We start from the raw sequence: 57,671 nt of genomic DNA, 5'->3' as shown, positions 1-57,671 counted from the left end.
CGCCCCTTCGCTCTGCTTGCCGGAGACCCGCACCAGGTCCACCAGGTGCTGTCCTGGCCGCAGCCGTTCGGGCACGGACTGGAATTCCGGCGCCCCGTTGCCGATCACCACCGTGTCGGCAAACGCCAGCACATCGTCCAGGGAATCGACCATCAGCCGCGAGATGTGGGGGATGATGTTCAGGATGTAGTCCTGGTTGGCGCCGGTCAGCGCCGCCAGTTTCACGTTCTTGTCATACAGCTTGAGCTCATAGCCTTTGCCGATCAGGTGCTCGATCACGTCCACCAGCGGCGACTCGCGCAGATCGTCGGTGCCGGCCTTGAACGAGAAACCGAGGATGCCGACCTTCTTGCCCGGTTTTTCCATCACCATCTTCAAGCCCTTCTCCACCTGCTTGTGGTTGGACGGCAGGATGGCGTTCAGCAGCGGCAGTTCCAGGTCCAGCTGGCGCGCCTTGTAGATCAGGGCCCGCACGTCTTTCGGCAGGCAGGAGCCGCCGAAGGCAAAGCCGGGCTTCATATAATACGGCGAGAGATTGAGCTTGGTGTCCTTGCAGAAGATCTCCATCACCTCATGGCCGTCGATGCCGACCGCCTTGCAGATATTGCCGATCTCGTTGGCGAAGTCGACTTTCAGCGCATGCCAGGTATTGTCGGTGTACTTCACCATTTCCGCCGTTTCGACGTCGGTGCGCACCACCGGCGCATCCATGCCCGCATACAGCTGCAGCAGCAATTCCCCCGAACGCTGGTCGGTCTCGCCCACCACGGTCTTGGGCGGATGGTGGTAGTCATGCACCGCCGTTCCCTCGCGCAGGAATTCGGGATTGCTGCACACGCCAAAATCGATACCCGCACGCTTGCCCGACGCATGCTCCAGCGTCGGAATCACGAGCGACCGCATCGAGCCGGGCAGCATGGTGCTGCGCGCCACCACCACATGGAAGCTCTCTTTCTCGCGCAATGCATTCCCGATCTGCTCGCACACCTTGCGCACCGCGCTCAGGTCAAGGTTGCCGTTCAGCTGGGAAGGCGTGCCCACGCACACCAGCGAAATCTCAGTGTCCATGACTGCATCGCGCACCCTTTCGGTAGCGCGCAGGCGGCCATCGCGCACGGCAGCCGCAATCATCTCGCCGATATCCTTCTCGATAATCGGCGTGCGGCCTTCATTGATCAGTCCAACCTTGGTGCGGTTCGGATCGACGCCAATCACCGTATGCCCCTCCGCCGCCAGGCAGCCCGCCGACACCGCCCCCACATAGCCCATGCCAAAGATACTGATCTTCACGATGACGCTCCTTCAAGTAAAGCAATCTCGGTCACGATCGTGGTGCTGCCGCGTATCGTTCCGCGCCACACCGCAGTCGTCATGCCGGCTTTGCTGTCAAAAGTGCGCGAGATCCATCCCGCGATTGGCGCCGTGCTGGCGCAATAGAGTTGCGGTCCGTCTCCGAACCGGCATGACATGAGCAAACCCTTGCTGCGCTTGGCCATATGCAATGTCTGCCCAGCAGTTTCGGCCTGGCAGCCTTCGGCAAAATGCCAGTGCAGCGCTACCTCGTGCTCACCAAAACATTCTAGGGTATCTTCAACAATCACCGTGTTCCGTTTGGCGTCGAAGCGGATCACGCGCTCGTGCATGACCGGGTCGCGCAAGCGCATATAGCCATCATGCTTTCCTGCAAAAAATTGTCCGGGTTCATGCCCCAGCAGCGTGGCGCGCGCCTTGTGCAGCCACATGAAATTGCCGCCGATCTGCGACTGGTCCTGGCCATCCACCTGCACCGTGTTGTGGGCCGCCGTGCTGCGGAAGTAATCGCGCCATTCACGCTGCGTGTGATAGGCGAAGGTTCCGGGATCGACCAGCATTTCCTCGCCGCCCATCGACAGCGTGAACGACAGCGCATCGGCATGGCCGTGCGCGGCAAGGGAGAGGTAACCCAGGGCGCCGCAGTCGGCCACCATGCGTACTTCTTGCGGCGTGCCGAAATCCTTGCCGAGCAGGTAGTAGCCGCCGTGGGGGAAGGCCATGCGCGGCTGCTCGGCGGCGCCGGGCGCCGGATCCGGCAAGGCGGCCCAGCGCACCTCGGCATCGCCGAACAGCCAGCGGTTGCGGTCATCCAGCGCGCCTGCCTTGGCTTTGAAGTCCGCGCGCCCGAACAGCAAGGCGGCGCTGGCCAGCAGCGAGCGATAGGGCGGCATGCCCGCCGCGTCCAGGCGCAGCATGCGGGCGTCGTCCGCATCGCCGATCATCGGTACGTTGCCGCCCGTGTCCATCAGTGCAGCAAGGAATTCCGCCATCCGCTCCAGGCGCAATAGCCAGTCCGCGGGGAAGCTGCTGCCATTGGCCCGTGCGGCAAGCTGGCACAGGAGCATCATGTCCATGACCTCGTGGTGATAGTAGACGGCTTGCTCCTTGTTCACGCCATCTTCCCAGTTCTGCTGCAAGCCCTGCTCGCGCAGGCCGCGCTCCGCCATCGTGCGCCAGCGCGCGCTCTCCGGCCAGCACGGCCATTGCAGGCTGGCCATGTAAAGCCCCATGTACTCGCCCAGCAAATGATTGTTGGCGGAAGAATGGCGCGACAGGTGGCGGCTGATGAAGTGGCAATGCTTGTAGACGGCATTCAGCCAGCGCTGGCGCCAGTCGCCGTCGATGTCGCCCTCGAGCAGTTGCCAGGCGGCGCACCAGTTCAGCAGGCGCACGCCAAGTTCCAGCGAACTGGCCCAGTGCACGCCATGCGGATAGGGGCACTGGTCCAGCCAGGACAGCAGCAGCGTGCGCGCACCGTCCTTGTATCTGGCGTCGCCGCTGCAGCGCCAGGCCTGGGCCAGCGTCACCAGTTCCAGGTGGCGGCTCGGCTCCCACAAGTACTTGATGTCGCCCACCACGGACGCGTCGCGGTAATCGATCGAAGGCCCCGGCGCCATCGGGGCCGCCATTCCAGTACGCGGATCGCGATTCCATTGCGGCGGAAAGCCCAGCGCCGCATCGCGCAGCGCAAACACATTCCAGCGCCCGGCCAGCAGCCCATCCGCCGCCCGGCACAGGGCCGCCGCATCGATCCCCGGCGGGAGCGCTCCCGCCGGGGCCGCACCGGACGCAGCGAGAAAGCTGGCGCCAAATCGCCCCAGCGCCGGCGCCGGCGGGTAATTCGCCAGCCCCAGTCCCATTGCGACGGCTTTCCGCCAAGCCAGCTGGCGCACGCGCCAAGCGACTTCCCCGGGCCCCATCAGCTTGAGGCGGTTGATCTTCCAGGCCAGTGCAGTCATTGCGGCATGAACCCCAGTTCGCGATACAGCCGCTCCACGCGCGGCAACACGGCATCGCTGCAGAAGGTGGATTCCACCTTGCGCCGCGCCGCCTCCCCCATGCGCCGCGCCAGCGCATCGTCTTCCAGCAGTTGCGCCAGCCGCGCCGCCAGCGCCTCGACATCGCCCGGAGCGACGAGGAAGCCCTCGACGCCATCGGCCACCGCCTCCGGGATCCCGCCCACCGGCGTTGCCAGGACCGGCAAGCCAGCCGCCATCGCCTCCAGCACGCTCATTGGCAAGCCCTCGTTATAGGAAGGCAGCGCATACAGCGAAGCCAGCGCCAGCTGCTGCCGCCGCCCTTCCGCACCGACCCAGCCAAGCAGGTTGAGCTGCCCCGCCAGCCCCAGCTGCGCCGCCCGTTCGCGCACAGCGTCAAGTTCGCCATCCCCGCCCAGCCGCAATTCCAGGCCCGACACCTGCGGCGCGATGCGCGCGGCCGCCTGCAGCAAGTCATAGCTTCCCTTGCGCCGGCCCAGCCGCCCCAGCGACAGCACCGCGCCGCGCCGCCGTTCTTCCCACGCGCTGGCCGCCGGCAGCAGGACCGGGTTGTAAATCGCCTCCACGTGCGGGTTGCTCGACATGCCCTGCACCCAGCAGCGCCAGGCTTCGGACAGCACCACCACCCTTGCGCTGCGGTCGAAAATGAAGCGCACGAAGCGCTTGCGCCATGGACCGCATTCCTCGCCATAGAAGCGCGCGAACTCCGCCCCATGCAAGTGCAGGATGGCCGGCACCCGCGCCGCAAACGCCAGCAGGAAGAAGCCCGACTTGCGCCAGAAGCTTGCGCGGGAAGCCAGGTGCACATGCATTAGTCCCACGCGGCCCCGCAGCAGCATCCAGCAGAACGCCGCATACGCCGCCAGCATCACGCGCAGCTTGCGCCATTTGCTGCCGTCGCAGTGCGTCGCGAGATAGCGCACGCCAAAACGCCGCAGCATGCCGGCTTCTTCATACACCCTCACCACGGAAGCGATGCCGCCCATGGTGTCCATCCCCGTCCCCAGCATCACGATGGTCTTCATGCGCGCCGCCCGTCCTGCCACTCGTTGACCACCCAGCGGAATTTCCCCGCCTCGGTATTCGGCAGATCGCCGCGCAGCACCACTTTCACCTGCACCGTCGGATCGACCAGGTGGCGAATGTTGTGCAGCAGCTTGTCCTGGTCCGCCTGCGAGAAATGTGCATCCGGCACCAGCCGCAATTCCCACTGCCCCGGCCCGGTCTGCGCCACCTGCGACTTGCGCACGTTCTCGACGCCCTTGAAGGCGAAGGTCAGCACGGAAGGGCTGACTTCCATTCCGTCACCGCCCGTGATGCGGTCCTCCAGCTTGCCGGTCACCGGCTCGATCATCGGGAACGGCCGGCCGCAGGCGCAATGGCCGTGGCGCCAGCGCGTACGGTCGCTCAGGCGATAGCGCACCAGCGGCATGGCCAGGTTATGCAGCGTGGTGCCGACTATATGGCCGTAGCCATCGGTCGGCTCTCCGTAATCGTCGAGGATTTCGACGTGCGAATAATCGGGATTGAGGTGCATGGAACCGTATTCGCACTGGGTCGCGAACGCCACCCGCTCCGCCATGCCGTACATGTCCATGATCCTGCCCGCCAGGCGTTCGCGGATCAGCTCCTGCTGGTGCGGATACAGCGGTTCGGAGGCGGTGAACAGGAAAGGCACGCACAGCGACATGCCGCGCCGCTCCAGCTGCTGCGCCAGCGTATAGGCCGTCGAGGGATAGGCCTGCATCATGGCCGGCGCATAGCGCTGCAGCTTGTCGATCACCGCGCCAACGCACTGGTCGCCCAGATGGCGCGACGACAGCAGCAGCTGCCGGTTGTAGCGGTTCTCGAACCAGAACGGCGGTTCCTGCCGTTCCAGCCCCGCCACCATATCGCCGCGCAGCGTTGCCCTCGGCATGCCTTCGGAATAGCCGCCCCAGCTCCAGTGCCGTTTGATGAAGGCTTGTTCCATCTGCACCGAATTCAGGCTGCGGATAACCACCAGCGGCGTGCCGGTGGTGCCGCTGGTCTTGCCCAGCACCTGCCAGGGCCGCTTCAAACCGTCATTCGGATACAGCGCGCGCGGATGGTCGAGCAGCGTGCGCTTGTCGACAATCGGAAACATCTCGCGCAAGACCTGGCGCGCCTCTTCCGGCGCAAAATCAGGCGAGATGTGGGCGTAAAAGGGCAGCTTCGCAATGGCCGCCTGCAGGCTGCGGTGCAGCAGCCGGTCGCCCATGGTTTTCAGCGCGTAGTCGTCCAGGGTCTCGTGGCGGCGCAGGCGCTGCACCAGGCGCTGGCTGAGCGCATTGTCGCGCACCAGGGCGCGCCCGCCGTACAGCAATTCCTTACGCAATTCGGCCAGCATGATCGTCTCCCACCAAAGTCCGATAGCGTGCGGCCAGGGCCGCTCCCAGAACGCGATAACTGCGTGCCGACTCGATATAGGCCGGACCCGCCGCGGCGCGCCGGCGCGCCGCCTGCGGATCGCGCAGGATGGCCAGCAGCGCATCGGCCATCGCCTGCGGCGTGCTGGCCGCCAGCCACCCGGCGCCGCTGGCGGCCAGCACCGCCTCCTGGTCGGGGATGTCGTTGCCCACGCAAGGCATGCCCAGCGCCAGGTATTCCAGCAACTTGGTCGGCGAACTCACGTCGTACAGCGCGCCGCGCGGAACATAGGACACCGCAGCCTGCGCGCCCAGAAGGTACTGCCAGGCCTGCGCCGGCGGCAGCCATCCCGTAACCTGTACCGCATCATCCAGCCCGCGTTCGCGCGCCGCCGCCAGCAGCAGCGCCACATCGTCCTGCTGCGGCGCACTGCCGATCAGCAGCAGGCTCGTTCCAGGCAGCTCCTGCCGCACCAGCAACAGCGCGTCAAGCAAGCGTTCCAGGCAGCGCGCGCGGTCCAGCGTGCCCAGGTATGCCACGACCGGCCGCCCCTCCCATCCGCTCCAGCGGCGCGCTGACGGACGCGCATCCGGCCGCAGCACCGCTTCCATATCCACACCCATCGGCACGGCGCTGATGCGCTCCGCCGCAACGCCGTGCTGCGCCACCAGCCGCGCCATCGCCTCGCTCTGCACGAACACATGGTCGGCGCGCGGCAACAACACGCGGTACAGCAGCCAACGCTCCACCAGGCCCTTGCCCAGCACGAGCCGCGCGCGCAAGCTGCGCCATCCCGATTGCCGCGCCAGCCCTGCCCTGCCGCGCTCGATGCGTCCCTCGCTCATGAGATAGGACAGCCAATACACCATCGGCAAGCCCTTGATGCGCGCCACCAGCAGGGCCAGCAAACCAATGCTGACCATATCGCGCACCTGCACCGCGTCGTGGCTGCGGCGATTGGCGCCCAGCAAGGCCCGCAGGCAAAGCCAGAGGAAGGACAGTTCCGCCCTCCAGCGCGCCCCCGCGCTGGCCCGCCGTGAAGAGGCGAAGCCCTGGTCATCAGCCGGCGCAGCGCTGCCTTTGCCGACAACGTGGCATTGCACGCCATGGCGCGGCAGGTATTTGCCGAACAATGTGGCCACGTCGGCGCGAAAAGTCGGTAACGGTTCAGGCACCAGCTGCAGGATGCGTACTGGGCGAGCCATGACTTATCCTAACAAGAAGCGCTCGATTTCAGCGCCCGGTTCACCCCGGTTTTCCAGCCTGTCGGCGGCCAGCCGTACGCGCTGCGCCAGCTCTTCGCGCCGCGCCGGCTGCTCCAGCGCCCCCGCCAGCGCCTGCCGCATCGCCTGCACATCGTCGTGCGGCACAAAGCCGGGATAATCTTCGCCCAGATAGGCTTCGATCGACTCGTGGCGCGTCGCCACCAGCGGCTTGCCATGCCGCAGCACGCGCAGCAGCACGCTCTGCCCGCAAGCCTCGCCCAGTCCGCGCAAGGGCATCGCCACCACGCTGCTGCGCGCCAGCAAGCCCTCGAATTCCGCCTCCGGCAAATCGCGCAGGATACGCGTGCTGCCGCGCGCCGGCTGGCGGATCTGGTTGTACTGCGAAGCCACGATCACCAGCGGCGCCGCCAGCGGCTCGGCCGCTTCCAGCAGCAGGTCGTAATCGCGGTTCGAAAACCCGCCGGCAAAGATGCTGCCATCGTCCCCTTGCCGCGCCGCGCGGCCATCGAGTTCCTGCCGCCACAAATGGCAGTGCACATCTTTCGGCGACATGCCGACCCGCGCCACCAGGTTGCGCGCCTCGCCGGGCGAAAACGCAATGAAGCCAAGGCCCGGCAGCCGCAGCGCGCGCAGCACCCGGTCCGTGATCCGGCGCGCACGCTGGCCGTGCACGAAGCAGCCCATGACCAGCAGTCTCTCCGGCCGTGGCAGCAGGCGCGCCTTGACCAGGGCCAGCAGCGGCAACGCTTGCCAGCCAACCACCAGCAACCGGTCCTCCTTGCGCCACAGGCCGAAACAGCGCAGCAGCCTGGGCGACAGCATGGCCAGCACGATCGCCGCCTTGCCGCGCATGCCCTGCGCCTGCGGCCCGATGGTGGTGACACGCGCGCCGCGCTCCTGCAGATAGCTGGTGATGTCGCGGTAAGCGCCGGACTGCGAGAGCAGCACATGGATCATGGCCGCCTCCCGTCCGCCACCACCTCGCGCAGGATCTGCAGGTACTGGCGGCTCACCACGTCGGCCGTATGCTCGGAGGCGTAGCGCAAGGCGCCGCCGTCCTGCAATGTGCTGTAGTACTCGGCATCGTTGTACAGGCGCTTGATGGTGGCGATCATGTCCGGCACATCCTGCGGCATCATGCCGGTCCATCCCGGCACGATGCTGAAGGTCGATTGCGGGCACAGTACCGGCGTGCGCGTCGACCACGCATCGCACAGGAAGCCCCAGCCGGAATGGCTTTCGGTGTAGGCAAACCAGGCGGAGGACAGGCGCTGCAGCGCTTCGATGCGGGTCACGCCTTCCACGTGCTCGACACGGTCGCCCAGCGATGCCTGCAATTTCTTGACGATATGCCCGTAAGGGCCGCGGCCGATCACCACAAAGCGCTTGACCGGCGTTTGCTCCAGGATGGCCGGCACCGTTTCCAGCCAGCGCTCGCAATTCTTATGGCGGATCAGCGAGCCGACGTAAATCATCTCGTCCTGCCGGCGTTCGCGCGCAGGCCGCCACTCCGCCGGCCGCTGCGCGCAGTGCGCGGCGTAGTACGCGCGCCGTCCCCGCAGGCCGAGGCCCGCCAGCTGCGGCAAGTCAGCCGGGTCGTTGCTCATGAGCGCATCGACCTGCCCGCACACCTGCCACCAGCGCATGCGCCCCGCCACACGGCCCAGGGCCGGCAAGCCGCCGTAATAGCGCCGCCGCAGCAGCTGCACCGGATCGGCCGATTCCACGCGCAGCAGCACCGGCACCGGATACAAGGGCCGCAGCAGTTCCAGCAACGGCAGGCAATGGAAAGAGTTCACCAGCAGCACGTCCGGCTGGAAGGCATCGGCAATCTCGCGCACTTGCGCGAAGTAGCGCGCTGCTTCATGCGACAGTGCGCGCAGGCTGGGAAAAATGCGGTGAATCGGCACGCCCTGGAAGTTCTCGTAGGCGGCGCCAGTCTCCGAGCTTTTCAGTGCCGACACGCGCGAGGTGATCACCTGCACCGCCACGCCTTTCGCCACCAGCGGCGGCAGCACGTACGCCACCTCGTCGAAGGTGGGATTCAGTCCGGGATAGATGGCAAGAACTCTCATGATGCTTCCCGTAAAAGTTGGCGCCCCAGCACACGGTTGATCAGCTGCCTGTCCTTCGCATCGATCGCACCGGACAATAACAGTGCCGCAGCAAAAACGGCGCACAACAGCAGGGTTCCCACAGCAGCAGCTGGCAGGCCCTGCCCCGGCAACAGCCATGCGACACCGGCCGCCGCCGCAATCGCGCACAGCGCACGGCTCCACCACGCCAGTCCCAGCGGCCACGCGAAGCCGCGCCGCCGCATTCCCGTCACGACAAGCCCGTTCACCACCAGTTCATTGCCAAACAGAGCCACCGGCACCAGCCATAATCCAAGCGCCGCCGCCGCAGTCCAGGCCAGCAAAGGCAGCACCAGCAAGGAACACAGCGATGCCATGGCCCACATGCCCATCAGCCCGACGGCGTTGCACACCACATTGAGGATCAGGCGATGCAGCCGCAGCGCCAGCCAGCCGCACAGCACGGCGAACAGCAGGCGGTATTCGCCAAAGCGCCCGCCGCTGGCCAGTTGCAGCACCAGGTCGCCGTACACGGCCGCCACCGCAAGAACGGGCAGCAGGCTCAGCGCGCTGATCTTGAACACGAAATGCGCCCAGCGCTGCAATTCGCCGTAGTCGCGATTGCCGGCATAGGCGCCGATCATGCGCGAACGTACGACCGAGAAGATGACCATGCCGGGCATGTAGTTGCGGATGATGTCCGTCAAACGCAGCACGAAGCCCAGCCCTGCCATGGCTTCCGGCGACTGGCTGCGCGCCAGCAGCAGGATCAGGCTCGAGGGGGAATACAGGTATTCGACAATGCCGCTGGCATAGTTTTGCAAGGCCACCGAGCGCATCTGCGCCAGCGCGGGCGGCCGCCATCCCGCTTGCGCCGCATCGGGCAACGCACGCAGCGCATGGACGATGAAGGCGCCGGCCGCCGCCAGCGCTCCGGCGCTGGCGGCCAGCTCCGCCAGCAGCAGGCCATGCGCGCTGCCTTGGCCGTTGCCCATGGCCAGCAAGGCGCAGGCCACGACGGCGCTGCGCAATACGACGGCCGCCTGCATGCGGCTCTGCAGGGCCAGCGCTTCGAGCGTGTTATCGCGCAGGATGCGCATGCCGCCTTCAACGACCAGCAGCACGGCCAGCACATTGACCAGGCCGCCAGGCACGTTGGCCGGCAGCAGGCCCAGCCCGCGCGCGGCCAGCAAGGCGGCGGCAACCGCCGACAAGAGCAGCATGCGCCATAGCGCCACCGCGCCCACCAGGCGCGCCAGCGCTGCGCGGCTGCCGCGCAGCCGGTACTCGGGCAGGAAACGCAGCAAGACCCAGTCGAGGCCGAAGCTCGACAAGCCGAGCACCAGCTCCACCAGCGCCATGCCGACCACGTAATGACCGAATTCAGCGGCCGGCAGCACACGTGCCGACAGCCCGAGCACGCAGGCTGTCAGCACGGCGGTAGGCACTTTGCCTGCCAGGAAAGCGACGATATTGCGCCGCGTTTGGGGACCCGAATATGGCGCTGTCATGGCATGACTGAGTCCCCCGGTTAAGTTACGGCAGCGGCAGTGTGATGGTCTGGCTGCCCACCGTCAGCTGGCGGCTGGTGGAGGCGGTGGTCAGCTTCACCGCCGGCTTCTTGCAGCCCACATCGAGCAAGACCAGGAATTCGCCCTTGGTCGACGCCGGCCGCGTGAAGGCCGCATGGTCCTCGATCCCGGTGCGGGGCGCCGGGCCGGTGCGCTTGACCAGGGTGGTGCCCGGCGTCAGCGGCTTGACGCACACGGAACGGTCGCCATTGACGATCGTCGCGCTGCCGTCCGCATTGACGGTGATCGGCACCATCGCATGGAAATTCCATTCCCAGGCGTGCGCCAGCGGCGCCGTCAGGGTATCCATCACCACCGCCTCATCCTGGCTGCGCAGGTACCACACCTTGCGCCGGTTCAGCGACAGCGCGCCTTCGAACGCCGGCGTGGCATCGCCCTCCACGTAATCCATTGCCGAGGAAGTCGAGAAGCCGGTGATCTTGCCGTTGCGGCCCAGGTTGACCGTATTGCCTTCGATACGCTGGCCAATGCCGCCGTCATACGTCACCGCGTTATGCGACTTGGTGGCGCGGTACCAGCTGCTCCACAGCGGCGAACCGTACCAGTCGTAATATCCGGCCTCGATCAGCAGGCGCTTGCCCCCGCTGTTCAGCACGATCGAATTCTGGTCGCCGTGGCTGTGGTTGTACGAACCGTAGGGGCTGGACTTGAAGTACAGCGACGTACGCTTCATGTCCGCCAGCGAGCTATGCATTGCCGCCCAGCCCACGCTCGGATAGTAGGCCCCGTTCGGCGGCGGCACGGCGCTTGCCACCGTCGTCACCGGCAGCGGCGAAGGCGCCTGCAGCAAGGTCAGCGGATCTTCCACGCCCGTCATGCTGTTGTAGTACCACTTGGCGGCCGGCGTGTTGAAGCGCGAGGCGAAGGCCTTCAGCAGGTAGGTGTTCGGCGCATCCTCGTGGCCGTCGCCAAACACATGGGTAGGCGTACCAGGCGGGACGAAGTGCGCGAGGAAGCGCAGGAAGCCATCCGACCATGGCTTGCGGTAAATCGAGACGCCGAGCGCCTGGCTCAGCGGATCCCAGATCTGCACCGAGAAGTCGGCTGCCGCCTGGCCGTATGCCGTACCGTTGGCATAGCCGCCCTCCGGCCCGCTCCAGGTATACACCTGGTGCACATAGGTGCGCACCGCGAAGTCGAACCAGGCCTGCGCCGCAGGCACGTCGCCAACGTTAAGCGCGCCGATCAGCGCCAGGAAGCCCAGCGTGTTGCCGCCGTGGGCATCGTAGGGATACTGGTCCATGCGGCCGTTGCTGCCCGCCAGGTCGTTGTAGATATCGGCGGTGCGGCGCGCGATCGCGTTCTGCCAGGTGGCCCGGCGCGTGCTGTCGATATTGGCCCACAACATGTCGAGCGCTTTCGACAGCGACAGGGCGATGGCGCGCGTGGCCTGGTCCTGGTTGGCATAACTGGTCGGGCCGGTCGGGCTCAAGGCCGCCAGTTCGTCGCCGCGCTTGAGCGCCTCGGCCAGGTAAGCCGGGGCCGTGGCATCGCCCACCTTCAGGCGGTACAACAGGGCCGCCGCTTCCACTTGATGCGCGGTGCGGTTGATGCGGTTGCGGATGTCGGCGTTCTGGTTGCTGAGGGCCGTGGTCATGGTGCCGCTGTTAAGCAGCGGCCAATCGGTATCGAGCACCGGCGCCATCGTCAGGCGCGACTGCACGGTTTCGATCAGCCGGCGCACCTGGTCGCCGCGCTCGGTAATCATGGCCGACGTCCATTTGTTGTACGGCAGGAAGGACGGCGACAGCATGCGCGAACGCGGGTGGGTCAAGACATTGTTGCGCAGCGTGGCATTGTCGGGGACCTCGAACTTGATGGCGCTGCTGTCGATGGTGAAGCTGCGCACGGTCGACCAGTCCTTGGCCACCGGCTCGGCCAGCGGGATTACCGCCGCTTCCGCCGCTGCTTCGATCTGGGCCAGGTTGGACCCGGCCGCCTTGGCCTTGGCGCGCGCTGCCGCATCGGCATCGTCCATGGCCTGGGTGCGGGTGAAAGGCGCCACCTTCCAGGTATAAATGCCGGAAGTGGTAAAGGCGTGCGTCGGCAACAGCCAGTTGCGCGACACCACATGCTTGATCGGCAATGCGCCGGTACCCGGCGGCTGGATCACCACGAAGTACCAGGTGGAAGACGTAGCAACCGGATAACGCGACCAGGAAAAACCAGGCGGATTCTGTGGCTGCAATTGCATTTTGTCGGGCGCCGGGCGCACCGCTTCAATGTTGACGGAGGTCGCCCAGTCGGCGTGGCTCGCGGTAGCGAAGCTGGCCAGGGCGGAAAGTACTGCATAGCGCAAGAGGGAAGATTTAACGAATTTCATGTGATACTCTCCAGACAATTTCGTTTGCGAATCAATAAGTTAACAACGAATTGATTCACCACAACAAGGAAAGTCTACATCACGGATTTCACAAATTCGTTTCTTTGCGACACAAATTTTGTAACAATGTCGCTCAGAAATGACACAATTCCCTAGCTTTCGGACGAGCCAAACCTGCATAACTGGACTATCGTCCCCATGCACATCATCAGTAGCAGCTGGGCGGTGGGTTCATCCATCAGCGCGCGGTTATACACCAGCATCATGAGGAACAGCAGCATCGCTGCGACACAGGTATCTGCCAGCGCGAGCTGGGCCACGCTACCTTGTTTTCGGCGCACGTAGCGCCAGGCAGCTAGCAGGGCAAACAGTAGCATGGAGCCGTAAGCGAGAGCGCCCAATAGACCCACATCCCACAGCAGAATGGCGAGCGCGGTGGCGTCCAGGTGCAGCGGCTGGTAACGCTTGGCCACCTCGCCCGCCCCCAGCAAACCGGACGGTTTGCTCGAGCCCGGTCCATAGCCGACCAGGCGGTGCGGCGCCGTTGCCAGCGGGTCGCGCATCCAGATCGCGAGCGAAGCGGCGCGGCTGACTTCACCGGTGCGGTAGTTCACGTTATTGGGATCGAAGAAGTAGCCGCCGCCGCGGTCGAACTTCTCCGCCACGTTATGCGCCGACTGCAGCTTCTTGCCCCAGTAAAGCGACTGGTACACGCTGTAGGTGGTGCCGGCGAAGGCTGCGATCAGGACCGCGAAGCCGATGAAGGCGGCAAAGCTGCGCAGGATGCGCCGCCGCAGCACCCACGCCAGCATCAGCGGCAGCCAGATAAAAGCGGCCTTCACTTCCCCCAGCAGAATGATGGCGAAGCCCAGCGCCTGCAAGGCCCACATTGCCTTGCCGGACATCAGGCCCGCATTCCAGCGCGCCGCGCCATAACCCATGGCCAGTACGCAGAAGAACACCATGATGGCGCTGTTGCCGCCGAATCCAGGCGTGCCGCCAAAGGTGCCGACAATGGCGTCGAAGGTGGTGGCGCTGGCGACAAAGAAATGCTGGTACAGCACCACCGGCAGCTGGAGCAGCACGACCCAGAACATCATGCGCCAGCTGGTTTCCAGGTGACTTTCCTTCCAGCGGAACCAGTACAGCGCAAACAGCACAGAAAACATCGGCAGTACCGCTTTCACCGAAGAAAAGATCTGCGTTTTCGGCACCCGGTTGAACACCAGGCTGATGATGAAGGCCACCAGGAACAGCAGGGCTGCGATTTCCACCGTCGCCCCGTCTCCTTGGCGCATGCGCTGGTGCTCGCGCTTTTGCATCATCAGGTCGAGCAGCGCGCGGCAGAAGAACAGGATCGCCAGGCCAAAGGCCAGCCAGGCGGCGGGCTTCAGGCGCAGGAAATACACGGCGGAACCCTGCAGCAGGAAGGTCAGCACGAACAGGCACCAGAACATGCCATGCAAGGGCAGCACGAACACCAGCAGCACCGACAGCACCGCCGTACCGACAATCGCCACCAGCGGCGGCGAATCGAGCCCGCCCACCAGGCCGACAAAGACCGCCAGCAGCATGAAGGGCAAAAGCAGGAGCAGCGGCAAGCCGCGGTTGGGGCGCACCACCGCATGTCCCGCCCCGCCCGGCCCGAAGCCGGCCGCGCCGGCAGCTGCAGTGCGCCGCAAGGCTGGAAAACGCATCGCCTACCTCCCCTCTTCGCCAAGCACGCCGACCAGGCGCTCGCGCGCCGGCCGGTCGAGTGCGGCCAGCAGCGCGCGCACGAACTGGTCATGCAGCGCGTAGGCAGCTTCCGTATCGCCGCCGATGCTGGAAACGCGCACCAGCATGCCGTCCGGCACCGTACCGCTCAAGCCATAGCGCAACTCCTGCAGGCGCTGTTCAACACCCGGCATGGTGGCTTTGCGCCCGACCGTGATCCAGTAAGTGATCGGCTCCTGGCGCCCGCCGGCGACGGCAAACAGGCGCTTTACCGGCAATACGCCCAGCCCCATCCCGATCGAACTTTGCTGGCCGTCGCGCACCGTGAAGCCCTGCGCCGTGTAGCACACCTCCGGCTTGTGCACGCCCATATTGTCGCTCTGGTCGCCGCCATAGGCGATCGACAGCATGATGCGTTCGCCGTTGCGGTTGACGTAGGTGCGGCCCAGGGTCTGGTTGTAGATCTTGTCCAGCTTGGCCTGCGTGGCCGGATCGACCTGCAGCGGCATCACGCGCTCGTCCACCTGCCATTCGCCGAAGTTGCGCGGCACCATCTGCTCCAGGCTGAAGCGCCCTTGCACGTCAGCCATGCGCGCCGTCGGCGTCAGGGCGCGCGTCACCGCCGCCGATGACACCATCAGCGCGGCCAGCACCAGGCTTACCACCATCGATTTCTTCATGAATTCCGCCAGCGCACAAACCATTGCAGGAAGGCGTCCACGCCGATAATCAGCAGGAGCGCCGTAACGAACAGCACGATCCCCGCGAAGCCGTGCAGGAAGCCCTGCCCCGCCGCATCGCCAAAGTAATACGTCACCAGCGACAGCGTGATCACCCGGATCACGTTCGCCGTGAATGAAATCGGCACGATCAGCAGCGCCAGCCACACGTTGCGGAAAGCCGAGGAATGCCGCACCACGTTCAGGTAGAACAGCCCCAGCGCCTCCAGGGTCAGCAGGGTCTGCAGCCCGGCGCAGGCATCGGCTACCAGCAGCTGGTATTGCCCCACTTGCAGGATCACGCCGCTGCGCGCGATCGGGAAGCCGGCCGCAAACAGCACATGCTCGGTGGCCCAGGACACCGCCATCTTCATCGGCATGGTCAGCATGCCGACCAGGGGACCGGGCAAAGGCACCATGAAGGCCATGAAGAAGAAGGCGAACCATTGCACGCGCAGCGCGCCATGCCCGCATTTGAGCATCAGCACCGCCGCCAGCAGGACGATGAAGGATGCGATCTCGAAGGCGACGATGCCTTGCGAGCGCCCCAGGATGTACAGCAGCAGCCCGACGCCCAGCACCGGCCACCCCATCGCGGCAGGCCGGCCATCGGCGCGCGCCAGCATGGCGGGCCACTGGCGCACGATCAGCCACAGCGACAGCAGCAGGATCATCGGCCCGTGCGCCTGCTCCTCGGTCGACCACAGGCCCGTGAACAGGCGATAGAAAGTCGGCACATACAGCACCAGCATGCCGAGCACCACAGGCGACCAGTCGGGCCAGGCGGCCCGCAGCGCTGCGCGCAGGGCGGTATGCGGGCGGATGGCCAGGCCGGGATCCACGTCAGAACTCCAGCAGCACCGATCCGACCACTTCGGCGCCGGCGTAGCGCACCTGCTCGCTCAGGGCCGCCACCTCGTACAGCGAGGTCGCATTGCGGTGCACGACCAGCAGCACGCCGCGTGCGCGCGCCATGACCGGCAGCGAGTCGTGCGCAGTCAGCACGTCGGAAGTGTCGTACAGGACCACGTCGTGCAGCGCCTCCAGCTGGGCATTGAGGCCGGTGAAGTCCTTGCGCGCCAGCAGTTCGGCCGGATTGGGCGGCAGCGTGCCGGCGCCCAGCACCGCCAGCGATTCGAAGGCATCGATGCGCGTCACCGCCGCCATGCTGGCGCGGCCGGCCAGCATGTCCGACAGGCCGCTCTTGCCTTGCAGCTTGAAGATCTCGTGCTGGGAAGGCTGGCGCAGGTTGGCGTCGACCAGCAGCGTGTTCTGCCCCAGCTGGGAAAACACCACCGCCAGGTTGGCGGCAAACAGGCTGGTGCCGGAACCCGGCTCCACGCCGACAATGGCCAGCGAACGGTGGCCGCGCCCGAACCAGCGCAGCATGAGCTGGCCGCGCACCGCGCGCAGCATCTCCACCTGCCGGCTGAAGGGATCGTAGGCCGCCACCAGGCGCGAGGAAAAATGCTGGTCGCCGGCGGGGACATAAGGATAGTCGAACTGGCGCGCCAGCACTTCCTGCACGTCGGCGGCGCTGATCATGCCCAGCGCCTGCGCCGCCTCGCCAAAGCGGATGCCGGTTTCCTCCTGCATGCGCAGCACTTCATCGGTATTTTCCGGCGTCAGCTTGCCCGCCTCCTGCAGCAATGCACCGATCGTGGCATCGCCCGCGCCCTGCGGCGAGGCGGGATTGAAATGTAATGGGCTATTCATCACCCCTCCTTAATTCAGGCGCAGCTGGCGCGGCGCGTGCAAGCGCGGCAGGCCGAAGCGGCGGTGTCGCGGCGGGTTCCAGTCGATCGTGGCCAGCACCGGGATGTGCACCACGTCGGCCAGGTCGGCTTCCGACCGCACGCGGCGATCGAACATCTCGGACAGCATCGCAATGCCGATGCCCAGCATGGTCCCCAGCAGCAGCGACAGCACGGTGTTCAGGACCACGCGCGGCCCGGCCGGTTCGATCGGCGCCACCGCCGGGTTCAGCACCGACACGTCGGACTGGTCGGAACCGCCCTCGATGCGGGTCTGCGACGAGCGCTGCGCAGCATTGTCGAAGGCGCGCTGGGCGCTTTCCACGTCCTTGTTCAGCACATTCATTTCGTCGCGCTGGCGGTTCAGCTGCAGCACCTTGGTCTTCTGGTCGGCCAGGGCCGTGCGCAGCGCCGCTTCACGCTGGGCAAAGACGCTGGCGTTGTTGCTGACCGAAGAAGTGACCAGGGCGGTCTGCTCGTTCAAGCCGGCCCGCAGGCGCGCCACTTCGGCCGCCGCGCTCTGGTATTGCGGATGGTTGCGGCCCAGGCGCTGGCCCAGCTCGGCCAGCTTGGATTCCTGCTGCGACAGGTTGACGCGCAGGTTCTGCACCACCGGGCTGGCCGTCACGTCCGGCGAAGCATTGCCGGAGCCGCGCGCCACGGCCTGGCGCGAGTTGGCTTCCATGGCTTGCGATTGCGCCGCCACCAGCTGGGCCGACAGGTCGTTCAGGCGCATCGATTCCACGTCGAGCCGGTTGTCGACGCTGACGATGCCGTGCTCCTGCTGGTACTTGGAGAGCTTGGCCTGGGATGCCTCCAGCTTGTCGCGCAGCACCTTCAGCTGGGCGTCGAAATAGCTGGTGGCCTTCTTCATCGGCTCCACCTTGAGCTGCACATTGATCTTCTGGTACTCGTCGGTGAAGGCATTCGCCACCGCCGCTGCGAACTGCGGGTCGGAAGCCTTGAAGGTCACGTTCAGCACCGAGCTTTCCTTGGCGGGAACGATATCGATTTTCTTCAGCAGCAGGTCGGCCAGCCAGTCGCGCACCGTGCCCTGGCCGCCGGTCGATTCATTGAACTGGGCGACGACAGCCGGGCTTTCGGCCAGCTTCAGCTGGTCCACCACGCGCAGCGCGACATTCTTGCTGCTGATGATGTCGATCTGCGTTGCCATATAGCCGGGCAGCAACTGGCCCGGCAAGGCCATGCCGGTCAGCGGGTCGACGCCCTTGTAATTCATCACCAGCGAACTGGTCGCCTCATACGTCTTGGGCAACAGCAGGCTGACGACGAGGGTGGCGGTCACCGTGACCAGCAAGGTCAGCAGCACGATCTTCTTGCGCGCCTGGAGGATCAGCAGGAACTGGGCGAAATTCATGGCATCTCCTTAGAACCAGCTTTCCTTGATGAAGATCACGTCGTCGGTCTGCACCACGTCCTGGTTGTGCGCATCGATCAGCTGCTCCTTGCCGTCGCCGGCGCGGCGCTTGATCTGGATGCCGCGTTCAGTGCCGCGCGGGGTCAGGCCGCCACCGACCGCCAGCGCCTGGCTCACCGTCATGGTGCGCTCGAGACGGAAGGAACCGGGGCGCTGCACTTCGCCATAGATGTAGAAGCGCGGCGAACGCTCGGCATAGATCACATCGTTGGGCGCCAGTTCGATTTCCTTGTCCAGCGAGCCATTGCGCACCATGTCCACCACGTCGATCACGGTCTTGGTGGTCTTGCCGTTGCGGGTCTGCACCACGCTCACCGTATCGCCGCCATCGGCATTGAAGCCACCGGCCTGCGCCAGCATGTCCATCACACCGCGCTTGCCGCCATCGAGCGGATAGCGCCCGGGCCGGTTGACCATGCCCAGCACCGATACCTGCGCGCTCTGGATCTGCGACACGATCAGGCTGACCTGGGCCGTTTTCAGGTAGCCCTTCTTCACTAGCTGGTCGCCGATCGTGCGCTCGGCCTGCTGCACCGTCATCCCGCCCACGGCCACCTCGCCCAGCAAAGGGAAGGTGATCTTGCCCGATTCACTGATCCGCGTTTCGGTCGCCATGTCCGGATTGCCGAACACCGAGGCCTTCACCACATCGCCAGGGCCAAGCGTCAGATCGCCTGCCTGCGCCAAGCCCGCACCCAGTGCAAATGCCACCGCTGCCATCCACATCAGTAGTCGTTTCATGATCGCTCCTTGCATGTTTGGTTCACTTCAGGCCGGCCACGCCGCGCTCGATCTCGCTGGTCGGGGCGCCCGCGTCCGCCACGGGCGAAGGCTGGTTGATATAGGCAATCTTGGCGCTGGCGCGCAGGCGCTTGACTTCCTGCTCGGCCGCTTCCTTGCCTTTTTTCGCGACCAGGTATTGCTCGATCTGCGGCCGCGCCACATCCAGCTCCACCGGCGACGAACGGATATCGGCGATCGTCACCAGCATGCTGCGCTCACCCTCGCGCACGATGAACAGCTGGCCTTTCGCCAGCGCCATCAGCTTGGCCGAGAGCTCGGGCGGCAGCTCGGAGCCGCTGCGGCTCAGTTGCGCTTTCTGGTATTTGACCTTGTGCGCATCGAGCCAGGCCGCCACCTCGTCCAGCGAGCGGGTCTTGTCCATCACCGCCTTCAGTTCATCGGTCACCTCGCGCGTGGGCAGCACGATTTCACGCATGTCGAAGGCCTTGCGCTGGGAAAAGAATTGCGGATTCTGGCTGTAGTAGGCTTCGACCTCGGCGGGCGCCGGCTTGGCCGGTGTGCCGATGCGCTTCTGCATATAGGCCTGCGCCAGGATCACGGAACGGGCCCGGTCGATCGCCTGCACCACGCGCGGATCGCGGTCGACTTTCTCCTTCGATGCTTCGCTGATCAGCAGCTGGCGGTCGATCAGCGCTTCCAGCGCCTGCTTGCGCGCCGCCTCCTGCTGCGTGGCTGGTGCATTGCTGCGCGACAGCTCGTCGTTCAATTGCAGTACGGTGATTTCCTCGCCGTTGACATTGGCCAGGGCCTGGCCAGGCTTGTGTTCCGCCTTATTGCCGCAGGCGGAAAGCAGAACCAGCATCAGTCCTGCGCAAGCGATGTTCGGGTTGATGTGCTTCAAAATATCCTCCCTCGTCTGTTGCAACTCATTCTAATTGCGCGGCGGGCGCGCACGATTGACTCAGTACGCGTTTTGCCGGTTCAGCACCACCTTGACTGTCCGCAAGATGATCCACAGGTCGAGCCACAGCGACCAGTGGCGCAGGTAGTCCAGGTCATAGCGGATACGCGCCTCCATCTTTTCCAGGGTCTCCGTTTCGCCGCGCAGGCCGTTGACCTGGGCCCAGCCGGTGATGCCTGGCTTGACTTTGTGGCGCAACATATAGCCCTTGATCAGCTTGCGGTATTGTTCGTTGTGGGCAACGGCATGCGGCCGCGGCCCGACAATGCTCATCGTTCCTTGCAGAACGTTGAAAAATTGCGGCAGCTCATCCAGCGAGGTGCGGCGCAGGAAGGCGCCGATCTTCGTGATGCGCGGGTCGCGCGCTGTGGCTTGCCGGACTACCGGGCCGTCCTCGGTCACGCGCATCGAGCGGAATTTGTAGACGATGATTTCCTCGCCGTACAGGCCATAACGGCGCTGGCGGAAGATCACCGGGCCTGGCGAACTGATCCACACGGCCAGGGCAATCGCCAGCATCAGCGGCGCCAGCAGCAGCAGAATCGCGCTGCCGAGGATGACGTCGCTGGCGCGCTTGACGATGCCGTCGATGCCGACGAACGGCGTTTCGCAGATCGCCACCACAGGCATGCCGCCCACGCTGTCGAAGCGCGCCTGCATCAGGTCGAACACATAAATATCGGGCAGGAAATAAACCGAGGCCGTCGTATCCTGCAGTTCATCGAGCAGCTTGCGGATGCGCGGCTGGGCCGAGATCGGCTGGCTGATGAAGATCATCTTGATGTGGTTGTCGCGCACGAAGCTCGCCACCTCGGCCATCTTGCCCAGCATGGGGTGGACCATGTCTTTCTTGATCCGGTCGCCAACGCGGTCGTCGAAGAAACCGCGCACGCTGAGGAAAAGGTTGGGCATCAATTCCGCGGTGCGCGCGAACTTGGTGCCCACTTCATTGGCGCCAACGATCACGATGGACCGCACTTCGCTCTCCTTGGCCGGATCGGTGCCGACGTGGCGTGCCGCCAGATGGCTCATGAGCAGTGCAAACGGCGTCGCCAGGAACCAGCTGAACACCACCGCGTCGTCATAGTGGTAGGCCAGGCCGCTCACATTGCCGAGGACGACCAGGATCAGGGCGGTAACAAACCATCCCATGAAAATATCGCGCGCATAGGCGATGATGCGGCCGCTGCGCCAGGTGCGATAGGGATCGACGTGCTGGTACACCGCCGACGAAATGAAGAAGGCCAGTATCATCAGCACCAGCGAATACCCGGTAAACGGCTCCCCATACACCATCGAAGTGGCGTACAGCATTCCCATGATGATCAGCGGATCGAGCACTCGCTGGAAAAAGGAAACCAGGGGAATATCGTTTACCGTCATCGTCGCTCCTTGGATTCAGAACTGCACCGTCGCCATCAGTGAAACGCCCTTGGCCTTGTAGCTGCCGGTGCCGGCCAGCGGCGTGCCGGTGCGCCGGTCGTGGAAAGCCGTAGCGCTCAGCTGCACCTTGCGCGCGGGCTGGTAGACCAGCCCCAGGGTCGTACTGCGCGTGGTGTCGCTCGGGTCGCCGTTGAAGAAGACGCCGGGCAGGCGTTCGAAGTTGCGCCGCTCACGCTTGATGCCGGCGTTGGCCTGCACCTTCGACGAAAGATCCCAGGCAGCGTTGAGGCTGGCGCCCTTGTTGATGCTGTTGTTGACGATCACGCTCTCTACTGCTGCGAATTCGCGCCAGGCGTCGGCAGTGAAGCGCAGCTTGACGCGCGGCTTCCATGTCACCGTGACGCGGCCATTCAGGCCGCTGCTGTCACGCTCGGTGAAAGTGTCGTGCTTGCGCTTGGCGTAGCCGGCCAGAAGCTGCAGCTGCGTGATCTCGCTGTACAGCCAGTTGATATTGGCTTTCAGCTCGTCCTGGGTGTAATTCTGGTCAAGGAAGGTCGCGCCCAGCCGGCGCGGATTGAGGAAGCTGCCCTTGATATGGCGCGCCACCAGCCCCACCCGGCTGCCGCTTGATGGCAGGAAGTCGATGCCCAATTCGCTGCGGTCTTCCTTGCGGTTGTTCAGGCTTTGCGCCGCCAGCTCGTAATCGAAGCGGTCGCGCTGGAAGCCCGTGTACACCCGCCAGCTTGGGTGCAGGCGCCAGCCGCCGTTGGCATACTGGCGGCGCTGCGTGCGCAGGTTGCGGTCTTCCGAGTGGAAGTCGTTGAACGGCGTCAGCACCTGCTGGTAGCTGCCGCCGATATTGCCGTCAAAATGGTTGCCCAGCACCCAGGCCCAGTCGAGGCTGAAATCCTTGCCGTTGTAATTGAGCTGGTCGTAATGGTCGAAGGTGGTGCGCGAGACCTTGGCCTGGCCGGTAATTTTCTGGCGCCCGATCGGACGCTCCAATGAGAGGCCGGCAATGGCCTGCGTCGCGCGGTCGGAGCGCTGGATACCGGGCGGCGCATCGTCCGGCAGGCGCAGCAGGTTGTCGTCATATGTCCAGCCCAGGCTGACAAAGGGCTTGATGGTGTCGCTGATGTCAGCCCAGGCGGGATAACATGCCAGGGCAGCAGCCAGCGCCAGTGGAGTTGGCAGGATGCGCATATTGTTTTTAGCCTTATTAAATACTACCAATAGGTCCAGCTACCGGTGGCTATGACCCAGATGGCCAGGAGGCCATTCGTCACAGCGTGTCCCAGGATGGGAGTCCACAGCGTTTCGCTGCGCATGTACAACAAGGTGTAGGCAATGCCGGCGACAATGCCGGCCAGCCAGAGGTTATGTTCGGCACCGAACAAAAGAACCGAGATCGTCGCCGCACGCACGCCTGCACGGGACGGACGCAACGACAGAAAGTCTTGCTGGTGCAGCCAGCGCAGCAGGAAGGAGCGCCAGAACAGCTCCTCCATCAGCGGCACCACCAGCGCTGCACCGGCGGCACGCATGGCCACCAGCGCCCAGTCGATACGGGAATCGTCGCCAGCCACGTCGAAAGCTTGTTGCGTGCCGGTGCGCATCCAGGGCGCATCCAGCACGATCCACAACAGGAAGACCGCCGCGCCGATACCCACCGCCAGCAGCACGTCACGCCGCGCTGGCTTCGCGCGCAACTCCTGGTAATGCCTGCGGTACACGAGCAGCAGGGCCAGCACCAATGCAGTCTTTACCGGATACAGCCAGCGCAGCGTGCTGCCTGCAAGGCCGCAGCGCTCCAGCACGTCGGCGATGATGATGAAGGCAATATAGATGGCGAACGGCAGCACGCGCGGCATGAGGTGGCCCGCGCCTGGATGCAGCGCGAGCACGGGCGCGGCGGCCGCGGCGGCGCGCGGCGGCTGGGAAATGCGCTCAGGTGGCTGCTGCGTAGTCACGATATCTGCCTTCCCGTTGGAAATGCCGAAGCAAGGCTGCCTCGGCATTAAGGTTGTCAGATATTACAGCGGGCAATCGTGCGCAAGCGCACGAAAGTGTGGAAGTGCAAAGAGGTAATTGAGCTGGATCAAACGTTGTTGCGGGATTCGATTGCTTCCCAACGTTCCAGCGCGTTCATCAGTTCTTCTTCGATCTGTGCAATGCGCTCGTTGAGACGCTTCGCTTCGGCTGGCGTCTTCTTGTAGAAGTCGGCATCGGACAAGGTAAGGTTCAATGCCGTCTGTTCATCTTCCAGTTTAGCAATGAGCTGCGGCAACTCTTCGAGTTCGCGCTGTTCCTTGTAGCTAAGCTTTTTGGCCTTGGCGGCAGCCGGCGCAGGCGCGGCGGCCACAGCGGCGGCCGGCTTTGCTTCGGCTTTTTTCTGCACTGGCGCCGCAGTTGGCGCCGTATCCTTCACGCGCTCCCAGTCGCTGTAGCCGCCGACATATTCCTTCCACTTGCCCTGCCCTTCGGCCACGATCACTTGGGTCACCACGTTGTCCAGGAAGGCGCGGTCGTGGCTGACCAGGAAAACGGTGCCCGTGTAATCCTCCAGCAATTCTTCCAGCAGTTCCAGCGTGTCGATGTCGAGGTCGTTGGTTGGCTCGTCCAGCACCAGCACATTGGCAGGCTTGGCGAACAGGCGCGCCAGCAACAGTCGGTTGCGTTCGCCGCCGGACAGCGAGCTTACCAGCGAGCGCGCACGCTGCGGCTCGAACAGGAAGTCGCCCAGGTAGCTCATGACGTGCTTGCGCTGGCCGTTGATCTCGACCCAGTCGGAGCCGGGCGAAATGGTGTCGGCCAGCGTAGCGTTATCGTTCAGCTGAGCACGCATCTGGTCGAAATAGGCGACCTGCAAGCGGGCGCCCTGCTTGATGGTGCCGCTATCCTGCTGCTCTTCGCCGAGGATCAGCTTGAGCAGCGTGGTCTTGCCGGCGCCGTTCGGGCCGATCAGGCCGATCTTGTCGCCGCGCATCAGGATGCTGCTGAAGTCATGCACGATGACCTTCTCGCCGTAAGCCTTGCTGACGTTTTCCAGTTCCGCCACGATCTTGCCGGAACGCTCGCCGGTCGCCACTTCGAGGCGCACCTGGCCTTGCGTGTCGCGGCGGGCGGCGCGCTGTTCGCGCAGGCGCTCCAGGCGGCGCACGCGGCCTTCGTTACGGGTGCGGCGCGCTTCCACGCCTTTGCGTATCCACACTTCTTCCTGTGCCAGCACCTTGTCGAACTTGGCGTTCTCGACTTCTTCGATGGCCAGTTGTTCCTGCTTGCGGGTCTGGTAGGCGCTGAAGTTGCCGGGGTAGGACAGCAGGATGCCGCGATCCAGTTCGATGATGCGGGTCGCCACGTTATCGAGGAAGGAACGGTCGTGGGTGATGAACAGAATGCTGCCCTTGAAATCGCGCAGCAGGCCTTCCAGCCACTGGATCGAACTGAAGTCCAGGTGGTTGGTCGGTTCGTCCAGCAGCAGCACATCGGGCGCGCCGACCAGGGCGCGGGCCAGGGCAACGCGCTTCTTGGTGCCGCCGGACAGGGTTTCCACCGCCACGTCCGCATTCAGGTTCAGGCGGCCAAGCACGGTTTCCACCTTGTTCTTCAGGTTCCATGCATCGCCGGCGTCCAGTTTTAGCTGGATGTCGTGCATGCGCTCCATCAGCTTGTCGTCGTCGCCCTGGCCGAACTGGCCGGTCAGCTCATCGTATTCCTTCAGCAGCGCAGGCAGGTCGCCCAGGCCGGAAGCGACCGCGTCGTACACGCTCTGGCCGGCTTCGAACTGCGGTTCTTGCTCCACGTACACGACTTTCAGGCCCTGCTGCATGACCAGCAGGCCATCATCCAGCTTCTGCATGCCGGCAATAATCTTCAGCAAGGAGGATTTGCCGGTGCCGTTGCGCCCGATCAGGCCGACCCGCTCCCCGGTCTCCAGGGAAAATTCAGCGTGGTCCAGCAGGGCGTGGTGGCCGAAAGCCAGTTGTGCAGATGTTAAGGAAATGACAGCCATTGGAATGCAGATCGAGACGGAAAAACGAGCATTTTACCCGTTGCCAGCCTGTCAGCTATAATTGCGCTCGCTTTGCGTCCTCCCCGTAGCACAATGGATAGTGCACATGCCTCCTAAGCGTGGGATACTGGTTCGATTCCAGTCGGGGGGACCAACAGCAACTTCATTCGGGAACTTATCTGCTTCCCAACTGTCCAAGCTCAATACCCAGGCTCCGCTTTGCGCCACAGTTGCAGAAACACCTGCTTGGGAGGCGTATTATGGATATGGAAATTCGTGTTGCGAAAGTCGAGGTTGATGTGGAGTCATTAAAGGAAATTGCCCGCCGCCTTGAAACCCGAATGGACCAGGGATTTGCAGAGCAGCGAGCAGCCATGGAGCGCGGTTTTGTCGAACTGCGTAAGGAAATGCGATGGCAGCTTAGGTTAATGCTCGCCGGATTCGCAATGGTTCTTGGCCTGATGGGCCGAATTGCCGGCCTGTACTAAGAGACCAGCGCCGCATGAAGCCGATCACGCATAGTCCCGAGACCAGCATCATCCACGCATTGGCTTCCGGCACGGCAAACACGCGCCACACCTCCATTTCCCCATAGGTGATATTGGGCGACTTGTAGTCGCGCCCATCCAGCAGGCTGGAATCGAAATCACTGCGCGCCGGGTCGATATAGGAATACATCGAAGAGTAGCCGCCCGTGGTCAGGTCCCATCCCACATACAAATCGTGGCCGGCGCCGAAGACCGGCCCGGTTTGAGGATTGTTCCAAGTCTGGAAAGAGCCTACCGTATCGAGCGCGTAAGTACGCGGCGTCTGGCGATGAATCTGGCGTGAAGTAAGGTTGAAGAGAAAGCCTGTGCGCGATGCGTCTTCCGTCGTGATATGGAAGGCGTCCGAGGAATCCCAGCTTTGCGGATTGTAACCACCAACCTTGAATGTTTGCCCGAGTTCGGTGGTCGCTTCCATTACGGTGAATGTACGGCCCTTGCCATCCACTGCCGCGTGAAAATCCGCTGCGGTTTGTCCGTCCTGTTTCTCGTACAAGCGCACCAATGTGAACGAACCGCCCAGCCAGGTCTTCAGCTGGGCGATGTCCGACGGTGTCAGCAGCGGCGTTTGCGCCTGTGCCGCCGACAGGATAAACAAAGAAACTGCGCCTAGCAGGCGCGGGAGAAGTTTGGCCATGGCATTGCACCTCCACGGCAGGAATATAGCACTTCGCTCAATTTATGCGGGCACGACTGCCGTGACTTCGATTTCCACCCTGGCGCGCGGCTCCAGCAGCCCCGCTACCTCGACCGCAGTCATGGCGGGATAGTGTTTGCCGATCAGTTCGCGGTAAATGGCCCCGATCTCCTTGTATGCGCCCATGTATTCGTGCTTGTCGACCACGTACCAGGTCATGCGGGCGATGTGCTCCGGACCGCCGCCGGCTTCCTTCAGCACGGCGAGGATGTTTTCGATGGCCTGGCGCACTTGTCCGGCGAAATCGTCGGTCTGGAATTCGCCATTGGCGTCCCAGCCGATCATCCCGCTGACAAAGACCATGCGGCCTGTGGCGGCAATGCCGTTGGAATAGCCGCGCGGACGCGCCCAGCCTGGCGGTTGTAATACTTGCATAGTGACTCCTTAGCCTTCGCGCAGCAGCTCGCGTGCGATGATCAATTGTTGTACTTCGGTGGCGCCTTCGTAGATGCGCAGCGCGCGGATTTCGCGATACAGGCGCTCCACCGGGTGTTCGCTGACCACGCCCATGCCGCCGAACATCTGCACTGCAGCGTCGATCACCTGCTGTGCGGTTTCGGTGGCGCTCATCTTGGCCATGGCCGCTTCTTTTGTCACTTTCTGGCCTCGGTCGCGCTGCCAGGCGGCGCGGTAAGTCAGGAGTGCGGACGAATCGACGCCGGTTGCCATCTGCGCCAGCTTCGCTTGCGTGAGCTGGAAGTCGGCCAGGGCCTGGCCGAACATCTTGCGGCCCTGTGCATGGGCCAGCGCCTCGTCCAGCGCACGTCGGGCAAAGCCGAGCGAGGCGGCGGCAACCGAGGTGCGGAATACGTCCAGCGTGGCCATGGCGACCTTGAAGCCCTGCCCTGCTTCGCCCAGGCGCTGGCTGGCGGGAATGCGGCAGCCGGTGAACTTCAGGCGCGCCAGCGGGTGTGGCGCGATCACGTTGATGCGTTCGGCGATGTCAAAGCCTGGCGTGTCCTTGTCGACGATGAAGGCGCTGATGCCGCGCGCGCCGGGCTGTTCGCCGGTGCGGGCGAAGACGACGTAGAAGTCGGCGATGCCGCCGTTGCTGATCCAGGTTTTCTCGCCATCGAGTACATAGTGGTCGCCATCCAGCACTGCGGCACATTGCATGGCGGCGACATCGGAGCCGGCCTGTGGCTCGGACAGCGCGAAAGCGGCAATCGCCTCGCCCTTTGCCACGCGCGGCAGGTAGGCTTGCTTGTTCGCTTCGCTGCCGAACAGGCTGATGGCGCCGGAACCCAGGCCCTGCATGGCGAAGGCGAAATCGGCCAGGCCGTTGTGCCGGGCCAGCGTTTCGCGGATCAGGCAGATGGCGCGGGTGTCGATAGCGTCCAGCGCGCCGCCGTACGCGGCACCGCCAATCGCGTGGCGCAGCCAGCCTGCGTCGCCCAGCGCGCGCACCAGCGCGCGGCATTGCGCGTCCGTGTCGCTGCCGTGGGCGTCTCGCACGTGTTCGGCCGCCCAGGCGTCCAGTTCGCGTTCGAGCGCCGCATGGCGTTGCTCAAAGAAGGGCCAGCCCAGGTAAGATTTATCGGCCATATCAGTCGCCCTCGAATACCGGTTTCTGTTTCGCGACAAAGGCGTGGTAGGCGCGGTGGAAGTCGTTGGTGGCCATGCAGATGGCTTGCGCCTGCGCTTCGGCTTCGATGGCTTCGTCCACGCCCATATTCCATTCCTGCTGCAGCATTTTCTTGGTCATGCCGTGGGCAAAGGTCGGGCCATCGGCGAGGCCTTGCGCGAAGGCCTGCGCAGCGGCGAGCAGGTTTTCCGGCGCGTGCAGGCTGTTGAAGAAACCCCATCGCTCACCTTCCGGACCGGACATGGAACGGCCCGTGTACAGCAATTCCGCGGCGCGGCCCTGGCCGATCACGCGCGGCAGCAGCGCGCACGCGCCCATATCGCAGCCGGCCAGGCCGACACGGGTGAACAGGAAGGCGGTCTTGCTGCGCTCCGTGCCAAGGCGGATGTCGGAGCCCAGTGCCAGCATGGAACCGGCGCCGGCGCATACGCCATCGATCGCGGCAATCACCGGCTGCGGACAGGCGCGCATGGCTTTCACGACGTCGCCGGTCATGCGGGTAAAGGCCAGCAGGCCTGGCATATCAAGCCTGGTCAGCGGTCCGATAATTTCGTGCACGTCGCCGCCAGAGCAAAAGTTTTCGCCGGCGCCGGTGATCACAATCGCCTTCACATCGTCGGCATAGGCCAGGGCGCGGAACAGTTCACGCAGCTCGGCATAGGAATCGAAAGTGAGCGGGTTCTTGCGTTCCGGGCGGTCAAGCGTGAGCGTGGCGACGCCCTGCTCCACCGTGAACTGGAAATGGCTGGCCTGGTAGCCGGCGAATTGCGCGCGGTTGCCGGGCAGGTTTTGCGGCTCGCCCTGGAGGTATTTCATGGTTTGTCCTTTTCTTCGCGGGCGTAGAGGTGGCCCTTCATTTGCGACAGCAGTTCGATCAGCTGCCCCTTGTCATCTTGCGAGATATCTTGCAACAATTCCGCAACCCAGCTCTCGTGCACTTCCGCCATTTGCGTGAAGGCTTTGCGGCCGGCTGGCGTGAGCTTGACGCTGAATGCACGGCCGTCTTTTGGGTCAGGCACGCGCACCACCAGGTTTTCCTGTTCCAGCTGGTCGGTGATGCCGGTGACATTGCCGCCGGTGACCATCATGCGCTTGGAAAGTTCACCCATGCGCAGGCCCTCCGGGTGGCGCTCCAGCTGCGCCATCAGGTCGAAGCGCGGCAGCGTGATGCCGAATTCTGTACGCAGGCGGCTGCGTATTTCAGCTTCGATCTTGGTGGTGCAGGAAAGCATGCGCAGCCACAGCTTGAGCGATTGGTGGTGGTCGTTGGTCAGGCGGCTTTCCAGGTCGAGTTGCATTGTTCTGGTTTCCTTACATGACTTCACCGCCGGCGACGGCGATGGATTGGCCGGTCATTGCGCTGGATGCGGGTTGACAGAGCCATGCCACGGCGTTGGCCACGTCTTCAACCTGCACCAGCCTTTGCTGCGGGTTGCCGGCGGCCAGCTCGGCGCGCGCCTGTTCTTCACTGCGGCCGGTCTTCTGCATGATGTTGGCGATCGCATCCTGCACGATGTCGGTTTCGGTATAGCCGGGGCAGACAGCGTTCACTGTGATGTTCTTTGTCGCCAGCTCCAGCGCCAGCGCCCTGGTCAGCCCGACCAGGCCGTGCTTGGCGGCGACATAGGCGCTGACGTATTTGTAGCCTTTCAGGCCGGCGGTGGAGGCGATATTAACGATCCGGCCCCAGCCCTGTTCCAGCATTTGCGGCAGCACGGCCTGGGTGCAGTGGAAGGCTCCCGTCAGGTTCACGTCGAGCATGTTTTGCCAGTGCTGCGACGTGGTCTTTGCAAACGGCGCCGGCTGCGCCTGCCCTGCATTGTTCAGCAGGATCGTGACCGGGCCAAGCTGCTGCTGCGCCGTGGTGAAGGCTGCGTGCACCGCCGCCTCGTCAGTGACGTCGAGCACGCTCACCGCCACCCGCGGCATTTGAATTGTCGGTGTCCGACCCAGCGGGTCAGACACCGGATTACCGGTTTTTCTCGGCGCGACGATGCTTGCGCGCAGGGTGGTGGCGGCATTTTCCAGGGCCGCGGCGTCGCGGCCCGCGATGGTCACGCTGGCGCCTTGCGCGAGCAGCGCACGGGCACAGGCCAGGCCGATACCGCGCCCGCCGCCGGTGATGAATGCATGGCGACCTTGCAACGGCATCGCTCAGCCCTCCAGCAATTTGGCCGCAACCTGCTGCGGCGACAGGCCGGCGCTGGCGGCTGCAAGCTGGCGCTCCCGTTCCAGGTTGCGCTCAAGCTGCTGCTTGCCCGCCAGGTACTGCTTCGGCCAGGTCACCGCCGTGTAGCCAAGCTTCGCCGCTTCGCCCAGCGTCCAGGCCGGATTGGCGAGGTGCGGCCGCCCCACCGCGCACAAGTCCGCGCGGCCGGCGGCGATGATGCCGTTCGCATGATCGGCCTCGAAGATCGAGCCCACTGCAATGGTCGGGATGCACGCCTCGTTCCGCACGCGGTCCGCAAAGGGCGTCTGGAACATGCGGCCAAACACCGGCTTTTCCTGCTTGCTGACTTGCCCCGAAGAGCAGTCGATCATGTCCGCGCCAGCCTGCTTGAACAGGCGCGCAATCTGCACCGCATCATCCGGCGTAATGCCGCCCTCCACCCAGTCATGCGCCGAGATGCGCACGCTCATCGGCTTGTGCGCCGGCCACGCAGCACGCATGGCCGCGAACACCTGCAGCGGGAAGCGGCAGCGGTTCTCCAGGGAGCCGCCGTATTCGTCCGCTCGCTGATTGGTCAGCGGCGAAATGAAGGACGACAGCAGATAGCCGTGCGCGCAATGCAGCTCAATCCAGTCGAAGCCCGCCTCCTCCGCCGCCAGCGTGGCACGCACGAAATCAGCTTCGATGCGGCGCAAATCTTCCTCGGTCGCAGCGTGCGACACCTGCGATACACCCGGCAGGTATTGCTGCTGCGATGCGGCCACCAGCGGCCAGTTGCCTTTGTCCAGCGGCTGGTCGATGCCATCCCACATGGCGCGCGTCGAGCCCTTGGCGCCTGCATGGCCAAGCTGCAGGCCAATCTTGGCATCCGTGTTCTGGTGGATGAAATCGACGATGCGTTTCCAGGCCATCGTGTGCGCCGGTGCGTACATGCCGGGGCAGAATGGCGTGATGCGGGCATCGGCCGATACGCAGGTCATTTCCGCCATCACCAGCGCAGCGCCGCCCATGGCGCGCGAGCCCAGGTGGGCCATATGCCAATCGCCGACGCAGCCGTCGACCGCGCTGTATTGCGCCATCGGCGAAACGATGATGCGATTCTTGAGCACGAGGTCGCGCACTTTGAATGGTGTGAACATGGGCGGCACGCAGCACCCGGCCGCAGGAGCCGGCAATCCGGCTTGCCGGAACGCACGCTCGGCCAGCCAGCGTTCGAAGCCCGCCACGTATTCCTTGTCCCGCACGCGCAGGTTTTCATGCGACAGGCGCTGGCTGCGGGTCAGCATCGAATAGGCGAACTGCGGCGCCTCCATTGCCGTGTAGCGCTGCACGTTTTCAAACCATTCCATCGAATTGCGGGCCGCGCTCTGGATTTTCAGCACCTCGACCGCGCGCACTTCTTCGTAAGCTGCCAGTGCGGCAGCCGGGGCGCCGTGCGTGGCGAAGCAGCGCGCCAGCTCGATCGCATCTTCCAGCGCCAGCTTGGTGCCGGAACCGATCGAGAAGTGGGCAGTGTGGGCGGCATCGCCCATCAGCACTACCGGTACATCGCCATTCCAATGCACCCACTTCTGGCATACGATGCGCGGGAACTTGATCCATACATTCGAGCCGCGCAGGTGGGAGGCGTTGGACATGAGCTTGTGCCCTTCCAGCCGGTCGGCGAACAGCTTTTCGCACCAGGCCAGCGCCTCTTCCTGCGACATGTCTTCCAGCCCGGCTGCGCGCCATACGGTTTCCGGCGTCTCGATGATGAAGGTCGACGTCTCGCCGTCGTACTGGTAGATGTGGGCCTGGAACCAGCCATGCTCCGTCTGCTGGAAATCGAAAGTGAAGGCGTCGAACTTCCTGGTCGTGCCAAGCCAGACAAAGCGGCATTGGCGCGCTTCAATCATCGGCTGGAACGTCGGCTCGTAGCGCGTGCGCACGCGCGAGTTCAGGCCGTCGGAGGCGATCACCAGGTCGGCGTCGTAGCGCGCCGCCAGTTCCTGGTCGTCCTGCACATCGGTTTCGAATACCAGCTCGATGCCCAGTTCTTCACAGCGCTGCTGCAGGATGTTCAGCAGGCGCTTGCGGCCGATGCCGCAGAAACCGTGGCCGCCGGACGTGACTTTCTGGCCTTTGAAGAAGACATCGATATCGTCCCAGTGATTGAATGCCTGCAGGATTTCGCGCGCTGTCTTTTCATCCGCCGCCACCAGGTTGCCCAGCGTCTGGTCGGAAAACACCACGCCCCAGCCGAAAGTGTCGTAGGGCCGGTTGCGCTCCACTACCACGATGCGGTGCGACGGGTCCTGTTTTTTCATCAGCAGTGCGAAATACAGGCCGGCCGGACCGCCACCAATACAGACGATATTCATGCGTTTCCTCAAGTGCTACGGAGTTTGAAGCGTTGCAGCTTGCCGGTCTCGGTGCGCGGCAGCGAAGACAGGAAGCGGATCGAGCGCGGATACTTATAGGGCGCGATCTGCTCTTTGACGAAGTCCTGCAGTTGCGCCGCCATGTCCGGCGACGGTTCGAAGCCCGGCTTCAACACGATATGCGCTTCCACGACCTGGCCGCGCTCTTCATCGGGCTTGCCGACCACGCCGCACTCCGCTACCGCCGGATGGCGCAGCAAGGCGTCCTCCACTTCCGGGCCGGCGATGTTGTAGCCGGCGGAAATGATCATGTCGTCGGTGCGCGAACGGTAGAAGAAGTAGCCGTCGGCATCCATTTCGTAGGCGTCGCCGGTCAGGTTCCAGCCATTCAGCACGTAGTCGCGCTGGCGCGGGTCGTCCATGTAGCGGCAGCCGGTCGGGCCTTTCACCGCCAGGCGGCCAACGATGCCGGGGCCGACCGGCTGGCCTTTGTGATCGAGCACGCAGGCGCGATAGCCGGGAATGGGCTTGCCGGTGGCGCCGGGCCGAATGTCGTCCCCGGCGGCGGAAATGAAGATGTGCAGCATCTCGGTCGCGCCGATGCCGTCGATCATGCGCAGGCCGGTGGCCTGCTGCCAGGCTTCGCGCGTCGCCACCGGCAGCGCCTCCCCTGCCGAGACGGATTTCTTCAGGCTGGAAAGGTCATGCTTGCTTGCCTGCGCTGCCATCTGGCGGTAGAACGTCGGCGCGGTGAAGCAGATCGTGGCGCGGTATTCTTCGATTGCCTGCAGCAGCGATTCCGGGCTCAGTTTTTCCAGCAGCACGGCGGCGGCGCCCACACGCAGCGGGAATAGCAGCAGGCCGCCAAGCCCGAAGGTAAAGGCCAGCGGCGGCGTGCCGATGAACAGGTCGTCTGCGCCGCACTTCAGGATGTGGCGCGGGAAGCAGTCGCAAATGGCCAGCACGTCGCGGTGAAAGTGCATGGTGCCCTTCGGGACGCCGGTGGTGCCGGAAGTGAAGCTGATCAGGCAGATGTCGTCGGCCGCAGTGTCGCAGGCTGCAGCGCTGGCGGGCTGCGCGGCCATCAGCGCGTCGAGCGAAGCTTGCGGCGCGCCGTCGGCATCGGCGGGCACATTGAACCATACGGTGCGTTCGGGACGGTTTGGCGCGGCTTCGATCTCTTCGCGCAGCGCGTGGGCGCACAGCACGGCCTGCACTTGCGCCTTCTGCATGATCACGCCCAGTTCGCGCGCACGCAGCAGCGGCATGGTCGGTACCGCGATCAGGCCGGCCTTCAGCACCGCCAGCACGGCGGCAGCCATCATCGGGTGGTTGGCGCCACGCAGGAGGACGCGGTTGCCGGGCACCTGGCCCATTGGTCCAAGCAGCACGTTGACGATGCGGTCCACTTGCTGCTGCAGTTCAGCGTACGTCCAGCTGATGCCGTCGCCGCGCAGGGCCAGGCGGGCGCCGCGCCCTTCGGCAACGGCCTTGTCGAGGATTTCGGCGACGCAGTTCAGGCGCGCCGGGTACTGCAATTCGGGAAGGTCGAATACCAGGTCCGGCCATTGCTCCATCGGCGGGAGGTGCTGGCGCGCGAACTGGTCGAGATGCGCGCTCGGTTCTGCTGCAGTGGGTCTGTTCATGTTCGCCTGGGTAAGGTTTGAAGTCAGCCTGCGTGATCGTGCAGACTACTTTAAACCTAAAATAGTTTTACCGCAAGGCTGGGATGGCAGTCCCCCTACCCTTGGCGCACCAGCGAGGACTGGTGCAGCACCGCCCGAATGACATCGGTCAGCGCCGCCTGCACCGCCTCGTTGCTGGCACCTCCGCCCATCAGCGGCTTGAGCGCGGCGGCTGCGCCGTGCAGGCCCAGCGTGGTGCAGCCGGTGTGCAGGCGCTCCAGCCGCACGCGGGCTTCGTCCTGCTCGCCGCGCGCCAGCAAAGCATCGAGCTCGGTGCCCGCCGCCGTCAGCTGGTTCTGGAAACCGGCCAGGTAGACCAGCAGGCGGTCCGCCCCAATCCCCAGCCGCGCCAGGGTGGCGGACGGCTCCTCCGCCTGGTGTTCATAGCCATTGGCCGCCTGGTCCAGGAAAGCGCCAAGGTGGGCCCGCACCTGGTCGGACTGGAAGGGCTTGACGATGTAGCCGGTGGCGCCGGCCAGCGTGGCCTGCTGCACCGTATCCTTGTCGGTGGCCGACGACACCAGCACGAACGGTACTTGCGCCAGCTCGCCATGCGCGCGCACCTGCTGCAGCAATTCCAGGCCCGACATGCGCGGCATGCGCAAGTCGCAGAACACAATTCCCGGGCGCAGGCCGCCTTGCAGCTGCTGCCAGGCGTCGGCGCCGTCTTCCGCCTCGATGATTTCGAACTTGCCGCAACCATCGATCAGGTGCATCAGCACCATGCGCGAGACTACATCATCGTCGACTACCAATACTTTCATGCTCTCTCCGCTGATTATCCTAATGACGCGTTGGTGAAACGACGTGTTCCAGCAGCACCCGCAGCCGCGGCAGCTTGTCGCGGATCGCCTGCCACATGGCGCGGTCGGCTGCCTTTTCCAGTTCGCCGCACAAGGCGTGCAATTCCGCCTCGTCCAGGTAGGCCGCGCTGCCTTTCATGCCGTGGAACAGGCGGCCCGCCGCATCGGCATCGGCCGCGGCCAGCGCCTGGTCCATGTCGCGCAGGCGCTGCGGCAGGTCGGCGACGAAGGCGTCGCGCAGGCGCAGCTTGAGCGCCTGGCCCGCCAGTGCCGACGGCGCCTCCTGCCGCGGCTCTTCGCTGACGCCGAACATGGCATCGAGCTCCGCCACCGACGGGCCCTTCGCCGGCGGCGCGTGCATGCGCCGCAGCGTCTTGCCGCGCGCCAGCTGGCGTTCGATGGCGCGTTCCACTTGCGTGTGCAGCGCACCTTCGTCGATCGGCTTGGTCAGGAAGTCGTCCATGCCGGCCGCCAGGTAGCGGCTGCGGTCTTCATCGCTGGCGTTGGCGGTAACCGCCACGATCATCAGGTGCGGGTCCAGCACCGGCGCCTCGCGCGGGCCACCGGAGCGTATCAGCCGGGTGGCCGTCGCGCCGTCCATTTCCGGCATGCGACCATCCATCAGCACCAGGTCGTAATGCTGCTGGGCGCAGGCGGCCAGCGCCAGCACGCCATTGCCGGCGATGTCGACCTTGTGGCCCATGTCTTCCAGCATCATGCGGATGATGATCTGGTTGGTCGGGAAGTCTTCCGCGCACAGCACGCGCAGCTGGTGGCTGTGCGGCTCGCGCGGCACATGCGGCACCAGGGGCGGCGCCACTCCGTCGCGCAATGGAATCGTGAAGGCGAATGTGGAGCCGGCGCCCGGCGCGCTGACCACGTCGATCGCCCCGCCCATCAATTCCACCAGCTGGCTGCTGATCGCCAGGCCAAGGCCGGTACCGCCGTAGCGGCGGGTGGTGGTGGTGTCGCCCTGCTCGAATTTCTGGAACAGGCGCGGCAAGGCGTCCGGTGGGATGCCGATGCCGGTATCTTCCACCATGAAGCGGATGCGGTGTCCTTCCGGCCCGCTGCTCTCGCGCTCCACGCGCAGCGATACCTTGCCGCGCTCGGTGAATTTGAAGGCGTTGCCGACCAGGTTGACCAGCACCTGGCGCAGGCGGGTCGGATCGCCCACCACGAATTCCGGCAAATCTTCCGCGAAATCGACCTCGAAGCCCACCGTATTGGACATGGTCTGCTCGGCAAACAGGCTGACCACGTTTTCCACCAGGCTGGCCAGGGCAAAATCGATCGCTTCGATCTTCAGCTTGCCCGCTTCGATCTTGGAGAAGTCGAGCAGGTCATTGATGATCGCGAGCAGCGACTGCGCATTGCCCTGCCCGCGCTCGATCTGTTCGCGGGTACGTTCGGCCAGGCCGTTGTCGCGCAGCGCAAAACCGAGCATGCCGATCACACCGGCCAGCGGGGTGCGCATTTCGTGGCTCATATTGGCCAGGAATTCGGACTTCTGGCGCGTGGCGTCTTCGGCGCGCTGCTTGGCCTGCGACAGGTGCTTGTCGCGCTGCTCCAGCTCGCGCTTCTGCTCCAGCAGCAGCTGGTTCTTCAATTCCACTTCGGCGGTGCGCAGGCCGACCTGCTGCTCCAGCCGCTGCTGCTGGCGGCGCAGCACGCGCACCCGCATATGGTAGGCCGCCCAGGCACCGCCCAGCAGGGTCGCCAGCATCATCAGGCGGAACCACCAGGTCTTCCAGAACGGCGGCGCGATGGTGATCGACAGCGTGGCCGCATTGTCGCTCCAGATGCCGTCCTTGTTGGCGGCCTTGACGCGGAACTGGTAGGTGCCAGGGTCCAGGTTGGTATAGGTGGCGAAACGCTTGTTCGCGTCGGTCACCACCCAGTCCTTGTCGAAGCCGACCAGCTGGTAGGCGAAGCGGTTGCGCTGCGGGGCGGCGTAGTGCAGCGCGGCGAATTCCAGCGAGAACACGGAGTCGCCTTCGCGCAGCGACAGGGCATTGGTGTATTCGATGGCTTGCTGCAGCACGCCCTTGTTGGCGCCGCCCTGCCCCGGCCGCACCGGCTTGTTGAAGATCTGGAAATCGGTGATGACGGCCGTCGGCGCAGCGCTGTTCTCGCGCACCTCCTGCGGGTCGAAGGCGGTGATGCCATTGAAGCCGCCGAAGTACAGGGTGCCGTCGTCCGCGCGCAAGGCCGAGCCGTCGAAATAGGCGCCTTCGATGGTGCCGTCCACGCCGGAATAATTGCGCACCTGGCCGTTGCCCATGTCCAGGCGCGAAATGCCGGTATTGGTCGAGAGCCACAAATACTTGCCGTGGTCCGGCAGGATGCCGGCAATGGCGTCGTCGGCCAGGCCGTCCTTGCGCAGGAAGCGGCGAAAATGCACGCTGCCGTCGGCGCGCCGCTCCATGCGGTTCAGGCCTGCCGCGGTGCCGATCCACAGCGTGCCGCTGTCGTCCTCGAACAGGTAGTGCACCTCGTTGTGGCTCAAGCTGCCCTGGTCGTTCGGGTTATTGCGGTAGTGCGTGAAGCGTCCGGTCTTGCGGTCCAGCAGGTCGAGGCCATTGAAGGTGCCGACCCACAGGTTGCCCTGCCGGTCTTCCAGCACCGGGCGCGCCACGCTGTCGGCCAGGCTGTTGATGTCGGCCGGGTCGTGGCGGAAGGTCTGCACACTGTTGTTGCCAGGGTCGATGCGGTGCAGGCCGGTGCGCGAGGAAGCCCAGATCATGCCTTCGCGGTCACCGTACAAATAGCGGATCACGTCGTTTTCCGGATCCCCGTGCGACAGCATCAGCGGACCGAAACGGCGCGCCTTGACGTCGAAACGGCGCACGCCGTAGCGCCCGCCCACCCACAGCAGGTTGCGGTCGCGCGGGTCCTGCCTCAGCGCGGTGATCTCGGAATCGAGCCGGTCGTTGCCGTTTCCGGGGCGGTACAACTCGGTCCTGCCGGCCACCGGATCAAAGTAATTCAGGCCGTCGCTATTGCCGACCCAGATCTTGCCGTTGCCGGCGTCGACCAGGCCGCGCACCTTGTTGTCGCCCAGGGTGGAAGGCTGGCCGGGATCCTTGACCAGGCGCGAAAAACCGCCGCTGCCGAGGTCTACGCGGCTCACGCCGCGATACCAGGTGCCGACCCACAGCGTGCCGACGTTGTCGCGGTACAGAGCGTAGACATAGTTGTCCGCCACGCTGTGCGAGTCGCCCTGCTGGTGGCGGTATTGAACGAAACGCTCGTCTTCCGGACGCCAGCGGAACAGGCCACTGGTCTGGCTGCCGATCCACAGCGTGCCATCCTGGTCCTGGTAGATTTTCTTGACCGTGCCTTGCGGCAGGCCTTGCGCCTCGCCCAATACGCGTCGTTGCGGATATTTGCCGCCCAGCGTCCAGCGCTCGATGCCGTTCTGGGAGCCGATCCACAGCACCTGGTCGCGGTCCACCAGCAAGGACTGGGCGCCGCGCGCGCCGGCCGCCAGCAGCGGATAGTGGACGAAGTTGCGCGAGCCGCTCTCCAGCATGTCGACGCCGGCCGACGTGGCAATCCACAGCCTGCCCTGCTTGTCCAGCGCCAGCGCATTGACCTGGTCGTGCCCAAGGCTGGCGGCATTGCCGCGCTCATGGTGGTAGATCTCGAAATTGCCGGTGACCGGATCGAAATGCTGCAGGCCGTCGGCGGTGCCGATCCACAGTCCGTCATGGCCGTCGTCGGCAATGGCTTTGATGTGGCGGTTGCCGCTGCCGCGCTTCTCCGGTTCGCGCGGCAGGTAATGCATGAACGCTTGCGAGCGCGGGTCGAACAGGTCAAGCCCGCCGTCCGTGCCGACCCACATGCGGCCGCGCGGATCAAGGTGCAGGACGCCGACCCAGTTTTCCGACAGGCTGCGCGCATCGCCCACGATATTGCGGTAGACGGTAACCTTGTAGCCGTCGAAGCGGCTCAGGCCGGCCTGGCTGCCGAACCACATGAAACCCTGGCGGTCCTGGACGATGGCCAGCACCGATTCCTGCGCCAGGCCATCGTCCACATCCAGCTGCTCGAAACGCAGGGTGCGCGGCGGCGCCGCCAGCGCCGGGAGGGCTAGCGTGCAAGCCAGTGCCAGTGCGGCCAGGCGTGGGAGCAGTCGACGTTTTCCGGCCACGGTCAGGTATCAGCCAAAAGCAGGGAAAAAGCTGCCATTTTACTATTTGGCGGCGTCATGACCCGAAAAACGCCAGCACGTCGGCGCGCCGCGCCTGGGTGTCGCGCTGGCCGAGGCGGATCAGCTCCTGGGTGTAGCTGGACTCGAACAGCAGGTAGGAAGCCAGCGCCGAGCCGCGCGCCTCGGTGGCGCCGATCCCGGACAGCATGGTGCGGATCGGCGCCGGCAGGCTGCCGATATGGCGCGCCGCCAGGTCGTCCAGGCGTTCGGATGGCGCAATCACCAGCAATTCCACCGGTTTCAGCGGGGTCTGGGCCAGCAGGTCTTCCGGCAGCATCGAGAGCGTCTTGTTGACGCGGTTCAGGCGCTCGATGTCGACCGCCAGTCCATCCAGGAAGATGGAGGACATGGCATGGCCAGCAATCTGCGCCAGGCTTGGGTAGCGCGGCGTTTCCGTCATCGTGCGCGGCGGCTCGGTCAGGCGGCCGGCGCCGACCACCAGCACCTTCTGCGCGCCGAGGTGGATGGCAGGCGAGATCGGCGCCAGCTGGCGCATCGAACCGTCGCCGCAGTATTCAAGATGGCCGCCCATGTACAGCGGGGTGGCGGGAAAGATGAAGGGAATGGCCGACGACGCCAGCAGGTGCTCGACACCGATCTGGTCCTGCATCGCCACGCGCTGCATGCGGATCCAGGGCGCGATTTCTGCGGCGGTCTGGTAGAAGGTAATGTGCTGGCCGCCGGTATAGGACGAGGCGGTGACGGCCACTGCATGCAGCAGCCCTTCCTGCAGGCAGTTGTCCAGGCGCGGCAAGTCCAGCATGCGGTGCAGCAGGTTGACCAGCGGCGTGTTATCGAGCAGGGACTGGGGCGGCGCGGCGCGCCATTTGCGCAGCAGCCAGCCGAAAGACAGCAGCGACAGCCAGCGTGCGCCGGAACGCAGCACGCCCAGCGAATCGGCGCGATAGACCTGGTTCGCTTCGAAATTGCTCCACACGTCGAGCAGCTTTTGCACGCCTTCGCCGAAGTTGTCGGCGCGGCAGGCCAGGGCCGTGGCGTTGATGGCGCCAGCCGACGTGCCGCAAATGATCTGGAATGGATTACGTGCCGGCGGCCAGCCCTCTTCCCACAGGATTTCGGAGATCGCCTGCAAAACGCCTATCTGGTACGCCGCACGGGCGCCACCGCCCGTCAGGATCAAGCCCGTTTTCTTTTTCATGCCCATTTGTCAAGGGTAACATGCCGGCGGCGGGCCATGGAACTGCCGGCCCGCCGCCTGTCGCGCTGTGGTCACTCGCCGCGCACGATGCCTTCGCGGCGCGGGTCGGCGCCGCCGAACCAGCCGGCCGGCGTGCGCTGCAAGCCTTGCAGGCCGGAGTTCAGCTCCACCTGGCGCACTTCGTGGCCGCGCGCTTTCAGCTGGCCGATCACGTCGCTCGAGAACTTGCCCGCTTCCAGTTCGGTCGGGCCATTGCGGCTGCCGAAGTTGGGCAGGCTGATGGCTTGCTGCACATTGAGTTTCCAGTCCAGCGCGCCGACCAGCACCTTGGACACGTAATTGATGATGGTGGAGCCTCCCGGCGAACCGGTGGCCAGCACCAGCTGCTTCGTCTGTTTGTCAAACACCAGGGTCGGCGACATCGCGCTGCGCGGGCGCTTGCCCGGCTGCACGCGGTTGGCGATCGGGCCGTTTTCATCCACCGAATCCCAGGAGAAGTCGGTCAGCTGGTTGTTCAGCAGGAAGCCGTCGACCATCTGGCGTGAACCGAACGCGTCTTCCACCGAAGTGGTCATGGAGATGGCGTTGCCGTTGGCGTCGACCACGACCAGGTGCGAAGTCGATGGCTTGTCCAGCGCCGTGTCGTCGCCCCAGGCCACCTTGACTTCGGCCGGCACGCCGGCGCGGGCACGGCCCATCGACTTCTCGCCGATCAGGGTGGCGCGCTGGTGCAGGTAAGCCTTATCCAGCAAGCCGCTGGCGCCCTTGCCGGGCAGCGGCACGAAATCGGTATCGGCCACGTAGCGCGCACGGTCGGCATAGGCCAGGCGCTCCGCTTCCGACATCAGGTGGATGGCGTCTGCCGTGAGTACGCCATTGACCGGCGCGTACTCGCCGATCTTGCTGGTTTCCAGGATGCCCAGGATCTGCGCGATCGCGATGCCGCCGGACGATGGCGGCGGCATGCCGCAGACGGTGTAGGCGCGGTAGTCGGAGCATACCGGCTCACGCTCCTTGGCCTTGTAGCCGGCGATATCGGCCGCCGTCAGGCCGCCGGGGTTGGTCGGGTGCCCCTGCACCTTGGCGGCGATGTCGCGTGCGATATGGCCGCGGTAAAAGGCGTCGGCGCCCTCGGCGGCGATTTCGCGCAGGGTCCTGGCCAGCGCGGGGTTCTTCAGGATATGGCCGGCCGGCCAGGCTTTCCTGTCCTTGTCGAAGAAGTAGGCGGCGGCGACCGGGTCGCGCTGCAGGTAGCGCTCATTCGACAGCAGGGAGTTCAGGCGCGGGCTGACGGCAAAGCCCTCCTCCGCCAGCTTGATGGCCGGGGTGAACAGCTTGGCCCAGGCCAGCTTGCCGTATTGCTTGTGCGCCAGCTCCAGCATGCGCAGCACGCCGGGGGCGCCGACGGAACGGCCGCCGACCACGCCATCTGCGCGCGGCAAAGGCTTGCCGCTGGCATCCTGGAACAGGGTCTCGGTGGCGGCGGCGGGGGCGGTTTCGCGGCCGTCGAAGGAGCGGACTTTCTTGCCGTCCCAATGCATCATGAAGGCGCCGCCGCCGATGCCGGAAGATTGCGGCTCAACCAGGGTCAGGACCAGCTGGGTGGCGATGGCTGCGTCGACGGCGGAGCCGCCTTGCTTCAGCATCTGGTAGCCGGCCTCCGTTGCAAGCGGATTGGCGGCGGCGACCATGAATTTTTGCGCCGACCAACCGGTCTTTTCCTGCCAGCCTGTGGCGATTTCAGGGGCGCGGGTGTCTTGGGCGTGGAGCGGGAGGGTGCAGAACAGGGCTGCGGCGAGGGCGATGGCTTTCATTTTTGCATGCTACACCAAAACCGGTAAACCAGTGTCAGACCCGCAGGGTCTGACACTTGCCACGCGGCAGCCGCGTATCGGTGTTATTTGGGCTGCATGCGAATCGCGCCATCGAGGCGGATCGTCTCCCCATTCAGCATGGTATTTTCGATAATAGCCTTGGCCAGCGAAGCATATTCGAACGGCTTGCCCAGGCGCGGCGGGAACGGCACCATCTTGCCCAGCGCATCCTGCACTTCCTGCGGCATACCCAGCAGCATCGGCGTCTCGAAAATGCCCGGCGCAATGGTCATCACGCGGATGCCCGAACGCGACAGATCGCGCGCCATCGGCAGGGTCATCCCAGCCACGCCAGCCTTGGACGCACCGTAAGCCGCCTGGCCGATCTGGCCGTCAAACGCCGCCACCGATGCGGTATTGATGATCACGCCGCGCTCGCCCCACTCGGCCGCTTCGGTTTTGCCCATGGCGTCAGCCGCCAGGCGGCACATATTGAAGGTGCCGACCAGGTTGATGTTGATGGTGCGTGCAAAGGAATCCAGCGGATGCGGGCCGTCCTTGCCCACGGTTTTGATCGCAGGCGCCACGCCGGCGCAGTTGACGAGGCCACGCAGGGTGCCCATGGCGGTGGCCGCAGCGACCACGGCCTGTCCATCGGCCTCCGAGGTCACGTCGCATTTGACGAATTTGGCCGCGCCCAGTTCGGCCGCCAGCTTTTCGCCGGCTTCCGCCTGCACGTCCGCCAGCACGACTTTACCGCCGTTCTCGACGATCATGCGCGCGGTCGCCGCGCCCAGGCCCGACGCGCCGCCGGTGATGATGAATACTTGGTCCTTGATTTGCATAGTTTTCTCCCCTATTCACTTTACGTTACGTAAACGTCAATCGAGGCGTATTGTAGCCGAAATCACTGGCAAGTCATCCATCCCGCGCTCGTCGAACACACTCTTCCGCTTGGGCTGATGACCTGCCCCGGCGGGCCATGGTAATAGGTGCCGCTGGCATCGCGGCAGCCGCCCGCATCGCAGGTGACCGGTACCGGCGCGCTGGGGCCCGGCAAGGGCGTGGCGGGAGGAAATGCCGCGCCTGGCGCCAGCGCGGGCTGGCCGGCGCGCGGCAACTGGGCGATCGCCGTCGGTGGCGCGAAAGGATCGCGCCTGCTCAGGATCGGCGCCCAGGTCAGCCCGGGATCGGGTGCCGGCGCGATACGGGGTGTCGGCGTGACGATCAGGGGCACCGGGCGGCGCGGCATGACCTTTCGCGGCGGCGCGGTGCGGCAAGGCTCCTGCGCCAGGTGCTTGCCGTCGGCGCTGAGCCGGCACTCCGGCAGCTTGCGGTACTCGTCAGTGGAAATGGAATTGGCGCCGGCGGCCGGGCCGGAAAGCCCAGCGGCCAGCGCCAGCAGGATGGGTAGCTTCATGATGCCCTCCGCAGCGTACGTCCATCATACGCCGCGGGGAGGAGCGGGAGAGCGCGGCTTACTTGGCCGCTGGCGCGTCGGCCGCAGCCTGCGGCGCCACTTCCGGTGCGGCGGCAGCCAGCGCGGCAGGCGTTGCGGCCTGGGTAGCGGCCGGCGCCACGACCTGCTGGTTGGCCTGCATTGGCGCCATGGTGACCGACAGGATGCCGGTGGCCGGCAGCAGCGGCACCAGCAGCAGCGCCACGATGTTGATGATCTTGATCAGCGGATTCACGGCCGGTCCGGCGGTATCCTTGTACGGGTCGCCCACGGTATCGCCGGTCACCGCCGCCTTGTGCGCGTCGGAACCCTTGCCGCCATGGTTGCCGTCTTCGATATACTTTTTCGCGTTATCCCAGGCGCCGCCACCGGTGGTCATGGAAATCGCCACGAACAGGCCGGTGATGATGGTGCCCATCAGCAGGCCACCCAGTGCACGCGGGCCAAGCAGCATGCCGACCAGGATCGGCACCAGCACCGGCAGCAGCGAAGGCGCAATCATTTCCTTGATCGCGGAAGCGGTCAGCATGTCGACCGCCTTGTCGTACTGCGGCTTGCCGGTACCGTCCATGATGCCCTTGATGTCGCGGAACTGGCGGCGCACTTCCACCACCACGGCGCCCGCAGCGCGACCCACCGCCTCCATCGCCATCGCACCGAACAGGTAAGGAATCAGGCCGCCGATGAACAGGCCCACGATCACCATGGGGTCGGACAGGTCGAAGGACATCTGCAGGCTGCGCGACTCCAGCGCGTGGGTGTAGTCGGCAAACAGCACCAGCGCAGCCAGCCCGGCGGAACCGATCGCATAGCCCTTGGTCACGGCCTTGGTGGTATTGCCCACCGCATCCAGCGGGTCGGTAATGGCGCGCACCGAATCCGGCATGCCAGACATTTCGGCGATACCGCCGGCGTTGTCGGTAATCGGGCCGTAAGCGTCCAGCGCCACCACGATACCCGCCATCGACAGCATCGAAGTCGCGGCAATCGCGATGCCGTACAGGCCGGCCAGCTTGAAGGAGATCAGGATCGCCACGCAGACCGCAATCACGGGCCATGCGGTCGACTTCATCGACACGCCCAGGCCGGCGATGATATTGGTGCCGTGGCCGGTGGTGGACGCTTCCGCAATATGGCGCACCGGCGTGAATTCGGTGCCGGTATAGAACTCGGTGATGTAGACCATCAGGCCGGTCAGCACAATGCCGACGATGGTGGCGCCCAGCATCTTGTAGCGCATGTCGTCGTCAGGCCAGATCATCCAGGTCACGACCACGAAGCCGATCAGCGACAGGCCGGCCGCCCACCACAAGCCGGTGTACAGCGCCGACATGATCTTCTTGCCCGGCTTGGCCTTGACCATGGAGCAGCCGATGATGGAGCCGATGATGGACACGGCGCCCAGCAGCATCGGATACAGCGCGGCTTGCGCCGGAGCACTGGTGATCATCAGCGCGCCCAGCAGCATGGTCGCGATCAGGGTCACCACATAGGTTTCGAACAGGTCAGCCGCCATGCCGGCGCAGTCGCCCACGTTGTCGCCCACGTTGTCGGCGATGACCGCAGGGTTGCGCGGGTCGTCTTCAGGGATGCCCGCTTCCACCTTGCCCACCAGGTCGGCGCCGACGTCGGCGCCCTTGGTGAAGATACCGCCGCCCAGGCGGGCGAAAATCGAAATCAGGGAAGCGCCGAAGGCCAGGCCGATCATCGGCTTCAGCACATCGTGCACGCTGACGGCGGAGCCGCCCATGACGGTCAGGACCCAGTAGAACCCGGCCACGCCCAGCAGGCCCAGGCCGACTACCAGCATGCCGGTGATGGCGCCGCCTTTGAATGCGACATTGAGCGCTTCGTTCATGCCCACCGACGCCGCTTGCGCGGTGCGCACGTTGGCCCGTACCGACACATTCATGCCGATAAAGCCGCAAGCGCCGGATAGTACGGCGCCTAGAAGGAAGCCAATGGCGGTTTTGACATCAATTGCCGCCCCGATGGCGACCAGCAGCACGACACCAACGATACCGATGGTGCGGTACTGGCGGGCCAGGTAGGCCGCAGCACCCTGCTGGATGGCTGTCGCGATTTCCTGCATGCGGGCGTTGCCCGCGTTCTGTCCAAGAATCCAGCTGCGTGCCCACAGCCCATACACAACCGCGAGCACACCGCACGCAATCGCGAACCACAAACTTGCTGCCATAGAATTGCCCCCTTACGTTATTAGAATCAAAAGCTACAAAACGAACTCGGTACAACCGAACTGCGTACTGCAAAACTTTGACTTTTTCACGGCCGAGGGGGCCGTTCTTCAAACCCGGTAAACCAGGGTCAGACCCAAGGGTCTGACCCATGCGTACCTAAGCCGCGGACTGCGGATCTGACAGGGCCAGACCCTTGGGTCTGACCCAGATTTACCGGGTTTGGCTTAAATCAGCTATTCAGCGCCGCAAACGCACGGTCGCGAATTTCTTCGACTGGACCAACGCCTTCGATCTTGCGGTACTTAGGCGCACCAGGCTGACCCGATTTAGCCCAGTCACCGTAGTAGCTGAGCAGGACTTCGGTCTGGTTGTGGTAAACCTCCAGGCGCTTCTTGACGGTTTCTTCCTTGTCGTCGTCGCGCTGCACCAGCGGCTCGCCGGTGACATCGTCCTTGCCTTCGACTTTAGGAGGATTGAATTTGACGTGGTACACACGGCCCGAAGCCGGGTGGCTGCGGCGGCCGCTCATGCGTTCGACGATCTGGTCGTCCGGCACGGCGATTTCCAGGACGTAGTCGATCGTGACGCCTGCGTCTTTCATCGCGTCGGCTTGCGCGGTGGTGCGCGGGAAGCCGTCAAACAGGTAGCCGTTGGCGCAGTCCGCAGCTTTCAGGCGGTCTTTCACCAGGCCGATGATGATGTCGTCGGAAACCAGTTGGCCAGCATCCATCACTTTTTTAGCGGCCAGTCCCAGTTCAGTACCTTCCTTGATCGCAGCACGCAGCATGTCGCCGGTGGAAATCTGAGGGATGTTGTACTTTTCCTTGATGAAGTTGGCCTGGGTGCCCTTACCGGCTCCTGGTGCTCCTAACAGAATGAGACGCATGAATGTTCCTAAACGATTTAATAATAATTTTTGATGATGCCTTAGCCACCTTGCTAGAAACTTACCACAGAAGTTGGCTTATCCGCCACTTTTGTAGAGTGCCTGGACACGCGCCAGGTCTTCCGGGGTATCCACCCCTGCCGCCGGAGCGGAATCGGTCACGTGTACGGCAATGGGGTATCCATGCCACAGGACGCGCAGCTGTTCCAGGGCTTCTATCCCCTCCAGCGGCGACACCTCCAGCGCCGGATAGGCTTGCAGGAAGTCGTTTCTATAGGCGTACAGGCCAATATGGCGCAAAGGGACGTAGCCGGCCGGCAGGGCCGATTTGTCCTTGGCGAAGGCATCCCGGTGCCACGGAATGGTGGCACGGCTGAAATAGAGGGCGCGGTCCTGCTTGTCCAGCACCACCTTCACCACGTTCGGGTTGAAGGCGTCGGCGGCGTCGTGCAGCGGGTGGGCGCAGGTGGACATGGGCACGTCGGCGCCGATGCGGGCGGCGGCAGCTTGCAGCAGGTCCGGATCGATCAAGGGCTCATCGCCCTGCAAATTGACCACAACGGCATGCATCGGCAGGTTCATGGCGCGCGCTACTTCGGCGATGCGGTCGGTGCCGGACGGGTGGTCGGCACGGGTCATGAAGGCTTCGATGCCATGCTGTTCGCAGGCTTCTTTAATAGAGGCGTGGTCGGTGGCGACAATAATGCGGGCGGCGCCAGCTTCCTTCGCGCGTTCTGCCACGCGTACCACCATCGGCTTGCCGCCCAGGTCGGCCAGGGGCTTGTTGGGCAGGCGGGTCGAGGCCAGGCGGGCCGGAATGATGACGATGAAAGACACCGATTACTCCGTGGTGTCTTGCAGGGAGCGCGCTTCGTCGGCCCACATGATCGGGATGCCGTCGCGGATCGGGTATGCCAGGCGGTCGCCTTTGCAAATCATTTCCTGGGCTTTTTTGTCGTACTCCAGAGGGCCCTTGCACACAGGGCAGACCAGGATATCAAGCAGGCGTGCGTCCACGTAGTTTCTCCACAATTTGATCGGCCAGCGCCGCGTCGATGCGGGCGCTGACTGGAACGACCCAGATTCTCGGATCGTTGCGTAATTCTTCAATTTGCCAGCATTTTACTGCATCCTTCTCCGTCACCAGAATAAAGTCGGCCTGCAAATGAGCGAACGGGCGGTCTTTAAAGTCGTGGTGATCGGGCAGCGGAAGCTCTTGCGCCTCGATTCCCGCCGCCTTCAACATCCCGAAAAAGCGGGCAGGATTGCCGATACCGGCGGCGGCCGCGACGCGCAGTCCTGTGCCCTGCCCCGCTTCCGGCGGCGCCGATCGGCGCGCCAGCTCGGCCAGCGTCATGCGCTCGGCACGGTCGGCCAGCCGCTCGGCAACGTCGCCTGCAAGGCGCATCTGCCAGGTCGCGGCTTGGCGGCCTGCCTGGCGTGCGGCATCCGGCGCCACGGAGGGCGACACGGCAGGCATCGACGGCCGCGTGGCGCCTGGCGGGGCGACGGCTGCCGCCAGCGCCGGCGTCAGTTCGGGCGCATTGACCACGGTGAAGTCGCGTTGGCGGGACGGCGGCTCGCGCAGCGGCCCGGCCGGCAGCGTCCAGCCGTTGCCAACGCCTCGGCCATCGAACAGCACGATTTCCACGTCACGGGCCAGGGCGTAATGCTGCAAGCCGTCGTCCGTGACGATCACGTTGACTTCCGGGTGGGCCGCCAGCAGCGCCCTGCCCGCCGCAGCGCGTGCGCGGCCAACGAACACCGGGCAGCCCGTGCGGGCAGCGATCAGCACCGGCTCATCGCCCACATCGGAGGGCGTCGACGAGGCGCCAACCTCGCGCGGCGCCGCGTCCTTGCCGCCAAAGCCACGCGACACCACGCCCGGCCGGAAGCCTGCCGCGCGCAGCGCATCCACCAGCCAGATGGTCAGCGGCGTCTTGCCGGTACCGCCAATGAAGATATTGCCCACCACGACCACCGGCACCGGCAGCCGCTCGGAAGACGACAGCCCGGCGGCAAATGCAGCCCGGCGCGCAGCGGCGAGGAAGCGAAACAGCAGCGACAGCGGCCAAAGCGCACAAGCCAGTGCGCCCCGCCGCAGCCACTCGCGCGAGAACGTCGTCTCGAGGGATGAGGCCATTACTTGGCCTGGGCGGTCTGCGCCTCGAAGGTCACCTTGTCAAAGCCTGCCAGTCGGGCCGCTTCCATCACGTTGATCACCATCTGGTGCATCGCGAACTGGTCGGCGTTGATCTTGACGATCGGGCTGCCGCCCTTGGCAGCTTCCTTCATCTGCTCCGACAGGCCGGGCACGTCGCGGAACGCCACCGGCGTGCCGTTGACGGTGTAGTTACCCTTGGCATCCACCGTCACCGTCAGGTCGTTCGGCTGCTCCACCGATTTTTCCGCATCGGCGGTCGGCAGCGTGATTTTCAGCTCGGTGAACTTGCTGTAGGTGGTGGTGATCATCAGGAAGATCAGGATCACCAGCAGCACGTCGATGAACGGGATCAGGTTGATCTCCGGGTCTTCGCGCTTCTGGCCGCGGCGGAAATTCATCGCCATAAACTGATCCCTCGCTTACTTGCGGGTGTTGTGGACGATGTCCACGAACTTGACCGCTTGCTGCTCCATGTCGATCACGAAGGAGTCGACCAGGGCGCGGAAGTGGCGGTAGAACACCAGGGTCGGCATCGCAATCGCCAGGCCGAAACCGGTGTTGTACAGCGCGGTCGAGATACCGTGGGCCAGTTGCGCCGGATTCGCTCCGGAAGAATTCTGGGATCCGAAGATCTCGATCATGCCGACCACGGTGCCGAACAGGCCCATCAGCGGAGCCAGGGTGGCGATGGTGCCCAGGGTGGTCAGGAAGCGCTCCAGGTCGTGCGCCACGGCCCCGCCCGCTTCCTCGATCGATTCCTTCATGACATCGCGCGGAGCGTTGACATTACGCAACGCTGCCGAAAGAACAACGCCCAGTTGGGACGATTTTTCCAGCTTGTCGATGATCTCAGCCGTGATATTGCCGCTGCGATACACGCGCACGACCTCGTCCAGCAAGGTCTTGGGAATGATGCGGGAACGGCGGAGATACATCAGGCGCTCCACGATCAGAGCGAGGGCAACGATGGAAGCGATCAGCAGAGGCCAGATTGGCCAGCCGGCGGCCTGGAAAATTGCGAGCAAGACGTACTCCTAAGAAAGAAATCCTAAACGCGCAATGTAGCCTGTCGAGAGCTAACAGGCAAGTGTGCGCATTCTTCACATTTTCTGTGGACAACATTGTTGGCAATCCAACTATTTCGCATTAACCCTATGATTTGATGATGATTTTTTCTAATGCAAAAATTTTCATCAGCGCTGGAAGAAGCAGTTCTGCACACATTCTGTGGACAAAATTGTGGGGAATAGCGGCTTTTATATGCTAAGTGTTTGATGCGAAAGCGAATTATTCTCAAGCACAAAAAACGCGCATCGGCATCTTTCGACCTTTCGGCTGCTGTGCACTTCTTCACATAATCTGTTGATAAGATTGTGAGCAAGGCTATAGTTGCCGCGTAAAGGCCTTGATCCATAAGGACTTTCTTTCTATGCATAAAAATTTCGCATTGGAATTCCCGCCCCGGTTTCGCCCCCTGCTCTCATCGAAATGCACAAATTCTGTGGACAATGTTGTGTGCAAGGCCACGGGAGCTCATGCAAGTCCTTGATCCGCAAGAACAATCGTTTCGCGCCTATTTTTTAGGCAGCACTTTTCCCCACAGCTTCTGTGGATAAAATTGTTAGCAAGGGACAGACTGGAGTGCCAAGTCCTTGATTTCTAAAATGAAAGTTACCGTGCAAACATTTTCATCACGCAAGTTTCGCCCTCCACAGTTCCTCACATATTCTGTGGATATCTTTGTGCGTAACAGCTAAACGCTATCGCAAAGTCCTTGATCTATAAGGAAATTCATGAATTGCCCGCTTATGTAGCATTGCTGTTTACCTTTAATAATCATGCGTTTACAAATAATGCTTGCGACATGAAGTGATATATGACATAAGCATGACCGCTTTCAAAAAGTGTGGACAGCTCCATGATCAATAGCCCCGAACCGAACCAGGTCATCACCGTTAGTGCACTGAACCAGGCCGTTGCGCGCCTGTTGGAGCGCTCGTTCCCGCTTCAGTGGATATCTGGGGAAATCTCGAATTTCACCCGCGCCAGTTCGGGCCACTGGTATTTCACCCTCAAGGATGACGGCGCCCAGGTCCGGGCCGTCATGTTCCGTGGCCGCTCGCAGTACGCGGGTTTCGTGCCGCGCGAGGGCGACAAGGTCGAGGTACGGGCGCTGGTCACGCTGTACGGGCCGCGCGGCGATTACCAGATCAATGTGGAAGCGATCCGCCGCGCCGGCGTGGGTTCCTTGTTTGAAGCCTTCCAGCGCCTGAAGGAACGGCTGGCGGCGGCAGGCCTGTTCGACAACGAGCGCAAGCGCGCCCTGCCCCTGTTCCCGCGCACGATCGGCATTGTTACCAGTCCGCAGGCAGCCGCCCTGCGCGACGTACTGATCGCCCTGCGCCGCCGGGCGCCGCACGTGCAGGTGGTGCTCTACCCGACCCTGGTGCAGGGCCAGCAGGCCGCACCCCAGATCGCAGCTGCCATCGATACCGCTTCGCGCCGCGCCGAATGCGACGTCCTGCTCGTCGTGCGCGGCGGCGGCAGCATGGAGGACCTGTGGTGCTTCAACGAGGAGGTGGTCGCTTACGCAGTGGCCAACAGCGCGATCCCTGTCGTATCCGGCGTCGGCCACGAGACTGATTTCACCATCTGCGATTTTGCCGCCGACGTGCGCGCCGCCACCCCGACCGCCGCCGCCGAACTGGCCGCGACGCCGCGCGCCGATTGGCTCGGTTCCCTGCGCGCCGATGCCACCGACCTGCGCCGCGCCATGCGCCGCGCCTTGAGCGACGCCACGCAAACCCTGGACAACCTGCAGCGCCGCCTGCTCAGCCCGACGGCCCGCATCGCGCAGCAGCGCATGCAGCTGCAAAGCCTGTCCACCGCCATGATGCACGCCACGCGCAACCCGCTGCAGCAGGCGCGCTTCACCGTCGACCGTCTCGCCTCCCGCCTGTCTGCGCGCAAGCCGGACGCCACGCTGGCGCGCGCGGCCATGCAAGCCTTGCAGCACCGTGCCGGCGCCAGCATGCGCAGCCAGCTGGCGCAGCGGCGCGATGCGCTGAATGCGCTGTCGGCGCAGCTCGAATTACTGAATCCCCAGCGCACGCTGGAACGCGGCTACGCCATCGTCACCGATGCCGCCGGCGCCGTACTGCGCGACCCGTCGCACATCCAACCGGGACAATCGCTGGGCGTACGCCTGGCCGAAGGCAGCGCCGAAATCGGCGTCGCCTCCGTGCAACCAACGCTTACCTAGCGTTCGTATTACAATAGTGGCCGTTTCGGCAAAAACAACTTTTCGTCTCAATCAAAAGGAAACATTCATGGAACATACCCTGCCACCACTGCCGTACGCGATGGACGCGCTGCAGCCGCACATCTCCAAGGAAACCCTGGAATTCCACTACGGTAAGCATCACCAGGCTTATGTCACCAACCTGAACAACCTGATCAAGGGCACCGAGTTCGAAAACCTGTCCCTGGAAGAAATCGTCAAGAAATCCTCCGGCGGCGTGTTCAACAACGCAGCCCAGGTGTGGAACCACACCTTCTACTGGAACTGCATGGCGCCTAACGCCGGCGGCGCGCCTACCGGCGCCGTGGCTGACGCCATCAACGCCAAGTTCGGCTCCTTCGACAACTTCAAGGCTGAATTCACCAAGTCCTGCGTGGGCAACTTCGGCTCCGGCTGGACCTGGCTGGTGAAGAAGGCTGACGGCTCCGTCGAGATCGTCAACACCTCCAACGCGGCCACCCCGCTGACCGGCGCCGACAAGCCTCTGCTGACCTGCGACGTATGGGAACACGCTTACTACGTTGACTACCGCAACGCACGTCCAAAGTACGTCGAAACCTTCTGGAACCTGGTGAACTGGAACTTCGTGGCCAAGAACTTCGCTTAATCGCGAAACTTTGCCAAGCAAAAAGCTCGCATTCCGCGAGCTTTTTTTATGTGGAAAACCAATGGCCGACAACAAAAAGACAGAAGACCGCATCATCATCGACCAACTTGGCGCCATCGTCATCCTCTTCGGCATCATTGAAATTTGCTGGGGAATGTATGCCGCGCCCAAAGGCCAATTCAAACTGAATTGTGGGCTTTTGCTGCTTGGGCTTGTAATCCTCTTCGGCAATTTGCGCATCGTTTCCGGCGTGCGCTGGCTGGGCTGGCTCGGCCTGGCCCCCGCCATTGCCGGACTTCTATCGGTCTTTTTCACGACGCCAGCAGGATTGATCCAGACAGCGCTCCGGCTTGCCCCTCTCCAGTTTCTCGCCGATCAAGTGCCGGGTCTGGTGGCGTTCGCCATCGTTATCCTGGTGATCCGCCAGCTTGGCAGCGCGCCGGTATTGGCGGCGCGCGCCAGCACCGGCCGCAAGCCGCGCGACATGCGCATTCCATTTGCCTTGGGCGTGGTACTCGCTGCCGTCCTGGAAATCACGGCAGCCATGGCCCTGACCGGGGACAACGCCCGGAGGGCGGAACGGCTGGTCGCTGAGCGAATGGGACCGAACTACCAATACCATACGGTCGCCATCGGCGTCAGCAGCGGCAGCGAGAATTACGTCCAGGCCTCTGTCCAGGCATGGAACGAGAATGAGCTGCTGCTCATTCCCGTGCGCTGGGAAAACTGATTCCCTTAAATACTGATGACCACCTTGCCGAAGTGGTTGCCGGAAGCGAGGTATTGGTAGGCTTCGCGGGCCTGGTGGATGTCGAACACGCGGTCCACCACTGGCTTGATATTGCGCTGGGAGACCAGGCGCGACAAGTCTTCCTGCATTTTGCGGCTGCCGACGTAGATGCCACTCATGCTCTTGCCGCCGATGACGATGCCGAGCAGCTGGATGGCGGTTTAGAAGCCGCCACCGAGGCCGCCGATCACGGCCACCTTGCCGCCCATGCCGACCGAAGCGATCGAGCGCGCCAGCGTATCCTGCCCGCCCACTTCCAGCACCAGGTCAACAACCTTGCCATCCGTGGCACGCAGGACTTCGTCCTGCCACTCAGGGGTCTTGCGGTAGTTGACCAGCACATCCGCCCCCAATTCGCGCGCCCGTTCCAGCTTGGCATCGCTGGACGAAGTGACGATGGTGCGCACGCCGGCCGCTTTGGCCAGTTGCAGCGCCCAGATCGATACGCCGCCGGTACCCAGCAGCAGGACTGTGTCGCCCGCTTTCAGGCCGCCTTCAACGAACAGCGCATTCCAGGCCGTCACGCCGGCGCAAGTCAGCGTCGCCGCTTCTTCGTAGCTCAGGTGGGCCGGCACCGCAGCCAGGCCGCCTTCATGGATCACGAGTTCTTCCGACAGCACGCCGGCGCCGCCAGCGCCAAGGGTTACCGCAGTTTTGATGGGCGACACCTTGCCGTCTTCCCACTCAGGGAAAAAGGCCGTTGCGACGCGGTCGCCGACGCGGAAGCGTTTCACACCAGGCCCCACCTCAACGACTTCGCCAGCCGCATCGGAACCCGGCACCACGGCGCCCTCGCCGCTGGTCGGATAGCTGCCGTGCGCCACCATCAGGTCGCGATAGTTCAACGCCACGGCGCGCACTTTGACGCGCACCTCTTGGTGCTGCAATTCGCGCTTGGACAGTTTAATGGCTTCCAGGCTTTCGATACCTGCGCCTGGCGTGATTTGGTAAGCATGCATTGGGAACTCCTTACAAGTTGTGGTTCAGTGCAAAGAACTATATAGTTTCCTTGTGATCCACAGTGGTGGAGTTTTCTCGACACATTGTCGCCAAAATGGAAACAATATGAATGAACGCCTGAATGGCATCAACGTCTTCGTGCAGGCTGTCGAAGCCGGCAGTTTTTCGGCCGCCGCCGTCAAGCTGCACCAGACCCGTTCCGCCGTGGCCAAGTCCATCGCCCGGCTGGAAGAACGCCTCGGCGTGCGCCTGTTCCACCGCACCACGCGCAGCCAGAACCTGACCGAGGCCGGACAGTCCTATTACGAACGCTGCGTGCGCGCGCTGGCCGAACTCGATGCGGGCGAAGCCTGCATCGGCACTGGCCGCAGCGAGCCAACCGGTCGCCTCCGAATCAGCGTGCCGGTGCTGTTCGGCCGCCAGTTCGTGGCGCCGCTGATGATGGACCTGGCGCAGCGCTACCCGCAACTCGCCGTCGACATCTCCTTCAGTGACCGGGTGGTGGACCTGGTGGACGAAGGCTTCGACCTTGGCCTGCGCGTCGGCCCGCTGCCCAACACCACCAGCCTGGCCGCGCGCCACCTCGGCCACCAGCGCATGCTGGTCTGCGCGTCACCGTCCTACGTCAAGGAGCACGGCGCACCAAAAGATGTGCAGGAAATCCCGCAGCACGCAGGCATCGTCTATTCTCGTGGCCGGGTCGTAAAGGAATGGACGGTCGCCATGGCCGGCGGGCGCACGCTGGACCTTCTGCCGCAGCAGCGCATGCTGTTGGACGATTTGCAGGTGATTGCCGATGCGGCGGCGCGCGGCATGGGCCTGGCATGGCTGCCGTGCTGGCTGGTCGCACCGTATGTGAAGCGCGGCGAACTGAAGGTGCTGTTCGATTGCGGGGTGATGGAAGCCTCGCGGATGCACCTGGTGTGGCCGCATACCCCTTACATGCCCGCCAAGCTGCGTGTCGCGATCGACAAGCTGCTGGAGGTCACCCCCATCTACCTGGCAAGTGCGGAGGAGAACTCCGCCATACCGCGCGTACGCCAGCGCAAAGACAAGCCGAACACAAGGTCGTAATGGCCGATACCGCGAGGGTCGCTCGCATGGTTGCGCCATTGTTCACGTTGCGCGGATGCGTCATGCAATAGCGCTTGCCATCGATGGCCTCTGTCGCCAGCTTGTCGATCACGCCGTCTTCAGACTGATGCTTGAAGACCGTTGCGGTGACGCCGCCGTTCCGCGCGAATTGCCACGTTTTTCCTCTGCAAAACCGGCTTTTGCAGCGGTTGACGGATCGCGAAAACTGCAGCGGTTTTTGCCGTCCAAAAAACAAGCTTGATATCGAAACCGGTATGAAAAACCCGGAAAAAGTCATTAGCTTGGCCATTGCTGTATCTCTAACATGGGTTCAGAGCAATACCAGTTGAGAAGCAAATTTTTCCATAACTAGAAACAGAGGAGACGTATGAATTCGCAAGTATCTGCACGCCCTTTGGCCTTGAAGCTGACCGTGTCTGCCCTGATGGGCGCAGGCTTGCTCAGCAGCGCCTCGGTGTGGGCGCAAGCGGCCGCCGACAAGACCGAACCGGCTGACACCTCGACCGTGGTCGTCACCGGCGTCAAGGCATCGCTGATCAAGAGCCTGGCAATCAAGCGCACCAGCGACCAGGTCCTGGAATCGGTCGTTGCAGAAGACATCGGTAAGCTGCCCGATAACAATGTCGTCGAGGCGCTGCAGCGCGTCACAGGCATCCAGGTCACCAACCGCGCCGGCGGCGAAGTCGGCACCATATCGATCCGTGGCCTGCCCGACCTCCAGACTACCTGGAACGGCCGCAATATTTTCACCGCGTCCGGCACTCAGGTCGCATTGCAGGACATCCCCTCGACCCTGGTTCGCGAGATTGACGTCTACAAGACGCGTGACGCCAGCCAGCTGGAAACCGGCATTGCAGGCCAGGTGGACGTCAAGTCGCTGCGCCCATTCGACTTCAAGGGTCCCAAGGTTTCGCTGTCGGTGCGCGAGACCTATCTCGATCCTGCGAAAAAGGCGAACCCGCAGCTCAGCGCCATGTTGAGCAACCGCTGGGAAACCGGCATCGGCGAAGTCGGCGCCCTGGTCAATGTGTCCGCTACCAGGACGAAATACCGCAACGAAAGCGTGACGCCGGGCGCCATGGTGCCGTTTGTCAGCCCAAATGCCGCCGAAGTCCCCCCAGGTTACACGCCCTTGCAGCGCATCTTCGACAACAACATCTGGACACCTGGCACCCATACTGGCTTGCCGATGGCAGAGGGTTCTACGCTGAATTTCAACGGCAAAGCTTATCCGTATTACCTGGCGCGAGATGCTGTTTTCCAGAGCGACGTGGAGGGGGAGCGCAAGCGTCCTGCCGCCAATATCGCCTTGCAGTGGAAACCGAATGCTGATTCGGTCTACACCTTCGAATCGATGTACAACGGTTATCGCGACAAGTCTTTCAACCGCTTGCTGTTCAGCTTCGTCGACTGGTGGGGGGACCTCGGCAGCAACCCGGCAGGGACGATTACGACGTTCCCGGGAACGAATGTCATCAAGAGCCGTACCGTCAATAACGTCTATGGCTTCAACAGCGGCGACTACACCACGTCGG

The 57,671-nt window shown here is 64.0% G+C and carries 48 protein-coding genes, 1 tRNA gene and 1 pseudogene (2 of these 50 running past the window's edge); 8 read left to right on the top strand and 42 right to left on the bottom strand.

Going from position 1 to position 57,671, the window contains the following annotated elements; genetic code table 11:
* The 20 genes from GM658_RS08825 to GM658_RS08730 form a co-directional block, all read right to left on the bottom strand.
* On the bottom strand, positions 1 to 1,290 hold the 5' portion of the coding sequence (locus tag GM658_RS08825; protein ID WP_170298742.1) for a nucleotide sugar dehydrogenase. 21 nt of this gene lie to the left of the window's left edge; only the first 1,290 of its 1,311 coding nucleotides appear in the window; its start codon is at positions 1,288 to 1,290; its stop codon lies beyond the left edge, outside the window.
* Complete coding sequence (locus GM658_RS08820; RefSeq protein ID WP_155453638.1) at positions 1,287 to 3,272, bottom strand: alginate lyase family protein; 1,986 nt, start codon at positions 3,270 to 3,272, stop codon at positions 1,287 to 1,289. Before GM658_RS08820 ends, GM658_RS08825 begins: the two co-directional genes overlap by 4 nt.
* Positions 3,269 to 4,336, bottom strand: a complete 1,068-nt coding sequence (locus GM658_RS08815) for a glycosyltransferase family 4 protein (RefSeq protein WP_155453637.1) — start codon at positions 4,334 to 4,336, stop codon at positions 3,269 to 3,271. Before GM658_RS08815 ends, GM658_RS08820 begins: the two co-directional genes overlap by 4 nt.
* A complete protein-coding gene (locus GM658_RS08810; protein WP_170298741.1) occupies positions 4,333 to 5,679 on the bottom strand; it encodes a phenylacetate--CoA ligase family protein in 1,347 nt (448 codons plus the stop codon). The genes GM658_RS08815 and GM658_RS08810 overlap by 4 nt, the downstream gene beginning before the upstream one ends.
* Positions 5,660 to 6,904 carry a glycosyltransferase gene (locus GM658_RS08805; RefSeq protein ID WP_155453635.1) on the bottom strand — a complete coding sequence of 415 codons (1,245 nt, stop codon included), beginning with the start codon at positions 6,902 to 6,904 and terminating at the stop codon, positions 5,660 to 5,662. The genes GM658_RS08810 and GM658_RS08805 overlap by 20 nt, the downstream gene beginning before the upstream one ends.
* A gap of 3 nt (positions 6,905 to 6,907) precedes the next feature.
* A complete protein-coding gene (locus GM658_RS08800; RefSeq protein ID WP_170298740.1) occupies positions 6,908 to 7,882 on the bottom strand; it encodes a glycosyltransferase in 975 nt (324 codons plus the stop codon).
* Entirely contained in the window at positions 7,879 to 9,000 is a 1,122-nt protein-coding gene (locus GM658_RS08795; protein ID WP_170298739.1) for a glycosyltransferase, read from the bottom strand. Before GM658_RS08795 ends, GM658_RS08800 begins: the two co-directional genes overlap by 4 nt.
* Positions 8,997 to 10,511: an oligosaccharide flippase family protein gene (locus GM658_RS08790; RefSeq protein WP_155453632.1), complete on the bottom strand. Its 1,515-nt coding sequence runs from the start codon at positions 10,509 to 10,511 to the stop codon at positions 8,997 to 8,999. Before GM658_RS08790 ends, GM658_RS08795 begins: the two co-directional genes overlap by 4 nt.
* Before the next feature lie 25 nt (positions 10,512 to 10,536).
* Positions 10,537 to 12,915, bottom strand: a complete 2,379-nt coding sequence (locus tag GM658_RS08785) for a heparinase II/III domain-containing protein (RefSeq protein WP_229416823.1) — start codon at positions 12,913 to 12,915, stop codon at positions 10,537 to 10,539.
* Between the two features lie 152 nt (positions 12,916 to 13,067).
* Entirely contained in the window at positions 13,068 to 14,612 is a 1,545-nt protein-coding gene (locus GM658_RS08780; RefSeq protein WP_155453631.1) for a hypothetical protein, read from the bottom strand.
* Between the two features lie 3 nt (positions 14,613 to 14,615).
* A complete protein-coding gene (gene epsI, locus GM658_RS08775; protein WP_155453630.1) occupies positions 14,616 to 15,311 on the bottom strand; it encodes an exosortase-associated protein EpsI, B-type in 696 nt (231 codons plus the stop codon).
* Complete coding sequence (xrtB, locus tag GM658_RS08770; protein ID WP_371865065.1) at positions 15,308 to 16,192, bottom strand: exosortase B; 885 nt, start codon at positions 16,190 to 16,192, stop codon at positions 15,308 to 15,310. Before xrtB ends, epsI begins: the two co-directional genes overlap by 4 nt.
* Before the next feature lies 1 nt (position 16,193).
* Positions 16,194 to 17,066 (bottom strand): chain length determinant protein tyrosine kinase EpsG, encoded by an 873-nt coding sequence (gene epsG / locus GM658_RS08765; RefSeq protein WP_155453629.1) that lies wholly within the window; start codon positions 17,064 to 17,066, stop codon positions 16,194 to 16,196.
* Positions 17,067 to 17,075: 9 nt separating this feature from the next.
* Positions 17,076 to 18,482 (bottom strand): chain length determinant protein EpsF, encoded by a 1,407-nt coding sequence (epsF, locus tag GM658_RS08760; protein WP_155453628.1) that lies wholly within the window; start codon positions 18,480 to 18,482, stop codon positions 17,076 to 17,078.
* A gap of 9 nt (positions 18,483 to 18,491) precedes the next feature.
* Positions 18,492 to 19,283 (bottom strand): polysaccharide export protein EpsE, encoded by a 792-nt coding sequence (gene epsE / locus GM658_RS08755; RefSeq protein WP_155453627.1) that lies wholly within the window; start codon positions 19,281 to 19,283, stop codon positions 18,492 to 18,494.
* A 22-nt stretch (positions 19,284 to 19,305) separates the two neighbouring features.
* Positions 19,306 to 20,187 (bottom strand): EpsD family peptidyl-prolyl cis-trans isomerase, encoded by an 882-nt coding sequence (locus GM658_RS08750; protein ID WP_229416822.1) that lies wholly within the window; start codon positions 20,185 to 20,187, stop codon positions 19,306 to 19,308.
* A 60-nt stretch (positions 20,188 to 20,247) separates the two neighbouring features.
* Positions 20,248 to 21,630 (bottom strand): undecaprenyl-phosphate glucose phosphotransferase, encoded by a 1,383-nt coding sequence (locus GM658_RS08745; RefSeq protein WP_155453626.1) that lies wholly within the window; start codon positions 21,628 to 21,630, stop codon positions 20,248 to 20,250.
* A gap of 15 nt (positions 21,631 to 21,645) precedes the next feature.
* On the bottom strand, positions 21,646 to 22,833 hold the full coding sequence (gene epsL, locus GM658_RS08740; protein WP_155453625.1) for an XrtB/PEP-CTERM-associated polysaccharide biosynthesis outer membrane protein EpsL: 1,188 nt from the start codon (positions 22,831 to 22,833) through the stop codon (positions 21,646 to 21,648).
* A gap of 23 nt (positions 22,834 to 22,856) precedes the next feature.
* A complete protein-coding gene (locus GM658_RS08735) occupies positions 22,857 to 23,600 on the bottom strand; it encodes a CAAX prenyl protease-related protein (protein WP_371865064.1) in 744 nt (247 codons plus the stop codon).
* Between the two features lie 128 nt (positions 23,601 to 23,728).
* A complete protein-coding gene (locus GM658_RS08730; protein ID WP_155453624.1) occupies positions 23,729 to 25,642 on the bottom strand; it encodes an ATP-binding cassette domain-containing protein in 1,914 nt (637 codons plus the stop codon).
* Positions 25,643 to 25,721: 79 nt separating this feature from the next.
* Between GM658_RS08730 and GM658_RS08725 the strand changes: the two genes are divergently transcribed.
* A tRNA-Arg gene (locus tag GM658_RS08725) sits at positions 25,722 to 25,796 on the top strand.
* Between the two features lie 106 nt (positions 25,797 to 25,902).
* The gene (locus tag GM658_RS08720; protein ID WP_155453623.1) at positions 25,903 to 26,130 is read left to right on the top strand and encodes a hypothetical protein; all 228 of its coding nucleotides are present in this window, start codon (positions 25,903 to 25,905) and stop codon (positions 26,128 to 26,130) included.
* Here GM658_RS08720 and GM658_RS08715 read toward each other — a convergent pair.
* The 21 genes from GM658_RS08715 to GM658_RS08615 form a co-directional block, all read right to left on the bottom strand.
* Positions 26,063 to 26,824: a PEP_CTERM-anchored TLD domain-containing protein gene (locus GM658_RS08715; protein WP_155453622.1), complete on the bottom strand. Its 762-nt coding sequence runs from the start codon at positions 26,822 to 26,824 to the stop codon at positions 26,063 to 26,065. The genes GM658_RS08720 and GM658_RS08715 overlap by 68 nt on opposite strands.
* 42 nt (positions 26,825 to 26,866) lie before the next feature.
* Positions 26,867 to 27,259: a RidA family protein gene (locus GM658_RS08710; RefSeq protein ID WP_155453621.1), complete on the bottom strand. Its 393-nt coding sequence runs from the start codon at positions 27,257 to 27,259 to the stop codon at positions 26,867 to 26,869.
* A gap of 9 nt (positions 27,260 to 27,268) precedes the next feature.
* Positions 27,269 to 28,429: an acyl-CoA dehydrogenase family protein gene (locus tag GM658_RS08705; protein ID WP_155453620.1), complete on the bottom strand. Its 1,161-nt coding sequence runs from the start codon at positions 28,427 to 28,429 to the stop codon at positions 27,269 to 27,271.
* Position 28,430: 1 nt separating this feature from the next.
* The gene (locus GM658_RS08700; protein WP_155453619.1) at positions 28,431 to 29,285 is read right to left on the bottom strand and encodes an enoyl-CoA hydratase family protein; all 855 of its coding nucleotides are present in this window, start codon (positions 29,283 to 29,285) and stop codon (positions 28,431 to 28,433) included.
* The gene (locus GM658_RS08695; protein WP_155453618.1) at positions 29,282 to 29,767 is read right to left on the bottom strand and encodes a MarR family winged helix-turn-helix transcriptional regulator; all 486 of its coding nucleotides are present in this window, start codon (positions 29,765 to 29,767) and stop codon (positions 29,282 to 29,284) included. The genes GM658_RS08700 and GM658_RS08695 overlap by 4 nt, the downstream gene beginning before the upstream one ends.
* Before the next feature lie 13 nt (positions 29,768 to 29,780).
* A complete protein-coding gene (locus GM658_RS08690) occupies positions 29,781 to 30,620 on the bottom strand; it encodes an SDR family NAD(P)-dependent oxidoreductase (RefSeq protein WP_155453617.1) in 840 nt (279 codons plus the stop codon).
* A gap of 3 nt (positions 30,621 to 30,623) precedes the next feature.
* A complete protein-coding gene (locus GM658_RS08685) occupies positions 30,624 to 32,999 on the bottom strand; it encodes a bifunctional salicylyl-CoA 5-hydroxylase/oxidoreductase (RefSeq protein WP_155453616.1) in 2,376 nt (791 codons plus the stop codon).
* A gap of 8 nt (positions 33,000 to 33,007) precedes the next feature.
* Positions 33,008 to 34,645, bottom strand: coding sequence for an AMP-binding protein (locus GM658_RS08680; protein WP_155453615.1), 1,638 nt, complete (start codon positions 34,643 to 34,645; stop codon positions 33,008 to 33,010).
* Positions 34,646 to 34,740: 95 nt separating this feature from the next.
* The gene (locus GM658_RS08675; RefSeq protein WP_155453614.1) at positions 34,741 to 35,448 is read right to left on the bottom strand and encodes a response regulator; all 708 of its coding nucleotides are present in this window, start codon (positions 35,446 to 35,448) and stop codon (positions 34,741 to 34,743) included.
* Between the two features lie 19 nt (positions 35,449 to 35,467).
* Positions 35,468 to 39,643, bottom strand: a complete 4,176-nt coding sequence (locus GM658_RS08670; protein WP_371865063.1) for a two-component regulator propeller domain-containing protein — start codon at positions 39,641 to 39,643, stop codon at positions 35,468 to 35,470.
* 55 nt (positions 39,644 to 39,698) lie between these two features.
* The gene (locus GM658_RS08665) at positions 39,699 to 40,868 is read right to left on the bottom strand and encodes a patatin-like phospholipase family protein (protein WP_155453613.1); all 1,170 of its coding nucleotides are present in this window, start codon (positions 40,866 to 40,868) and stop codon (positions 39,699 to 39,701) included.
* Positions 40,869 to 40,933: 65 nt separating this feature from the next.
* Positions 40,934 to 42,676 carry a gamma-glutamyltransferase gene (gene ggt / locus GM658_RS08660; protein WP_155453612.1) on the bottom strand — a complete coding sequence of 581 codons (1,743 nt, stop codon included), beginning with the start codon at positions 42,674 to 42,676 and terminating at the stop codon, positions 40,934 to 40,936.
* A gap of 83 nt (positions 42,677 to 42,759) precedes the next feature.
* The gene (locus GM658_RS08655) at positions 42,760 to 43,521 is read right to left on the bottom strand and encodes a 3-hydroxyacyl-CoA dehydrogenase (protein ID WP_155453611.1); all 762 of its coding nucleotides are present in this window, start codon (positions 43,519 to 43,521) and stop codon (positions 42,760 to 42,762) included.
* Between the two features lie 62 nt (positions 43,522 to 43,583).
* A complete protein-coding gene (locus tag GM658_RS08650; RefSeq protein WP_155453610.1) occupies positions 43,584 to 44,096 on the bottom strand; it encodes a hypothetical protein in 513 nt (170 codons plus the stop codon).
* A gap of 58 nt (positions 44,097 to 44,154) precedes the next feature.
* Positions 44,155 to 46,332, bottom strand: a complete 2,178-nt coding sequence (locus GM658_RS08645) for a sodium-translocating pyrophosphatase (protein ID WP_155453609.1) — start codon at positions 46,330 to 46,332, stop codon at positions 44,155 to 44,157.
* 230 nt (positions 46,333 to 46,562) lie between these two features.
* The gene (adk, locus tag GM658_RS08640; protein ID WP_155453608.1) at positions 46,563 to 47,219 is read right to left on the bottom strand and encodes an adenylate kinase; all 657 of its coding nucleotides are present in this window, start codon (positions 47,217 to 47,219) and stop codon (positions 46,563 to 46,565) included.
* Between the two features lie 78 nt (positions 47,220 to 47,297).
* Positions 47,298 to 48,056, bottom strand: coding sequence for a 3-deoxy-manno-octulosonate cytidylyltransferase (gene kdsB / locus GM658_RS08635; RefSeq protein ID WP_170298738.1), 759 nt, complete (start codon positions 48,054 to 48,056; stop codon positions 47,298 to 47,300).
* A gap of 3 nt (positions 48,057 to 48,059) precedes the next feature.
* Positions 48,060 to 48,236: a Trm112 family protein gene (locus tag GM658_RS08630; RefSeq protein WP_170298737.1), complete on the bottom strand. Its 177-nt coding sequence runs from the start codon at positions 48,234 to 48,236 to the stop codon at positions 48,060 to 48,062.
* Positions 48,217 to 49,362 carry a tetraacyldisaccharide 4'-kinase gene (gene lpxK, locus GM658_RS08625; protein WP_155453606.1) on the bottom strand — a complete coding sequence of 382 codons (1,146 nt, stop codon included), beginning with the start codon at positions 49,360 to 49,362 and terminating at the stop codon, positions 48,217 to 48,219. Before lpxK ends, GM658_RS08630 begins: the two co-directional genes overlap by 20 nt.
* On the bottom strand, positions 49,362 to 49,781 hold the full coding sequence (locus GM658_RS08620) for an ExbD/TolR family protein (protein WP_155453731.1): 420 nt from the start codon (positions 49,779 to 49,781) through the stop codon (positions 49,362 to 49,364). The genes lpxK and GM658_RS08620 overlap by 1 nt, the downstream gene beginning before the upstream one ends.
* A 21-nt stretch (positions 49,782 to 49,802) precedes the next feature.
* Positions 49,803 to 50,408: a MotA/TolQ/ExbB proton channel family protein gene (locus GM658_RS08615; RefSeq protein ID WP_155453605.1), complete on the bottom strand. Its 606-nt coding sequence runs from the start codon at positions 50,406 to 50,408 to the stop codon at positions 49,803 to 49,805.
* An 893-nt stretch (positions 50,409 to 51,301) separates the two neighbouring features.
* On the opposite strand from GM658_RS08615, the gene xseA reads away from it, so the two are divergent.
* The 3 genes from xseA to GM658_RS08600 all read left to right on the top strand — a co-directional run bounded on the left by xseA (position 51,302) and on the right by GM658_RS08600 (position 54,021).
* Positions 51,302 to 52,645 (top strand): exodeoxyribonuclease VII large subunit, encoded by a 1,344-nt coding sequence (gene xseA / locus GM658_RS08610; RefSeq protein ID WP_155453604.1) that lies wholly within the window; start codon positions 51,302 to 51,304, stop codon positions 52,643 to 52,645.
* A gap of 67 nt (positions 52,646 to 52,712) precedes the next feature.
* Entirely contained in the window at positions 52,713 to 53,291 is a 579-nt protein-coding gene (gene sodB / locus GM658_RS08605) for a superoxide dismutase [Fe] (RefSeq protein ID WP_155453603.1), read from the top strand.
* 61 nt (positions 53,292 to 53,352) lie between these two features.
* Entirely contained in the window at positions 53,353 to 54,021 is a 669-nt protein-coding gene (locus GM658_RS08600; RefSeq protein WP_155453602.1) for a hypothetical protein, read from the top strand.
* Positions 54,022 to 54,026: 5 nt separating this feature from the next.
* Here GM658_RS08600 and GM658_RS08595 read toward each other — a convergent pair.
* Positions 54,027 to 55,040, bottom strand: a pseudogene (locus GM658_RS08595) (zinc-dependent alcohol dehydrogenase family protein).
* 106 nt (positions 55,041 to 55,146) lie between these two features.
* Here GM658_RS08595 and GM658_RS08590 point away from each other — a divergent pair.
* The 3 genes from GM658_RS08590 to GM658_RS08580 form a co-directional block, all read left to right on the top strand.
* Positions 55,147 to 56,115, top strand: coding sequence for a LysR family transcriptional regulator (locus GM658_RS08590; RefSeq protein ID WP_155453601.1), 969 nt, complete (start codon positions 55,147 to 55,149; stop codon positions 56,113 to 56,115).
* Between the two features lie 131 nt (positions 56,116 to 56,246).
* A complete protein-coding gene (locus GM658_RS08585) occupies positions 56,247 to 56,465 on the top strand; it encodes a hypothetical protein (protein ID WP_155453600.1) in 219 nt (72 codons plus the stop codon).
* A gap of 38 nt (positions 56,466 to 56,503) precedes the next feature.
* On the top strand, positions 56,504 to 57,671 hold the start of the coding sequence (locus GM658_RS08580) for a TonB-dependent receptor (RefSeq protein WP_155453599.1). 1,697 nt of this gene lie beyond the right edge of the window; 1,168 of the gene's 2,865 nt are visible here — the first part of the coding sequence; it begins with the start codon at positions 56,504 to 56,506; the stop codon falls past the right edge of the window.

This window comes from Massilia eburnea (assembly GCF_009720745.1).
Classification (GTDB): Bacteria; Pseudomonadota; Gammaproteobacteria; order Burkholderiales; family Burkholderiaceae_D; genus Rugamonas; species Rugamonas eburnea.
This window is presented reverse-complemented; position numbering and strand designations above follow the sequence as displayed.

Bases quoted from the DNA above. Each gene is read 5' to 3' on its own strand.
- GM658_RS08820 (WP_155453638.1), bottom strand. From the start codon at position 3,272: ATGACTGCACTGGCCTGGAAGATCAACCGCCTCAAGCTGATGGGGCCC.
- GM658_RS08815 (WP_155453637.1), bottom strand. From the start codon at position 4,336: ATGAAGACCATCGTGATGCTGGGGACGGGGATGGACACCATGGGCGGC.
- GM658_RS08810 (WP_170298741.1), bottom strand. From the start codon at position 5,679: ATGCTGGCCGAATTGCGTAAGGAATTGCTGTACGGCGGGCGCGCCCTG.
- GM658_RS08805 (WP_155453635.1), bottom strand. From the start codon at position 6,904: ATGGCTCGCCCAGTACGCATCCTGCAGCTGGTGCCTGAACCGTTACCG.
- GM658_RS08800 (WP_170298740.1), bottom strand. From the start codon at position 7,882: ATGATCCATGTGCTGCTCTCGCAGTCCGGCGCTTACCGCGACATCACC.
- GM658_RS08795 (WP_170298739.1), bottom strand. From the start codon at position 9,000: ATGAGAGTTCTTGCCATCTATCCCGGACTGAATCCCACCTTCGACGAG.
- GM658_RS08790 (WP_155453632.1), bottom strand. From the start codon at position 10,511: ATGACAGCGCCATATTCGGGTCCCCAAACGCGGCGCAATATCGTCGCT.
- GM658_RS08785 (WP_229416823.1), bottom strand. From the start codon at position 12,915: ATGAAATTCGTTAAATCTTCCCTCTTGCGCTATGCAGTACTTTCCGCC.
- GM658_RS08780 (WP_155453631.1), bottom strand. From the start codon at position 14,612: ATGCGTTTTCCAGCCTTGCGGCGCACTGCAGCTGCCGGCGCGGCCGGC.
- epsI (WP_155453630.1), bottom strand. From the start codon at position 15,311: ATGAAGAAATCGATGGTGGTAAGCCTGGTGCTGGCCGCGCTGATGGTG.
- epsG (WP_155453629.1), bottom strand. From the start codon at position 17,066: ATGAATAGCCCATTACATTTCAATCCCGCCTCGCCGCAGGGCGCGGGC.
- epsF (WP_155453628.1), bottom strand. From the start codon at position 18,482: ATGAATTTCGCCCAGTTCCTGCTGATCCTCCAGGCGCGCAAGAAGATC.
- epsE (WP_155453627.1), bottom strand. From the start codon at position 19,283: ATGAAACGACTACTGATGTGGATGGCAGCGGTGGCATTTGCACTGGGT.
- GM658_RS08745 (WP_155453626.1), bottom strand. From the start codon at position 21,630: ATGACGGTAAACGATATTCCCCTGGTTTCCTTTTTCCAGCGAGTGCTC.
- epsL (WP_155453625.1), bottom strand. From the start codon at position 22,833: ATGCGCATCCTGCCAACTCCACTGGCGCTGGCTGCTGCCCTGGCATGT.
- GM658_RS08730 (WP_155453624.1), bottom strand. From the start codon at position 25,642: ATGGCTGTCATTTCCTTAACATCTGCACAACTGGCTTTCGGCCACCAC.
- GM658_RS08720 (WP_155453623.1), top strand. From the start codon at position 25,903: ATGGATATGGAAATTCGTGTTGCGAAAGTCGAGGTTGATGTGGAGTCA.
- GM658_RS08715 (WP_155453622.1), bottom strand. From the start codon at position 26,824: ATGGCCAAACTTCTCCCGCGCCTGCTAGGCGCAGTTTCTTTGTTTATC.
- GM658_RS08710 (WP_155453621.1), bottom strand. From the start codon at position 27,259: ATGCAAGTATTACAACCGCCAGGCTGGGCGCGTCCGCGCGGCTATTCC.
- GM658_RS08705 (WP_155453620.1), bottom strand. From the start codon at position 28,429: ATGGCCGATAAATCTTACCTGGGCTGGCCCTTCTTTGAGCAACGCCAT.
- GM658_RS08700 (WP_155453619.1), bottom strand. From the start codon at position 29,285: ATGAAATACCTCCAGGGCGAGCCGCAAAACCTGCCCGGCAACCGCGCG.
- GM658_RS08695 (WP_155453618.1), bottom strand. From the start codon at position 29,767: ATGCAACTCGACCTGGAAAGCCGCCTGACCAACGACCACCACCAATCG.
- GM658_RS08690 (WP_155453617.1), bottom strand. From the start codon at position 30,620: ATGCCGTTGCAAGGTCGCCATGCATTCATCACCGGCGGCGGGCGCGGT.
- GM658_RS08685 (WP_155453616.1), bottom strand. From the start codon at position 32,999: ATGAATATCGTCTGTATTGGTGGCGGTCCGGCCGGCCTGTATTTCGCA.
- GM658_RS08680 (WP_155453615.1), bottom strand. From the start codon at position 34,645: ATGAACAGACCCACTGCAGCAGAACCGAGCGCGCATCTCGACCAGTTC.
- GM658_RS08675 (WP_155453614.1), bottom strand. From the start codon at position 35,448: ATGAAAGTATTGGTAGTCGACGATGATGTAGTCTCGCGCATGGTGCTG.
- GM658_RS08665 (WP_155453613.1), bottom strand. From the start codon at position 40,868: ATGGGCATGAAAAAGAAAACGGGCTTGATCCTGACGGGCGGTGGCGCC.
- ggt (WP_155453612.1), bottom strand. From the start codon at position 42,676: ATGAAAGCCATCGCCCTCGCCGCAGCCCTGTTCTGCACCCTCCCGCTC.
- GM658_RS08655 (WP_155453611.1), bottom strand. From the start codon at position 43,521: ATGCAAATCAAGGACCAAGTATTCATCATCACCGGCGGCGCGTCGGGC.
- GM658_RS08650 (WP_155453610.1), bottom strand. From the start codon at position 44,096: ATGAAGCTACCCATCCTGCTGGCGCTGGCCGCTGGGCTTTCCGGCCCG.
- GM658_RS08645 (WP_155453609.1), bottom strand. From the start codon at position 46,332: ATGGCAGCAAGTTTGTGGTTCGCGATTGCGTGCGGTGTGCTCGCGGTT.
- adk (WP_155453608.1), bottom strand. From the start codon at position 47,219: ATGCGTCTCATTCTGTTAGGAGCACCAGGAGCCGGTAAGGGCACCCAG.
- lpxK (WP_155453606.1), bottom strand. From the start codon at position 49,362: ATGGCCTCATCCCTCGAGACGACGTTCTCGCGCGAGTGGCTGCGGCGG.
- GM658_RS08620 (WP_155453731.1), bottom strand. From the start codon at position 49,781: ATGAATTTCCGCCGCGGCCAGAAGCGCGAAGACCCGGAGATCAACCTG.
- xseA (WP_155453604.1), top strand. From the start codon at position 51,302: ATGATCAATAGCCCCGAACCGAACCAGGTCATCACCGTTAGTGCACTG.
- sodB (WP_155453603.1), top strand. From the start codon at position 52,713: ATGGAACATACCCTGCCACCACTGCCGTACGCGATGGACGCGCTGCAG.
- GM658_RS08600 (WP_155453602.1), top strand. From the start codon at position 53,353: ATGGCCGACAACAAAAAGACAGAAGACCGCATCATCATCGACCAACTT.
- GM658_RS08590 (WP_155453601.1), top strand. From the start codon at position 55,147: ATGAATGAACGCCTGAATGGCATCAACGTCTTCGTGCAGGCTGTCGAA.